Raw genomic sequence first — 57,498 nt, forward strand, 5'->3', positions numbered from 1 at the left:
GGGGGACCCTGTGGGAGAGTAGGACGCCGCCGAACAATTTTTAGCCTCAGTCCCCGGACCTTGTCCGGGGACTGAGGCATTTTTGCGTTCAGAACGATTTCCTGGGATGCACCTTGAAGAACTCCCAGATGAGGTCCGTGGCATTGACGCCGGTTACCGGATCGCCCATTCCTGGGTCCTTGCTGCCGGGCCAGTTGTGGCCCATGTCCGGGAGGCGGTACGTCAGGAACTCCGATTGGTCCCGGCACTTCGCGGGCGTGCGGGTGTTGTCCTTGACCTTCACCGCTGGGCCGGCCTTGCAGGCAAGGCGTTCGTGCCAGCTGCTGATGCCGATCTCCATGATGTTGTTGGAGATGCCCGTTGCGTAGACGCGGTCCGGATCGGCCTGCCAGGTGGTGGCATAGGCGCCGTAGCTGGGTACGGATGCATGGCGATGACCAAGGGCAGCTTCTTGGCCGGGGTGTATATAGGCGGGGCGTGGACCGCGTACACACACTTCTTGCCTTTCCAGGTGATTGTCACGCGCTGGTCGCCGGGGCGCGGGGACTCCTTGGCCGCAGGGGAGGCTTTGGGCTTCTTCTTTGTGCCATCGTCATCGCCGTAGCCGCAGTCGGCCAGAAGGAGGGGCACGGCGACGGCGACCTTGGGCGTTCTCAGGCCTGTCAGCATTGGCGCATGGTGGCAGGACGGGATCGGGCGGTCCAGAGGAATGGCTGGTTCGAAGCAGCCGTGCGTTCGGGGTATGATCTGTCCCGTTGCCGCAGCGCAGCAGGCCCCAATAGCTCAGTCGGTAGAGCGTCTCCATGGTAAGGAGAAGGTCTACGGTTCGATTCCGTATTGGGGCTCAGTAGCGAAGAAGGCCCCCGCCAACTGGCGGGGGCCTTCTTCGTGTTCAGGGCTTGCGGGGCTCCGGGACGCGCATCGCGAGGATCGCCATGTCGTCGGAGGCCGGTTCGGCGGCGAAGCGTTCGACCGCGCGCAGGACGCGGGAGGCGACCGCGCCGGCCGTGAGGCCCGTGCACGCGGCGAGAACGTCGACGAGTCCGTCGTCGCCCAGCATGCGTGTCCCCTCGCGGCGTTCGGTGACGCCGTCCGTGACGCAGAGCAGAACGTCGCCCGGGTCAAGGGTCACCATCTGCTCGTACAGCTCCAGGTCGTCCATGACGCCGAGGAGCGGCTGCGGTTCGGCCGCGGGTTCCACACTGCCGTCCTGGCGCAGGCGGAGAGGGAGGGGGTGGCCGGCGCAGACGACCTTGAGGACCGCGCTGCCGTCCTCCTGTGGCCACAATTCGCCATAAAGGAGCGTCAGGAAGCGGCTGCGGGCCCCTTCGTCGAGGATCGCGGCGTTCAGGCGCTCCAGGACAGCGGGGCCGCCGAAGCCCTCGCGGGCGAGCAGGCGCAGGGCGTGGCGGGCCAGGCCAGTGACGGCCGCGGCTTCCGGGCCCGTACCGCAGACGTCGCCGATGGCGAAGCCGTACGCGCCGTCGCGGATCGGGAAGAGGTCGTAGAAGTCGCCGCCGACTTCGTTGCCTTCGCCGGCCGCGCGGTAGATGACCTCGACCTCTACGCCCGGGATCTGAGGGAGTTCCGGCGGCAGCAGGCTGCGCTGGAGGGACTGGCTGATGGCCATGCGCTCGGAGTACAGACGGGCGTTGTCGAGGGCGAGGGCCGCCCGGCGGGAGAGGTCTTCGGCGAGTTCCAGGATCTCCTGGCGGAAGTGGTCGTCGGACGGCTTGCCGAGGGTCAGCATGCCGATGACGCGGTTGCGGGCGACGAGGGGCAGAACGACCGTCTCGCCGCCGACCGCGGCGGCCGTGGCGAGGGTGGTGCCGATGCCGGAGGAGACCGGTGGTGTGGAGCCGAGACCGAGTTCGCGCTTGGAGGTGCGCAGTGCGGCCGCCTGGCCGGCTTCGGCGGGGGCGGTCCAGACGCGGGCGCCGGGAGTGGGCACCGGGTCGGGCGGGTCGATCTTGGAGAGGAGGGCCTTGAGGCCGTCGATCCGCTCCTCGTCCTCGTGGAGTACGTAGCTGAGGTACGGCTCGGATGCCTGGTCGGCGATGGTGTAGACGGCGCACCAGGTGGCGAGGGTAGGGACCGTCATCTGGGCCATCAGCGCCAGGGTTTGGTCCCGGTCGAGAGTTCCGGCGAGCAGGTCGGAGGCCTCGACGAGGAAGGAGAGCGAGCCGCGGCGCAGGCGTTCCAGTTCGCCCAGGCGGGCCGATTCGACCGCCAGGGCGATGCGGTCGGCGGCGAACTGGAGGCGCAGGGCCTCCTCGTTGGAGTAGCGGCCCGAGGATTCGGCCGCGACGCCGAGGGAGCCGGTGAGGCGGCCCTCGACCTTGAGCGGGACGGTGACGACGGAGCGCATGCCGGTTGAGTTGAGCAGCGGTACCGCGCCGGGGACTGCCGTGAGGTCCTCGTGGACGGCGGGCATCCGGGCGGAGCCGTAGCGGCCGGTGCCGGCCTCGACCGGGACGCGGGCGAAGCGCTGACGGGCCGACGGAAGGCCGGTGGTGGCCCGTACTTCGAGTTCCGTCTCGTCGTCGGTGGCCAGCAGCAGGAAGGCCGCGTCGCCGTCGAGCATGTCGCGGGCGCGCTCGACGGTGCGCTGGAGAAGGCCGTCGAGGTCTTCGGGCGCCGGGGAGCCGATGAAGACCTCGAAGGGGTCGGTGGCGTGGCCCTCGGCGCCCGAATCGGTCACCGGGGCGCGCTGCGGGGTCTGCAGCACGGCGCGTTCGTCGTCGCGTACGAGAAGGCAAACGGTGGACGGCTCGCCACGGGTGTCGCGGACCCGGAGGTGCGATGCGTAAACGGGGACGACGCGGCCGTCGGTGCCCCGGATGCCGTAACTGCCCTCCCAGCGGGAGAGTTGGAGCGCCTCTGCGATACCGGTGCCGATGCCGGGAGTCTGCGGCCAGGCGGCGAAGTCCGTCAGGGGTTTGCCCATGACCTGTTCGGCGGCGTATCCGAAGAGGTGTTCCGCGTCTTCGTTCCAGACGGCGATCGAACCGCTGCGGTCGATCTGGGTGACGGCGACGCGTACGCGTTCGTCGGCGACCGGTAGGAGCGGGATCGGCAGAACCGGGCCGGCGGAGCGGGTGCCCACCGGTCGCTGGGGGAGGTCGAGTTGGAACCAGACCTGTTTGAAGGTGGGGGAGTACTCGACGCCCCAGCGGGAGGCGAGGGCGGCGCACAGGAGCAGTCCGCGCCCGTTCTCGCGGTCGAGGCTGCCGAGCGACCGGCCGGTGCCCTGTATCGGGATCTCGCGCTCGGGGTAGCGGTCGGCGACTTCGACCCGTACACCCTCGTCCGTACGCAGACAGAGCACATCGGCGGCGGTGCCCGCGTGCACGACGGCGTTGGTGACGAGCTCGCTGGTCAGGACGACCGCGTCGTCCACCACGTCGGAGTACCCCCACCCCTGGAGGGTGTCGCGGACGAAGGATCGGGCGGTCGCGACGGACCGCCCGACAGGGTCGAAGCTGGCAGCCGCCCGCGCGGTGATCACAGAACTCCTCGTACGCGTCTCGACGCCCGGCTCTGCCATGATGCGGCCTGCCCCTCCCGGTGCCCATTGGTAGTACTTGCGCCACGCCGCCCCCGCCGGACGGACCGGGGCGGTTGGACAGCCGGATGCCAGGTTACTTACCTTCGCTGTCCGAGCGGATGCCGGTCGCCGCTGTTTCCGCCCTCCGGGGGCGGGGACGCTATGCGAAGCTGCCGAACTGTTATGGCCTGGTTCGGCCATGGTGAAACACTGGGCAGGCTGTCCTTGGACAGCCTGGGCAGTACGGTCAACCCCTGCGGGAGGGACACGGTGGAGTCTGGCGTGGCGGCGCGTGGCAAGAACACGCGCGCAAAAGGCGGACGGTCCCGGAGCAATGGGACAACCGAAGTGGATACGGCAGCTCTGAACCGGCTGATTGCGGCCCTGGTGTCGATGCGGGACGGCAATTTCCGTCGGCGTCTGACCGTGTCGGGCGACGACGTGATGGCGGAGATCGCGGCCGTCTTCAACGAGGTTGCGGACCGTAATCTCCACCTCACGGGTGAGCTCGCGCGCGTACGCAGGATGGTCGGGCGCGAGGGGAAGCTGACCGAGCGGCTGGAGACAGGGGCCTGTGAGGGCTCCTGGGCGGCCGCCATCGACGCTTCGAACGCTCTGGTGGACGATCTGGCGCGGCCGGTGTCCGAGGTGGGACGGGTGCTCTCGGCGGTCGCCGAGGGCGACCTGGAGCAGCGGATGGAGCTGCGCTCGCACTCCGTGGAGGGCGCGGACGCGGCGGTACGGCCGCTGCGCGGCGAATTCCTGAAGGTTGCGCGTACGGTCAACAGCCTGGTCGACCAGCTGTCGGCGTTCACCGACGAGGTGACCCGGGTGGCGCTGGAGGTCGGCACCGAGGGCAAACTCGGCGGCCAGGCGCAGGTGCGTGGTATGTCCGGTTCGTGGAAGGATCTCACGGATTCGGTAAACACCATGGCGTACCGGCTGACCGCTCAGGTGCGTGACATTGCTCTCGTCACCACGGCGGTCGCCAAGGGCGATCTGTCACGCAAGGTCACTGTCCATGTGGCCGGCGAGATGCTTCAGCTGAAGAACACCGTCAACACGATGGTGGACCAGCTGTCCTCCTTCTCCTCCGAGGTGACCCGGGTCGCCCGGGAGGTCGGCACGGAGGGCGAGCTGGGCGGGCAGGCGGCGGTGCCCGGTGTGGCCGGTGTGTGGAAAGACCTCACCGATTCGGTGAACACCATGGCCGGCAATCTGACCTCGCAGGTGCGCGGTATCGCCGAGGTGACGACGGCGGTCGCCAACGGTGATCTGTCGCAGAAGGTCACGGTGAGCGCACGCGGTGAGGTGGCCCAACTCGCCGAAACCATCAATCAGATGACCGAGACGCTGCGTACGTTCGCGGACGAGGTCACCCGTGTGGCGAGCGAGGTCGGGGCCGAAGGTCTGCTCGGCGGCCAGGCGCAGGTGCCGGGAGCCGCCGGGACCTGGAAGGACCTCACCGACTCGGTGAACACCGTCTTCCGCAACCTGACCACCCAGGTGCGGGACATCGCGCAGGTGACGACGGCGGTCGCGAATGGCGATCTGTCGCAGAAGGTCACGGTCGATGTCGCGGGCGAGATGCTGGAGCTGAAGAACACCGTCAACACGATGGTGGACCAGCTGCAGTCGTTCGGTTCCGAGGTGACGCGGGTGGCCCGCGAGGTCGGCGTCGAGGGCCGTCTTGGCGGGCAGGCGGAGGTGCCGGGAGCGGCCGGGACCTGGAAGGACCTCACGGACTCGGTGAACACCGCGTTCCGTAACCTCACCGGCCAGGTGCGGGACATCGCGCAGGTGACGACGGCGGTCGCGAATGGCGATCTGTCGCAGAAGGTCACGGTCGATGTCGCGGGCGAGATGCTGGAGTTGAAGAACACCGTCAACACGATGGTGGCGCAGCTCTCCTCGTTCGCCGATCAGGTCACGCGGATGGCGCGGGACGTGGGCACGGAGGGCCGCCTGGGCGGCCAGGCACGTGTCGACGGCGTCAGCGGTACGTGGAAGGAACTGACAGACTCCGTCAACTTCATGGCGGGGAACCTGACTTCGCAGGTGCGGCAGATCGCGCAGGTGACGACTGCGGTGGCCCGTGGTGACCTGTCGCAGAAGATCGACGTGGATGCGCGCGGCGAGATCCTGGAGCTGAAGAACACCATCAACACGATGGTCGACCAGCTTTCGGCCTTCGCCGAGCAGGTGACGCGGGTCGCGCGTGAGGTGGGTACGGACGGCCGGCTTGGCGGGCAGGCGCAGGTGCCCGGTGTCGCCGGCGTGTGGCGCGATCTGACCGACTCCGTGAACGGCATGGCGGAGAACCTCACCGGCCAGGTCCGTAACATCGCGCAGGTCGCCACCGCGGTGGCCCGTGGTGACCTGTCGCAGAAGATCGACGTGGATGCGCGCGGCGAGATCCTGGAGCTGAAGAACACCCTCAACACGATGGTGGACCAGCTCTCGAACTTCGCCGAGCAGGTGACCAGGGTGGCGCGCGAGGTGGGCACCGAGGGCATCCTGGGCGGCCAGGCCGAGGTCCAGGGCGTCTCCGGCACCTGGAAGGACCTCACACAGTCCGTCAACTTCATGGCCAACAACCTGACGTCGCAGGTGCGCAATATCGCCGAGGTGACGACGGCGGTCGCCAAGGGCGACCTGTCGAAGAAGATCACCGTTGACGCCAAGGGCGAGATCCTCGAACTGGTGACGACGGTCAACACGATGGTCGACCAGCTGCTGGACTTCGCCGACGAGGTGACCAGGGTCGCCCGTGAAGTGGGTACGGAAGGTGTACTGGGTGGTCAGGCGCGGGTGCGCGGCGTCACCGGTATCTGGAAGGACCTCAGCGACAACGTCAACCTGATGGCCAACAACCTGACCAATCAGGTGCGCAACATCGCGCGGGTCTCCGCGGCGGTCGCCAACGGCGATCTGACGAAGAAGGTGACGGTCGAGGCGCGCGGCGAGGTCGCGGAGCTGGCCGAGACCGTCAACACGATGGTGACGACGCTGTCGTCGTTCGCCGACGAGGTGACCCGTGTGGCCCGCGAGGTGGGCACGGAGGGCGAGCTGGGCGGCCAGGCGCATGTGCCGGGCGTTTCCGGTACGTGGAAGGACCTCACCGAGTCCGTGAACTCGATGGCGTCCAATCTGACCGGCCAGGTGCGGCAGATCGCCACGGTCACCACCGCCATCGCCAAGGGCGATCTCACCAGGAAGATCGACATCGATGCGCGGGGCGAGATCCTGGAGCTGAAGACCACCATCAACACGATGGTGGACCAGCTGTCGTCGTTCGCCGAGGAGGTCACACGGGTGGCCCGCGAGGTGGGCACGGACGGGCAGTTGGGCGGTCAGGCCCGGGTGCGGGACGTCGACGGAACCTGGCGCGACCTCACCGAGTCGGTGAACGAGATGGCCGGGAACCTCACCCGTCAGGTGCGCGCGATCGCGGCCGTCGCGACCGCGGTGACCCGCGGCGATCTGAACCTCAAGATCGATGTGGACGCGGCCGGCGAGATCCAGGTGCTGCAGGACAACATCAACACGATGATCGCGAACCTTCGCGACACCACCCTCGCCAACGAGGAGCAGGACTGGCTCAAGGGCAACCTGGCCCGTATCTCCGGTCTGATGCAGGGCCGGCGCGACCTCGACGATGTGGCATCGCTGATCATGAGCGAGCTCACTCCGGTCGTCTCCGCGCAGCACGGTGCGTTCTTCCTGGCGATGCCGACGGGCGGCGGCTCGGACGTCTCGCCGGGCGGGGAGATGTCGTACGAGCTGTGCATGCGTGGCAGTTACGGCTACTCCGTCGGCCTGATGCCTACATCCTTCCGGCCCGGCGAGACACTGATCGGCACCGCGGCCGAGGAGAAGCGGACCATCCAGGTCAATGTGCCGCCGGGCTATCTCCGGATTTCCTCGGGTCTCGGCGAGGCATCGCCCGCGTATGTGATCGTGCTGCCAGTGCTCTTCGAAGGGAAGGTCCTGGGTGTGATCGAGCTGGCGTCTTTCCAGCCGTTCACGCAGATCCAGCGGGACTTCCTGAACCAGATCGCCGAGATGATCGCGACGAGCGTCAACACCATCAGCGTCAACACGAAGACCGAGGTACTGCTCAAGCAGTCGCAGGAGCTGACGGAGCAGCTGCGTGAGCGCTCGGCCGAGCTGGAGAACCGGCAGAAGGCGCTGCAGGCATCCAACGCCGAACTGGAGGAGAAGGCCGAGCTGCTGGCGCAGCAGAACCGCGACATCGAGGTGAAGAACACCGAGATCGAAGAGGCGAGGCAGGTGCTCGAGGAGCGTGCAGAGCAGCTCGCGGTCTCGATGCGCTACAAGTCGGAGTTCCTGGCGAACATGTCGCACGAGCTGCGTACGCCGCTCAACTCCCTGCTGATCCTTGCCAAGTTGCTCGCGGACAACGCGGAGGGGAACCTCTCGCCGAAGCAGGTGGAGTTTGCCGAAACGATCCACGGGGCCGGCTCCGACCTGCTCCAGCTGATCAACGACATCCTCGACCTGTCGAAGGTCGAGGCGGGCAAGATGGACGTCAGCCCGACCCGTATCGCGCTGGTTCAGCTCGTCGACTATGTGGAGGCGACCTTCCGGCCGCTGACCGCGGAGAAGGGGCTCGACTTCTCCGTACGGGTGTCGCCGGAGCTGCCCGCGACGCTGCACACCGACGAGCAGCGGCTGCTGCAGGTGCTGCGCAACCTGCTGTCCAACGCGGTGAAGTTCACCGACAGCGGCGCGGTGGAGCTGGTGATCCGGCCCGCGAGCGCCGATGTGCCTCAGTCGATCCGCGAGCAGCTGCTGGAGGCGGGCTCGCTGCGGGACGCGGACGGAGATCTGATCGCCTTCTCGGTCACGGACACCGGGATCGGGATCGCGGCCGGCAAGATGCGCGTCATCTTCGAGGCGTTCAAGCAGGCCGATGGCACGACCAGCCGGAAGTACGGCGGTACGGGCCTCGGACTGTCCATCAGCCGCGAGATCGCCCGGCTGCTGGGCGGCGAGATCCATGCGGCGAGCGAACCGGGCCGCGGCTCGACGTTCACCCTCTACTTGCCCCTTCACCCCAGCGAACTGCCGCCGCAGGGTTACCCGCAGCTCACCCCCGGCGCCTCCGGCCAGCAGGCCGACACCGCCGAGGTCGCATTGGAGAACGGGCTTCCGCAGGCGCGGCACGATGCGCCCGCGCCCGCGGACGCCCACGCCGGCCCGGCCGCGCTGTTCCGGCGGCGGCGCAAGGCGCTGGGCTCGATGGACCAGCGGCGCGCGCTGCCCGGCCAGGCGGGCGGTGCGTCGGCGGGCGCGGAGCAGTGGGCCGGGGCGAACGCCGGCCAGGAGGCGCTGGAGGAGCGGCGTACCTTCGCCTTCGACGGCGAGAAGGTGCTGATCGTCGACGACGACATCCGCAATGTCTTCGCGCTCACCAGTGTGCTGGAGCAGCATGGGCTCTCGGTGCTGTATGCGGAGAACGGCCGTGAGGGCATCGAAGTCCTGGAGCAGCACGACGATGTGACGGTCGTGCTGATGGACATCATGATGCCGGAAATGGATGGGTACGCGACGACGACCGCGATCCGCAGGATGCCGCAGTTCGCCGGTCTGCCGATCATCGCGCTGACCGCCAAGGCGATGAAGGGCGACCGGGAGAAGGCCATTGAGTCGGGCGCTTCCGACTATGTCACCAAGCCGGTGGATCCCGACCATTTGCTCTCGGTGATGGAGCAATGGATGCGCGGGGAGTGAGTGACGCCTGCCCGGTTCTGTTCGAGTTGCTGACTGACTGTGGCCGAAGGCGTGTGAGACGGCGGTATTCGGGGAACCTTCTGGTCTCCCGCTGCGTTTCTGCTACGTGCACAGTGACATCGCGGTGACAGGGTGTGGCGACAGGCGGGGTGCGGCTACCATGACCGGCACAAGGGCGGGCGACGTAAGGGAGTCGTCCCCTGGGGCGGCGCCCGGTGCACATCCGGGGCGAGGAGGGCGGGCCATGGTGCAGAAGGCCAAGATCCTCCTGGTCGATGACCGGCCGGAGAATCTGCTGGCGCTGGAGGCCATCCTCTCTGCGCTCGATCAGACACTGGTGCGGGCATCGTCCGGGGAGGAGGCGCTCAAAGCGCTGCTGACGGACGACTTCGCGGTCATTCTGCTGGATGTCCAGATGCCCGGTATGGATGGATTCGAGACGGCTGCACACATCAAGCGGCGGGAACGGACCCGGGACATCCCGATCATCTTCCTCACCGCGATCAACCACGGCCCGCACCACACCTTCCGGGGTTACGCCGCGGGCGCGGTCGACTACATCTCCAAGCCTTTCGACCCCTGGGTGCTGCGCGCCAAGGTCTCGGTCTTCGTCGAGCTGTACATGAAGAACTGCCAACTGCGTGAGCAGGCCGCGCTCCTGCGGCTCCAGCTTGAGGGCGGCGGCGGACATGCGAGCGCGGGCCACAGCAAGGAGCCCGCGGGGCTGCTCGCCGAGCTTTCCGCGCGGCTCGCGGCAGTTGAGGAGCAGGCGGAAGCGCTGTCCAAACAGCTCGATGACGACTCGGCGGACGCGGCCGCAGTCGCCACCGCGGCCCATCTCGAGCGCAAACTCACCGGTTTGCGCCGGGCGCTCGACGCGCTGGAACCGGGTACCGGCGGCGGCACGCCGTCGCTGCCTTCGCAGAACTGAACGGCCGCCCGGGGCTTGAGGGAGCGTCAGCTTCCCGCCCCCGGGGCGTCAGCTTCCCGCCCCACCGGCACGACACGAACGAGTGAAGCAGTGGGCACACGTGTCCGCTGCCGTCGACACCGGTAACCTCACCACCATGGCCTCACGCACGTCCGGCAAGGGTTCCCAGGGCGCGGCGGGCACCGCGAAGCCGCGCGCCGGCCGTACGACCGGCGCCGCGAAGAAGGCGGCGCCCGCCAAGAAAGCTGCCGCCAAGAAGACCGCACCCGCGAAAAAAGCGCCCGCCAAGAAGGCGGCGGCGAAGAAGGCTGCGCCCAAGCCCGCGCCGTCCCCCACAGGGGGCGTGTACCGCCTCGCGCGCGCCCTCTGGCTCGGTCTGGCGCACACCGTGGGCGCTCTGTTCCGTGGCATAGGACGGGGAGCGAAGGGGCTCGACCCGGCGCACCGCAAGGATGGCCTTGCGCTGCTGCTCCTCGGTGTGGCGCTGGTCGTCGCCGCCGGCACCTGGTCCAATCTGCGCGGCCCGGTCGGCGATCTCGTCGAGATGCTGGTGACCGGCGCGTTCGGCCGACTCGATCTGCTCGCGCCGCTACTGCTGGGCGTGATCGCCGTACGCCTGATCCTCTATCCCGAGAAGCCAGACGCCAACGGCCGGATCGTGATCGGTCTGTCCGCGCTCGTCGTCGGCGTGCTCGGGCAGGTCCACATCGCCTGCGGTTCTCCCGGCCGCGGGGAGGGCACCGAGGCGATGCAGGACGCGGGCGGGCTGATCGGCTGGGCCGCGTCCAAGCCGCTGATCTTCACCATGGGCGAGGTCCTCGCCGTACCGCTGCTCGTGCTGCTCACGCTCTTCGGCCTGCTCGTGGTCACCGCGACGCCCGTCAACGCCATTCCGCAGCGGCTGCGGCTGCTCGGCTCCAAGCTGGGCATCGTTGAGCCGGCGTACGCGCCGGGGGCGGACAGCGAGGCCGGCGAGGACGACGAGCGGTACGAGGACCAGTGGCGCGATGCCGTGCCCGGGCGGGCGCGCCGCTCGTCCGCGCGCCGGGGCGAAGCGCCCGCGGACTTCGACCCGGACCCTGCCGAGGAGGCAGCGCTCTCCAAGCGCAGGCGGCCGCGCAGAGCCTCCGTGCAGCCCGCCATGGATCGTCCGATGGACGCGGTGGATGTGGCAGCGGCGGCCGCCGCGGCGCTCGACGGAGCCGTACTGAACGGCATGCCGCCGTCGCCGCTCGTCGCCGACCTCACCCGGGACGTCACCGCCGACCGGCAGCGGGCCGCCGGCCCCGTGCCGAGCGCGCGAGAGCCCGAGGACCCCGGGCCGAAGGAGAGCGGATCGAAGGCGTCCGTACCGGATCTGACCAAGTCCGCGCCGGTACCCGATGAGTCCCAGCCCCTGCCGCCGCGCGCCGAGCAGCTCCAGCTCTCCGGCGACATCACCTACGCCCTGCCCTCCCTGGACCTGCTGGAGCGCGGCGGCCCCGGCAAGACGCGCAGCGCCGCCAATGACGCGGTCGTCGCCTCGCTCAGCAATGTCTTCATGGAGTTCAAGGTCGACGCGGCCGTCACCGGCTTCACCCGCGGCCCGACAGTCACCCGGTACGAGGTGGAACTGGGCCCGGCCGTGAAGGTCGAGCGGATCACCGCTCTCACCAAGAACATCGCATACGCCGTCGCCAGCCCCGACGTACGGATCATCTCCCCGATCCCCGGCAAGTCCGCGGTCGGCATCGAGATCCCGAACTCCGACCGCGAGATGGTCAACCTGGGCGATGTACTGCGCCTCGCGGACGCCGCGGGCGACGAGCACCCGATGCTGGTCGCGCTCGGCAAGGACGTCGAGGGCGGCTATGTGATGGCCAACCTGGCGAAGATGCCGCACGTCCTGGTCGCGGGCGCGACCGGCTCAGGCAAATCCTCCTGTATCAACTGCCTGATTACCTCCGTGATGGTGCGGGCGACGCCGGAGGACGTACGGATGGTGCTCGTCGACCCCAAGCGGGTCGAGCTCACCGCGTACGAGGGCATTCCGCACCTGATCACCCCGATCATCACCAACCCCAAGCGGGCCGCCGAGGCGCTGCAATGGGTCGTGCGGGAGATGGATCTGCGCTACGACGACCTCGCGGCGTACGGCTACCGCCACATCGACGACTTCAACCAGGCCATCAGGAACGGCAAGGTCAAGCCGCCGGAGGGGAGCGAGCGCGAGCTCACCCCGTACCCGTATCTGCTGGTCATCGTGGACGAGCTCGCCGACCTGATGATGGTGGCGCCGCGCGACGTCGAGGACGCCATCGTCCGGATCACCCAGTTGGCGCGCGCCGCGGGCATCCATCTGGTACTGGCGACCCAGCGGCCATCGGTCGACGTCGTCACCGGTCTGATCAAGGCGAATGTGCCCTCGCGGCTCGCCTTCGCGACCTCCTCGCTCGCCGACAGCCGGGTCATCCTCGACCAGCCGGGCGCGGAGAAGCTGATCGGCAAGGGTGACGGCCTGTTCCTCCCAATGGGTGCGAACAAGCCGACCCGTATGCAGGGCGCCTTCGTCACCGAGGACGAGGTCGCGGTAGTCGTCCAGCACTGCAAGGATCAGATGGCCCCGGTCTTCCGGGAGGACGTCGTGGTCGGCACGAAGCAGAAGAAGGAGATCGACGAGGACATCGGCGACGACCTCGATCTGCTCTGTCAGGCCGCTGAGCTGGTGGTATCCACCCAGTTCGGGTCGACGTCGATGCTCCAGCGCAAGCTGCGCGTGGGCTTCGCGAAGGCGGGCCGGCTGATGGATCTGATGGAGTCACGGAACATCGTCGGGCCGAGTGAGGGCTCCAAGGCACGCGATGTCCTGGTGAAACCGGATGAACTCGATGGAGTGCTTGCCGTGATCCGCGGGGAGTCTCACTCGTAAGGGTTTGGAGAGCAACCGTTTCCCTCAGCCGTACGTCAAGTTGGAGGGAGGGACAGTCAGATGTCCCACCATCAGGATGACCGGCCATTCTGTTGGCGTACAAAGTCCCTCGCCCGGTTGCCCCACCCTTTCGTTCCACCCATAGACTGAACCTCCAGCAGGTGGCTACACGCTCGAAAGGCGCCCCCGTGTCCATCGGCAACTCCCCCGAAGACGACCGGCCTTCAATCGACGACGACCAGCCTTCGCTTGAAGACGACCGGTCTTCGAACGAAGACGACCGGCCTTCGATCGGTCATGCGCTCCAGCAAGCCCGCATCGCCGCAGGTCTGACCGTTGACGAAGTCAGTTCCTCCACCCGGGTGCGCATCCCGATCGTGCAAGCGATCGAGCAGGACGACTTCTCTCGCTGTGGCGGCGATGTCTACGCGCGCGGTCATATCCGCACGGTCGCGCGTGCCGTCGGCCTCGATCCCGATCCGCTCGTCGGGCAGTACGACGCGGACCACGGCGGACGTCCTTCGCCCACCCCTGCCGCGCCGCTCTTCGAGGCCGAGCGCATCCGTCCTGATGCGCGCCGCCCCAACTGGACGGCCGCCATGGTCGCCGCGATCGTCGCCGTGATCGGCTTCGTCGGCTTCACGCTCTTCAGCGGCGAGGACGGCGGCAAGGCCAGCAATGTGGCCGAGGGGTCGGCGTCCGAGCAGAAGCCGAGCCCGGCGGATCCGTCCACGAGCAAGCCCGCCCCGCCGAAGCCCGACCCGTCGGACAGCGCCATCGCGGCGGTGCCGAAGGACAAGGTGACGGTGAAGCTCTCCGCTCTGGACGACAAGAGCTGGATCTCGGCCAAGTCGCACAACGGCAAGCTGCTCTTCGACGGGCTGCTGCTCAAGGGCGAGTCCAAGACCTTCCAGGACGACGAGCGGGTCGATCTGATCCTCGGGAACGCCGGGGCGATCGAGCTGTTCGTGAACGGCAAGAAAGTCGAGGACCAGTTCGAGGCGGGCCAGGTCGAGCGGCTGTCGTACACGAAGGGCGACCCCGAGGTCGGCTAAGCCCGGATGGGCCGCGGGGCCCCGGGAACCCTCGGGGCCGGGGCGTGGGTCAGGACAAAGTAGTCTTGAGCGCATGCCCGAACGCCGTACCGTCGCCCTTGTCACTCTTGGCTGCGCCCGTAACGAGGTGGACTCGGAGGAGCTCGCAGGCCGCTTGGCAGCGGACGGCTGGGAGCTCGTCGAGGAAGCCGCTGACGCGGATGTCGCAGTCGTCAACACCTGCGGGTTCGTCGAGGCCGCCAAGAAGGACTCCGTCGACGCCCTGCTCGAAGCCAACGATCTCAAGGACCACGGCAAGACCCAGGCCGTGGTCGCGGTCGGCTGCATGGCCGAGCGGTACGGCAAGGAGCTGGCCGAAGCGCTGCCCGAGGCGGACGGCGTGCTCGGCTTCGACGACTACGCCGACATCTCCGACCGCCTCCAGACCATCCTGAACGGCGGCGTCCACGCCTCGCACACTCCGCGCGACCGCCGCAAGCTGCTGCCGCTGAGCCCGGTCGAACGGCAGGAGGCGTCCGATGTGGCGCTGCCCGGCCACGGCGACATCGCGCCCGCCCCCGAGGATCTTCCGGAGGGGGTCGCACCAGTCTCCGGGCCGCGTGCGCCCCTGCGCCGCCGTCTCGGCACCAGCCCCGTCGCCTCGGTGAAGCTCGCCTCCGGCTGCGACCGGCGTTGCTCCTTCTGCGCCATTCCGTCCTTCCGCGGCTCGTTCATCTCGCGGCGGCCCAGCGATGTCCTCGGCGAGACGCGCTGGCTGGCCGAGCAGGGCGTGAAGGAGGTCATGCTGGTCTCCGAGAACAACACCTCGTACGGCAAGGACCTCGGCGACATCCGTCTCCTGGAGACCCTGCTGCCGGAGCTGGCCGAGGTCGACGGCATCGAGCGGGTGCGGGTCAGCTATCTGCAGCCCGCCGAGATGCGGCCCGGGCTGATCGACGTCCTCACTTCGACGCCGAAGATCGCTCCGTACTTCGACCTGTCCTTCCAGCACTCCGCGCCGGGTGTGCTGCGCGCGATGCGGCGCTTCGGCGACACCGAGAGGTTCCTGGAGCTGCTGGCGACCATCCGCGGCAAGGCCCCGCAGGCGGGTGTGCGGTCCAACTTCATCGTCGGCTTCCCCGGCGAGACCGAGGCGGACTTCGCCGAGCTGGAAAGCTTCCTCACCGATGCGCGCCTGGATGCCATCGGCGTCTTCGGCTACTCCGACGAGGACGGCACCGAGGCCGTCTCGTACGACAACAAGCTGGACGCCGACGTCATCGCCGAGCGTCTTGAGCATCTGTCGCGGCTCGCGGAGGAGCTGACCGCGCAGCGCGCCGAGGAGCGGCTCGGCGAGGCCCTTGAGGTGCTGGTCGAGTCCGTGGACGGCGAGGACGGTGCGGTGGGCCGTGCGGCGCACCAGGCGCCGGAGACGGACGGGCAGGTGGTCTTCACTTCGAGCGAGGGGCTGGTGCCCGGTCGTATCGTCGTGGCAAAGGCCGTGGGTACGGAAGGCGTCGACCTGGTGGCCGAATGTCTTGAGGAGGTTGGCACATGACCGGAGTGCCGGCATCCGCGGGGGGCGGCACCGGCAGGCCCGCGCCCGGCGGCAAGCTGGGCGCTGCGGCCGTCAATCAGGCCAGCCTCTGGAACATCGCCAACATCCTCACCATGATCCGCCTGGCGCTCGTGCCCGGCTTCGTCATGCTGATGCTGCAGGACGGCGGATACGACCCGGCCTGGCGGGCCTGGGCGTGGGCGGCGTTCGCCGTCGCCATGATCACCGACATCTTCGACGGTCATCTGGCGCGGACGTACAACCTGGTCACCGACTTCGGGAAGATCGCCGACCCGATCGCCGACAAGGCGATCATGGCCGCCGGGCTGATCTGTCTGTCGGCGCTCGGGGATCTGCCGTGGTGGGTGACCGGAGTCATTCTCTTCCGTGAGCTCGGGATCACGCTGATGCGGTTCTGGGTGATCCGGCACGCGGTGATTCCGGCCAGTCGCGGCGGCAAGATGAAGACCCTCGCGCAGGGCACGGCGGTCGGGATGTATGTCCTGGCGCTGACCGGTGCGCTGGCCACCCTGCGCTTCTGGGTGATGGCGCTGGCCGTCGTGCTGACGGTGGTCACCGGTCTGGACTATGTGCGACAGGCGATCGTGCTGAGGCGCAGGGGACTGGCCGCCCAGCGGGCGGCGGCAGCCGACGAGGCGGGGAACAACGCCGGGAACGCCGGGAACGCCGGGAACGCAGGGAAAAAGCGGTGAAGACCGCGGCTCGGGTGCTGGCGCTGCTTGCGGAGCGTGGCGAGACGCTGGCCGTCGCCGAGTCGCTGACCGGCGGCCTGGTGGCCGCCGAGCTCACTTCTGTACCAGGTGCCTCGAAGTCCTTCCGCGGGTCCGTCACGGCGTACGCAACCACTCTCAAGAGGGATGTTCTCGGCGTCGACGGGACCCTCCTGGCGGAGCGCGGCGCGGTGGATCCCGAGGTCGCACGGCAGATGGCGGCGGGGGTACGGCAGGCGCTGGGCGCCGGCTGGGGCATCGCGACCACGGGTGTGGCCGGGCCGGAACCACAGGACGGGCAGCCCGTCGGGACGGTCTATCTGGCCGTCGCGGGGCCGGGCGGCGCCGGGAAAGTGGCCGAGTTGCGGTTGAACGGTGACCGGGCGGAAATCCGTAGAGAGAGTGTACGGAGCGTGCTCGAGCTGCTCTCGGGCGAACTGCACGACAATGCGCGGACACAGGATACGGAACAGAACGGGGGGACTTGATGTTTGCAGCCCTGAGTGAACACGACATCGCTCCCCGCACGGCCGCGGCACGAGGCGGTACGGTGGGGCGTGAAGGATGCGGCTACGCGGACCGAGGAGGGAGCCACCGATGATTCTGCTCCGTCGCCTGCTTGGTGACGTGCTGCGTCGGCAGCGCCAGCGCCAGGGCCGTACTCTGCGCGAAGTCTCCTCGTCCGCCCGGGTATCGCTCGGCTATCTCTCCGAGGTGGAGCGGGGGCAGAAGGAGGCTTCCTCCGAGCTGCTCTCCGCGATCTGCGACGCGCTTGACGTACGGATGTCCGAGCTCATGCGTGAAGTCAGCGACGAGCTGTCGTTGGCCGAGCTGGCCGAGTCGGCAGCGGCGAGTGAGCCAGTGCCTGCGCCAGTACGCCCGATGCTCAATTCCGTCTCCGTGACGTCGGTGGCGGGTGTGCCGACGGAGCGGGTGACGATCAAGGCGCCTGCGGAGGCGGTGGACGTCGTCGCCGCCTGATCCGTACGGCTCTGCACGGCTTCGTTTCAGCTGAGCCCCGGTCTACTGCCCCTGCGGGGCAGAGGGCCGGGGCTTTCGCTTTGTCGGCGAATGCTCGGTTTGGGGTACTTGTGCCATGGTGGACGGGTATCTGCGAACCGAGTGGAGGACATCGATGTCTGTCGTGAAGAGCCCTCTGAACGAGTCGGACCTCAAGACGGTCGGAGATGCGCTGAGGGGCGCGCTCGTCGACCTGGTGGATCTCTCACTGGTGGCGAAGCAGGTCCACTGGAATGTCGTCGGGCCCCGCTTCCGGTCCGTACATCTCCAGCTCGACGAGGTCGTGGACACGGCGCGGATGCACTCCGACACGGTGGCCGAGCGTGCGTCGGCGCTCGGGGTGACGCCGGACGGTCGGGCCGCGACGGTGGCGGCGCAGAGTGTGATCGGCGCGGTGCCGGAGGGCTTGATCAAGGACGTGGACGCCGTGCAGACCCTGGTGGACGCGCTCGGCGCGGTGATCGGGCGCATGCGGGAGCGGATCGCGGCGACCGGGGATCCGGATCCGGTGAGTCAGGATGTGCTGATAGGGCTCACGGCGGACCTTGAGAAGCACGCGTGGATGTTCCAGGCCGAGAGCCCGTAGGTGTTGGCGCTGCGGCTCCGGCACGTGGTCGGGGTCGCGGGCTGTCTGGAGTGAGGTGACCGGTGCCCCGCGCGCCGGGGTGTGCATCCGGTGCGCCCTCCCGGTGGGTGATCGCGCCGGTCTAGCGTGGGCCGGAGGAGGCAGCCATGGCAGTACGCGGTGTCGTCCTCGTGCCGGTGGTCGCCCTTGGGCTCGTGGCCGGCGGGCTGTGGTGGTGGGCCGTGCTGCGGCTGGTGCTCGTGCCGCAGCAGGCGGGGCTCGTCGAAGGGGCAGTGGCAGCAGGCGGGTGGGGGCTCAGCCTGCTGCCAGTGCATGTCACGGCGTCCCGTGGGGGCACGCGCGGTGGGATCACCAGGGCATCGCGACGCCGCCGTTCGGGCGGAGGATCTGGCCCGTCGTGAAGGCGGACGCGTCGGACGCCAGGTGGAGGACCGTATGGGCGATGTCCTCGGGCTCGCCGACGCGGCGGAGCGGGGAGATCCGGACCATCGCCGCCTCGGCCTTGTGCTGGAGCATGGCGTCGTGCCGGTCGGTCATGGGGGTGCGGATCCAGCCGGGGGCGACGGCGTTGACGCGGATGGAGTGCGGGCCGAGTTCGGTCGCGAGGGTCTTGGTGAGCTGGACGACTGCCGCTTTGGCAGCGCTGTAGCAGAGCAGACCCGCGTTCGCGGCGTCCACGGCGCCGGAGGCCATGGTGACGATGGAGCCGGGGGTGCCCGCGGCGATCATGGCGCGGGCCGACTCCTGGCAGGCGTACAGAATCCCTTTGAAGTTGACCGCGAGGACGCGGTCGAGGTCCTCGTCCCTTGTCTCCAGGACGGGGCTGCTGTGCATGATTCCGGCGATGGCGGCCAGGATGTCGAGCCGGCCGGTGCTCTCTATGTAGTCGATCGCGGCCTTGAGCTGGGCGCGGTCGGTGACGTCGAGGGGGTGGGTGTGCGCCGTGCCGCCCGCGTCGGCGATCTGGGTGCGTGTTTCGTGGAGGCCCTTCTCGTCGATGTCGGCGCAGTGGACGGTGGCTCCCGCCTCGGCGAGGAGGGCGGCCGAGGCGCGGCCTATGCCGCCGGCCGCGCCGGTGACGAACGCGGTGCGGCCGGTGAGGTCGTACGCCTTGAGGGGCATGCGGGGACGGTACGACTGGACCTGACGGGTCGTCAACTACTGGGCCCGGATTGGCAGCCCGGGCACCAGTAGGTGGGGCGTTCGCGGCTGCCGTCGCCCTGGTCGGCCTTACGGATCGAGGTCCCGCAGCGCAGGCATGGCTGGCCTTCGCGGCCGTAGACATGAAGCCGGGGGCCGGGGCGGCGGCCACTCGTGGCGCCTCGGCGGTCCATGGCCGTGGTGGTGCGGTCGAAGCGGTTCTTGTTCGCTTCCAGGAGTCGGTGGGCGGTGACGACGAGCCGTTGAGGAGTGTCGACGGGCAGCTCGCCGACGGGCAGCCAGGGCGTCACACGGGCCAGGAAGGCCAGCTCCGACTTGTAGACATTGCCGATTCCGGCGAGATTGCGCTGGTCGAGCAGGGCCTCGCCGAGGGGGCGGTCCGGGTCGGCGAGGAGGTTCGCGACGGCGGTGTCCGCGTCCCAGTCGGGGCCCAGCAGATCCGGGCCGAGATGGCCCACGGCCTTGGCCTCGTCGGCGGTGCGCAGCAGCTCCAGGACGGGGAGGCGGTAGCCGACGGCGGTGTGGTCGGCGTTGCCGAGGATCGCGCGGATCTGGTGCGCGGGGCCGCGCCAGCGTTCGCCGGAGCCGTACACCTGCCAGGAGCCGTCCATACGGAGGTGGGAGTGGAGTGTGAGGCCGCCCTCGATGCGGGTCAGCAGATGCTTGCCGCGCGGCGTGACGTCCAGGACGGCTCGCCCGGTGAGATCGGCGGTTGCGAAGCGCGGGACGCGGAGGTCGGACCGGGTGAGGACCTGCCCGGCGAGGGCGGTGTGCAGGCGCTGGGCGGTCAGCCAGACGGTGTCTCCTTCGGGCATGGCATCCATGATGGGGGTGGCGGGGGCGGCTGCGCCTCAGCCGGTGGGCGTCCCCCCCCGGACGGAGTCTGGGGGAGATTGAGGACATGCGGCCGAAGGTCCCATACGGGGGTCCGGGGCTGAGCCCCCCCACGCGGCGGAGCCGCAAATCGATACAGCGGGAAGGGGCGGGGAGGGCGGGGAAGGGCGAAGGCCCGCCGCGGGCGTCCGTCAGGGGCGCAACCGAATGCCTCTGGGGGTGGCGTGGAAGCCCGCCGTCTCCAGGACGCGGGCCAGCGGCGAGGTGAGCGCCGGTATGCCGTTGGCGCGCTCGACGGTGACCGTGCCGAGCGCGCCCGCCCGGGCCGCGTGTGCCAGCGCCTCGACCGCCGCATGGAGCGCGGCGGAGTCCGGGTCGGTCGCCCAGGCCAGCAGAGTCTTGCCGCCGCGCTCCATGTACAGCGTGAGCTCTCCGTCGACCAGGACGACCAGGGAGCCCGCCTTCCGGCCGGGCTTGTGGCCGGCGCCGGTCGGAGGCTCGGGCCAGGGCAGCGCCGCGCCGTACGCATTGGCGGGGTCGGCGGCGGCCAGCACCACGGCGTGCGGCGCCGTCTGCCCGTCGGCCCGGTCTCTCGCCGTGGCCGCGGCACGGAGGCGGTCGACCGCGCCGTCCATCGCGAACTGGGCCGCGCCCAGCCCCTCCACCACATAGCCGCGCCGCGCCTGACCGCTGTCCTCGAAGGCGGAGAGGATGCGGTACGTGGCCGAGAAGCCGCCTTCCACGCCCTCGGCCGCCACTGCGCCCCGGGTCACCACGCCATGGCGGTCCAGCAGGGTGCGGGCGAGGGCGTGCGCCCGGTGGGTCGGATCGGGCTCGGCGGTCGGCAGCAGTGACCAGCGCCCGCTCACCGTCGGTGGCCCGGTACGGGAAGCGGGACGGGCGGCCCCCGTCAGGCTGCCGTACCGCCCGCGTGGCACCGTTCGTTTGGCGCGATGGGCCGTCGACCCTGCGGTCCGGCCCGAGCCGAGCAGCGAACGCAGCGGCGCCAGGGTGTCGTTGGTGAGCCGACCGGACCAGGCCAGGTCCCAGACGGCGTCGGCCAGTTGGGGATCGGTGGCGTCGGGGTGGGTGGTGACCCTGACCTGGTCGGCGATCTGACGGAAGAACAGGCCGTAGCCGGGGGACAGGGCGCTGAGCACGGACTCGTGGAGCGCGGTGAGTTCCAGCGGATGGGGCTGCGGCAGGAGCAGGGGTGCGGCGTCGGCGAGGTAGAGGGAGATCCAGCCGTCCTTGCCGGGCAGCGAGCCCGCTCCTGCCCAGACGACCTCGCCGGTCGTGGTCAGTTCGTCCAGGAGACCGGGAGCGTACCCAAGGACGCGGGACGGGAGGATCAGCTTCTCGAGGGCGGAGGCCGGGACCGCGGCCCCCTGGAGCTGCTCGACCGCGCGGGCAAGGCCGTCGATGCCGCGCAGGCTGTTGCTGCCCATGTGCTGCCACTTCGGGAGGAACGTCGCGAGCGCGGCGGGCGGGACCGGCTCCAGCTCATGGCGCAGCGCTGCCAGCGAGCGGCGGCGCAGCCGGCGCAGCACGGTCGCGTCGCACCATTCCTGGCCGATGCCGGAGGGGTGGAACTCGCCCTGTACGACCCGCCCGTTCGCCGCGAGCCGTTGCAGCGCGCCCTCTGTGACGGCCACGCCGAGGCCGAAGCGAGCCGCCGCCTGGGTCGAGGTGAACGGCCCGTGCGTACGCGCGAACCGGGCGAGGAGGTCGCCGAGCGGGTCCTTGACCGGCTCGGTGAAAGCCTCCGGCACGCCCACCGGGAGCGCCGTGCCCAGCGCGTCGCGCAGCCGGCCCGCGTCCTCGACCGCAGCCCAGTGGTCGGCGCCCGCGATCCTGACCCGGATGGCGCGGCGCGATGCGGCCAGGTCCCGCGGCCACTCAGGGTCGCCGCCGCGCTCGGTCAACTCGGCGTCGGTCAGCGGGCCGAGGACCCGCAGCAGGTCGGCAACGCCCTCCTCGTCCTTGATCCGGCGGTCCTCGGTGAGCCATTGCAGCTCCCGCTCCAGCTCGGTCAGCACCTCGGGGTCGAGCAGTTCGCGCAACTCGGCCTGGCCGAGCAGCTCTGCGAGCAGCCGGGAGTCGAGGGAGAGGGCCGCGGCGCGCCGCTCGGCAAGGGGCGAGTCCCCCTCGTACAGGAACTGCGCGACATAGCCGAAGAGCAGCGAGCGGGCGAATGGCGAGGGCTCGGGCGTGGTGACCTCGACCAGCCTGACCCGGCGGGACTCGATGTCGCCCATCAGCTCCGTCAGCCCCGGGACGTCGAACACGTCCTGGAGGCACTCGCGGACCGCTTCGAGGACGATCGGGAAGGACCCGAACTCGCTCGCCACCTGGAGCAGTTGGGCCGCGCGCTGGCGCTGCTGCCACAGCGGGGTGCGCTTGCCGGGATTGCGCCGGGGCAGCAGCAGCGCACGCGCGGCGCACTCCCGGAACCGGGAGGCGAACAGCGCGGAGCCGCCCACCTGGTCGGTGACGATCTGATTGATTTCCCCCTTGTCGAAGACGGTGTCCGCCGCGCCGACCGGGGCCTGCTCGCTGTCGAATGTCGTGTCGAGGTGGACCGGGTCCTGGTCGAGCAGGTCCAGGCCCATCAGATCGGCGTCGGGCAGCCGCAGGACGATGCCGTCGTCGGCGTGCATGACCTGCGCGTCCATGCCGTACCGCTCGCCGAGCCGGGCGCCGAGCGCCAGCGCCCACGGGGCGTGCACCTGGGCGCCGAACGGGGAGTGGATGACGACCCGCCAGTCGCCCAGCTCGTCCCGGAAACGCTCGACGAGGATCGTCCGGTCGTCGGGGACATGGCCGCACGCACGGCGCTGCTCGTCCAGATAGCCGAGGACATTGTCGGCAGCCCAGGCGTCGAGGCCGGCAGCCAGCAGGCGCAGCCGGGCGTCCTCGGTGCTCAGGCCGCCGACCTCCCGCAGGAACGCGCCCACCGCGCGGCCCAGTTCGAGCGGACGGCCCAGCTGGTCGCCCTTCCAGAACGGGAGCCGACCCGGCACCCCGGGGGCGGGCGAGACCAGCACCCGGTCGCGGGTGATGTCCTCGATACGCCAGGAGGTGGTGCCGAGGGTGAAGACATCGCCCACCCGGGACTCGTACACCATTTCCTCGTCCAGCTCGCCGACCCGGCCGCCGCCCTTCTTGGGATCCGCCCCGGCGAGGAACACCCCGAACAGTCCGCGGTCCGGGATGGTGCCGCCGGAGGTGACCGCGAGGCGCTGCGCCCCCGGCCGGCCGGTGACCGTACCGGCGACGCGGTCCCACACCACGCGAGGGCGCAACTCGGCGAAGGCATCGGAGGGATAGCGCCCGGCGAGCATGTCGAGGACGGCGGTGAAGGCCGACTCGGGGAGCGAGGCGAACGGCGCGGCCCGGCGCGCCAGCGCCAGCAGATCGTCGACCTGCCAGGTGTCCAGGGCGACCATGGCGACCAGCTGCTGGGCCAGTACGTCCAGGGGGTTGGACGGGATGCGCAGCGCTTCGATCGAGCCGCTGCGCATCCGCTCGGTGACCACCGCCGCCTGCACCAGGTCGCCGCGGTACTTGGGAAAGACGACACCCGTGGAGACCGCGCCCACCTGGTGTCCCGCGCGGCCGACCCGCTGCAGGCCGGAGGCGACGGACGGCGGTGACTCGACCTGGACGACCAGATCCACCGCGCCCATGTCGATGCCCAGCTCCAGGCTGGAGGTGGCGACGACGGCGGGCAGCCGGCCCGCTTTGAGGTCCTCTTCGACCAGGGCGCGCTGTTCCTTGGAGACCGAGCCGTGGTGCGCGCGGGCAAGGAGGGCCGGTGCGCCCTGTGCGGCCCCCGACTGCGCCATGATCTCGGCCGGTGGTGCCCCTTCGGGCATAGCCTGGCCCGTGGCACGCTCGTACGCGATCTCGTTGAGGCGGTTGCACAGCCGCTCGGCGAGGCGGCGGGAGTTGGCGAAGACGATCGTCGAGCGGTGCGCCTGGACGAGGTCGGCGATCTTCTCCTCGACATGCGGCCAGATCGACGGCTTCTCTCCGCCGTCCGACTCCGAGGCGGGGGAGCCGCCCAATTCGCCCAGATCCTCCACCGGTACGACCACGGACAGGTCGAACTCCTTGCCCGAGGGCGGCTGGACGATCTCCACCTTGCGCAGTGGCGAGAGATAGCGGGCCACCTCGTCCACCGGCCGCACCGTCGCCGACAGGCCGATCCGCCGGGCAGGGCGCGGCAGCAGCTCGTCGAGGCGCTCCAGCGATACGGCGAGATGTGCGCCCCGCTTCGTCCCCGCAACGGCGTGCACCTCGTCCAGGATCACCGTCTCGATGCCCGCCAGTGCGTCGCGGGTCGAGGAGGTGAGCATCAGGAACAGCGACTCGGGTGTCGTGATCAGGATGTCCGGCGGCTTGGTGGCCAGGGAGCGCCGCTCGGCGGCCGGGGTGTCGCCCGAGCGGATGCCGACTCGCACCTCCGGCTCAGGCAGCCCGAGCCGCACCGACTCCTGCCGGATTCCGGTGAGCGGACTGCGGAGGTTGCGCTCCACATCGACTGCGAGGGCCTTGAGCGGAGACACATACAGCACGCGGCAGCGCATCTTCGGGTCCGCGGGCGGTGGGGCGGACGCCAGCCGGTCCAGCGCGGCGAGGAACGCTGCCAGGGTCTTGCCGGAGCCCGTCGGGGCCACGACCAGCACGTCCGAGCCCTCCCCGATGGCCTGCCAGGCGCCCTCCTGCGCGGCGGTGGGCGCGCTGAAGGCTCCCGTGAACCAGCTCCGGGTCGCGGGAGAGAAGGAGTCGAGCGCAGTCCTGGCCATGCCCCCCATCGTGCACCGCACCACTGACAATCAGCTGTCCAGGTCATGGACGCGCGGGTCAGCGGCGAGGGCCACCGGGGGACAATGGCCGGATGGGACGGCTGACGGAGCACGAGTGGGCGAGGCACTGGCAGTACGAGGAGCTGCCGGGCCTCGATCTGCTGCGCGCCCGCTACGTCCGGCACACCTTCCCCCGCCACAGCCACGAGGGCTTCACCTTCGGCGCGGTCACCGGCGGGGTCGAGGACGTGAGCCTGCCGGAGGGCCTTGTCCGGGCGGGCCCCGGCACGGTTGTCATGATCAACCCGGAGGTGCCGCACTCCGCCCGGGCCGGCGTTCCTGAAGGCTGGACGTACTCGACCCTCTACCCCTCCGTGGAGCTCGTCTCGGAGATCGGGGGAGCGTTCACCAGCCTGCGCGGCACCCCGGGATTCGCCGAGACGATCGTCGAGGACCCGCAGACCGCCCAGTTGATACGCGGCGTGCACCGGGCGGCGGAGGAAGGCAACGCGCTCGCCGCCGACAGCCTGCTGCGGATCGCCGTCGCCCGGATGCTGGGCCGTTACGGCAGCGCTCTCCCCTCGCGTACGCCCCAGGCCTCGGGCGCCCGCACGGCCGCCCTTGCCAAGCAGCTCCTCGAGGAGCGGATGGGTGAGCCGCCCTCCCTGGAGGGGCTTGCGAAGGAGCTCGGCACGAGCCCCTTCGCGCTGCTGCGTGCCTTCAAGGCTTCGTACGGTATGCCGCCCCACACCTGGCTCACCGATGCGCGCGTGCGGCGCGCGCGCCGCCTTCTGGACGCCGGGACCGCGCCCGCCGATGCGGCCGTCGCCGTCGGATTCACCGACCAGCCGCATCTGAACCGGCACTTCACGCGGATCGTCGGCGTCCCGCCCGGCGCGTACCGCAGAGAGCGCGCAAGAACGTACAAGACCGCCGGTGAGCGCCCCGCGTAGCGTCGAAGGCGTGGCAGAACAGACAGCTCATCCAGAGTCTCTCCCGAAGACTCCCGCAGGGATATCCGCAGCCGCCGCTGAGCGGGTGCCCAAGCCGGATTCGGCGGTCGTGCGCGACGCGCTCGGCGTCGGCATCGCCGTCGGCCTGTCCGGATTCGCCTTTGGCGTGACTTCCGCCGGCGCAGGCCTCAGTCTCCTGCAGACCTGCGCGCTCAGCCTGCTGGTCTTCACCGGCGCCTCGCAGTTCGCACTGGTCGGCGCGCTCGCGGCCGGCGGCAACCCGCTCGCCGCCGCGGCCGGCGCCTTCTTCCTCGGCGTACGCAACGCCTTCTACGGGCTGCGGCTGTCGCAGCTTCTCGCCCTGCCGCGCTTCGTACGCCCCCTCGCCGCGCACTGGGTCATCGACGAGACCACGGCCGTCGCCCTCGCCCAGCCCACGCGGCGCGCCGCGCGCCTCGGCTTCACCGTCACCGGGCTGACGCTCTACGTCCTGTGGAACCTGACCACGCTCGGCGGGGTGCTGGGCGCCGAGGCCCTCGGCGACACGGACGCGTGGGGTCTGGACGCCGCGGGCCCGGCAGTCTTCCTCGCGCTCCTCGCGCCGATGCTCCGCACGACGACCGAGCGAGCAGTCGCCGGGCTCGCCGTGGTGCTGGGGCTCGCGTTCCTGCCGGTGCTGCCCGCCGGGGTGCCGGTGTTGGTGGCCGCGCTGGCAGCCCCCGCCGTCCTGTGGTTCAAGGGACGGGCTATAGCCCGCAGCAATGCAGACCGTACGAAGGGTGAGGACCGATGAGCATCTGGATCGCGATCGCGGTGACCGCCGTCGGCTGCTACCTCGTCAAGCTGGCCGGCCTGCTGGTACCGGCCGGCGCCCTTGAACGCCCCCTCGTCCAGCGGCTCGCCGCGCTCCTTCCCGTCGCCCTGCTGGCCGCGCTCACCGCGCAACAGACGTTCAGCACCGACAGTTCCCTCGTCCTCGACGCACGGGCGGCAGGACTTGCGGCCGCGGCGCTCGCGCTGGTGCTGCGCGCCCCCTTCCTGGTGGTCGTCGGGGCCGCGGTGGCAGTCACGGCGGGCGTGCGCGCGCTCGGCGGCTGAGCCGGGGGACGGACCGGGGGGTCAGGCGATCGCGCGGCCGTGTGCCCGCAGCGTCCGCAGCGCCTCGATGGTCACGATCGGCCGCGCCTCCAGGGCGGTGCCGGGTGCCCACTGCCGCCAGTTGACCGGCCAGCCGCCGTCCTCGCGCTGCTCGCTCGCGAGATGCTCCAGCGAGCGCGCCATCTCCTCGTCGGTGAACCAGCGGCGGGCGAGTGACTGGGGAGTACGGGCGTAGTCGTACGGGTAGTGGCGCTCGCCCGCCGCATAGCCGGGGGCGAGCGGGTACTCCTCGAGCCGGTCCGGGTCGAGGACCGCCAGGCCCTGCTCGCGCACCAGCCGGCCGAGCCGGTCCGCAGCGGCCTCGGCGCGCGAGCGGTCCGGGACCCCGTCCAGGAAGGCGACCGCGGCCTCGATCTCGTACGGATGGGACTTCTCAAGCCCTGCGACGGCGGCCCAGCAGAAGTCCGTGGCCCTGAACAGCCAGGCGTGCCATACCTGATTGCGGTGCAGCAGCCCGACCACCGGGCCCGTCGCGAGCAGCTCGCTGGGAGGGTCGTCGACGATCGGGATGAACGGCGCAGACGGATAGCCGCGCTGGGAGGGGTGGATCGCGGGCAGCGCCCCGTCGTGCGTCGACACCTCGGTGAGATAGCGGCACATCCGCTCCACCCGCAGTCCGCCGCAGCGGCCGATGGAGTCGAGGATGCGCAGGGCGTGCGCGGTGTGCAGCGGCTGGCTGACCGGACCTCGCAGATCGGGTTCGAGGGCGTGGCCGTAGCCGCCGTCCTCATTGAGGTACGCGGCCAGGGCGGTCTCGACGGTTTCCGAGCCGCCGCCCAGGAAGTGGTACTCGAACCGCCGCTGCTCCAGAACCCGGGCAGTCAGCCAGATGAACTGCTCGGCGCGGGCGAGGGGTGACGCGAGCGGGGGCGAGGGGGTTGCTCCGGTTCCAGCCATGTTCCGACCGTAGGGCGGAAAGGGCTTTCGGCAAGCCGGAGGGACACGGCTGCACCCCCAGGGGCGGGATACTGACGTCATGCGGTTGACGATTTTCTGGGAGCGGATGGCGGACCACTTCGGTCAGGCCTACGCCGATTCCTTCGCGCGCGACCATGTGATGGCCGAGCTCGGGGGCCGTACGGTGCATGAGGCGCTGGCCGCCGGCTGGGAGGCGAAGGACGTATGGCGCGGGGTCTGCGCCGCGGTGGGCGTCCCGGCCGACAAGCAGTGAGACCGGTGGGTGACACTGGATCTCGTGGCCGAGACTGACAAGACCGAGCAGGACACGCACGCTCAGGACGTGGCCCCGCCGAACGCCCCGCCTCCCGCACAGGCGGGCGGATCCCACGGTCCGGCCCGCATGCCTCGCTGGCTTCCGCGCGCCATGGTGTTCGCGCTGGCCCTGTACGCCTGCTTCCAGCTCGGCAGCTGGGCCTTCCACCAGCTCATCGGGCTGCTGATCAATATCCTGATCGCCTTCTTCCTGGCGCTGGCGATCGAGCCGGCGGTGGGCAGGATGGCGGCCCGTGGCATGCGCCGCGGCCTTGCCACCTTCATCGTCTTCTTCGCCGTGATCGCTGTGGGCGTCGGCTTCGTCGTCCTACTCGGCTCGATGCTGGCGGGCCAGATCGTCGACATGGTCGAGGACTTCCCCAAGTACCTCGACTCGGTGATCCGCTGGATCAACAGCACCTTCCACACCGACCTCTCACGGGTCGAGGTCCAGGACAGCGTGCTGCGCTCGGACTGGCTGCGGAAGTACGTCCAGAACAGCGCGAGCGGTGTCCTGGACATCTCCGCCACCGTGCTCGGCGGACTGTTCAAGCTGCTGACGATCTTCTTGTTCTCGTTCTACTTCGCCGCCGACGGGCCCCGGCTGCGCCGCGCGCTCTGCTCCGTACTGCCGCCGACCAAGCAGACCGAGGTGCTGCGCGCCTGGGAGATCGCCGTCGACAAGACGGGCGGCTACCTCTACTCGCGCGGCCTGATGGCGCTGATCTCCGGCGTCGCGCACTACATCCTGCTGGAGATCCTGGGTGTGCCGTACGCCCCGGCGCTCGCTGTCTGGGTCGGCCTGGTCTCGCAGTTCATCCCGACCATCGGCACGTATCTGGCGGGCGCGCTGCCGATGCTGATCGCCTTCACCGTCGATCCCTGGTACGCGCTATGGGTGCTCGGATTCGTCGTGGTCTACCAGCAGTTCGAGAACTACGTGCTGCAGCCCAAGCTCACGTCCAAGACGGTCGACATTCACCCCGCGGTGGCTTTCGGCTCGGTCGTCGCGGGCACGGCGCTGCTGGGGCCGGTCGGCGCGCTGATCGCGATCCCGGCGATCGCCACGCTCCAGGCGTTCCTCGGCGCGTATGTGAAGCGGTACGCCGTGACGGACGACCCGCGCGTCCACGGCCACCGGCGGCGCGGCGGGGGCAAGGCCCTCGCGCGGCTGCGCGGTGTGCTCCGCGCGAAACGGGACCAGGCGTCGCCCCCCGGGGACGGCGCCTGAGATGGCGGGGCGGAGTTCCGGCACCCGGTTGTGACGGAGCGCTGTAGTTGACGGGCTTCGCCAACTACAGCGCTCAGAACTCGGCTTGCTCGTCGGTCGTCGAGGGAGCGGTTCCCGTCGGCCGACGCACGAGCGTCAGTGGGCCGGAACCAGCTTGGGGTTCGGGCCGTGGCTGTTCTCGTGCGGCTTGCCGTCACTGGCCAGGAACACCAGCAGGATGATCGCGCCCACGAACGGGACCAGCCCGATGAGCAGCCACCAGCCCGACCGGTCGGTGTCGTGCAGCCGACGAACGGCGACACCGAGGCTGGGCAGGAGCACGACGAGGCTGTAGATCGCCCCGAGGATCGGGCTCGTGCCGGCGACATTGTCGATGATCGACAGCACGATGCTGATGATCACGCTGAACAGGACGAACATCCAGTACTCCTGGCGGCGTGCCCGCCCGCTGAATACCGCATATTTCTTGAGTACGTCCACATACCAGTGCACTGCGTCCCCCCAAAGGATCGCGATTGGGGCCCGTCCTCATGGACCAGGCCGAGCAGAACCTATGTGGCTTGAAGTGTGCGGGTCAAACCGTTACCTAAGGACGGCCGGACCCGGGCTGCGCGGTGCGCTTGACACCAAAATCGAACATCCATTCTCATGGGATTTCGGCTTCGGTTTCCGGGAGTTATCCACAGGCTGGACGGACGTCGGGGCCCATTGTCAGTGGCAGGGGTTAGCGTCTTTGACGTGAAGCGATCGACTCAAGCAAATCGGGTGGAACCCATGGCAGGAACCGACCGCGAGAAGGCGCTCGACGCCGCGCTCGCACAGATTGAACGGCAATTCGGCAAGGGCGCGGTGATGCGCCTGGGCGAGCGGCCGAACGAGCCCATCGAGGTCATCCCCACCGGGTCGACCGCGCTCGACGTCGCGCTCGGCGTCGGCGGCCTGCCGCGCGGCCGTGTAGTGGAGGTGTACGGCCCGGAGTCCTCCGGCAAGACGACCCTCACGCTGCACGCCGTGGCGAACGCCCAGAAGGCGGGCGGCGCGGTGGCCTTCGTGGACGCGGAGCACGCCCTTGACCCGGAGTACGCGAAGAAGCTCGGCGTCGACATCGACAACCTGATCCTGTCTCAGCCGGACAACGGCGAGCAGGCGCTCGAGATCGTCGACATGCTCGTCCGCTCCGGCGCGCTGGACCTGATCGTCATCGACTCCGTCGCGGCTCTGGTGCCGCGTGCGGAGATCGAGGGCGAGATGGGCGACTCGCACGTCGGTCTGCAGGCGCGGCTGATGAGCCAGGCGCTCCGGAAGATCACCAGTGCGCTGAACCAGTCGAAGACCACGGCGATCTTCATCAACCAGCTCCGCGAGAAGATCGGCGTGATGTTCGGCTCGCCGGAGACGACGACTGGTGGCCGCGCGCTGAAGTTCTACGCATCGGTGCGGCTCGACATCCGTCGTATCGAGACCCTCAAGGACGGCACCGACGCGGTCGGCAACCGCACCCGCGTCAAGGTCGTCAAGAACAAGGTCGCGCCGCCGTTCAAGCAGGCCGAGTTCGACATCCTCTACGGGCAGGGCATCAGCCGCGAGGGCGGTCTGATCGACATGGGCGTGGAGCACGGCTTCGTCCGGAAGGCGGGTGCCTGGTACACGTACGAGGGCGACCAGCTCGGCCAGGGCAAGGAGAACGCCCGTAACTTCCTGAAGGACAACCCCGATCTCGCCAATGAGATCGAGAAGAAGATCAAGGAGAAGCTGGGCGTCGGCGTAAGGCCGGAGGCCCCGGCGGCCGAGCCCGGCGCGGACGCCGCCGGCGCCGGTGCGGCAGCTCCGGCCGAGGACGCGGCGAAGTCAGCGCCCGCGTCCAAGGCCAAGTCGGCCAAGACGGCGGCGGCCAAGGGCTAGCAAATGGCCCGGCGAACCGAATGGCCGGGCGACAGCGCCGACTCGTCGAGGGCCGAGAAGGAGCTGTCGCCCCAGGATCCGGCCGAGCGGGCGCGGGCGATCTGCCTGCGGCTGCTCACCGGGACCCCGCGCACCCGCAAGCAGCTGGCGGACGCGCTGCACAAGCGTGAGATCCCCTCGGAGGTGGCCGAGGAGGTCCTCTCCCGCTTCGAGGACGTGGGGCTGATCAACGACGCGGCCTTCGCGGACGCATGGGTGGAGTCCCGGCACCACGGCCGGGGCCTCGCCCGGCGGGCGCTCGCGCGGGAACTGCGCACGAAGGGCGTGGACTCCGCGCTGATCGACGAGGCGGTCGGGCAGCTCGACTCCGAGCAGGAGGAGGAGACCGCCCGCGAGCTGGTCGCACGCAGACTCCGCTCGACCCGAGGCCTGGACCGCGACCGGCGTCTGCGTCGTCTGGCGGGCATGCTCGCAAGGAAGGGCTACCCCGAGGGGCTGGCCCTCAGGGTGGTCAAGCGGGCGCTCGAGGAAGAGGGCGAGGACATGGAGGACTTGGACGAGGGCGGTGGCTTCTAGCGGGCCAGGGGCCCGCGGTTGGCCCGCGCCCGCGGTGCAGGGTCGCCCGGATGCTGGACACAGCTGCCGCCCGGCGCCAGGCCGCCCGCACCCGCGCGGCGCTCAGGGACCGCACCGCTGCGTACCGCTCCGCGCCCGCGCGCCGCTCAATGTCGCGGCCGCCGGGAGAGATGGCCGTTGCCAGAAGGACACGGCTCCTCCTGGCCCGACCGCTCGCGCCGCCCGCCCAGCCCCCGTACGCCACATCAACCCGAGCCGCCGCCCGGCCCAGGCCGCCCGTCGCCATCCGGTCGCGCCCGCGCTCAAGGACCGCGCCGCGGACTACCGTCGCACCGGAAGTTCCGCCGCCCTCCATGCCTGGAAGCCCCCCACGAGGTCCGTCGCGCGGTGCAGACCCAACTGTCGTAGGGACACCGCCGCCAGCGACGACGCGTAGCCCTCGTTGCAGATCACCACGACCCGCAGATCGTGGCTGACCGCCTCCGGTGCGCGGTGGCTGCCCTGGGGGTCCAGCCGCCACTCCAGCTCATTGCGTTCCACGACCAGTGCACCCGGAATCAGACCGTCCCGCTCGCGCAGCGCCGCGTACCGGATGTCCACCAGCAGCGCGCCGGCCTCGGCCGCCTCGAAGGCCTCCTTCGGCTCGACCCGGTCCAGGTCCTCCCGTACCCGCTCCAGGAGCTCGTCGATCCCTACCTGTCCCCCGCTCACTGCCAGTCCTCCGGACGCTCGACCTGCTCAAGACGGAGCACCGCGCCGGACCGGCTGAAGCGCCGGATCAGCGGCAGCGGCGGGTAGTACGCATGGACCGAGACGGCATGCCCGGCGGCCGACTCGTTCAGCACCTCGTGCACATGGTGCTTCCCGAAGGCCCGGCCCCGGCCGGCCCCCAACTCCCGCTCGCGGTCGACCCCTTCGCTCAGCTCCAGGGTCTTCCAGCCGCTCGCGGGGAGCCGCACGGCGAGGGAGTACTCCTTCAACGCGCCCGCGGCCGTGGCGAACGCGCCGAACGACTCGGCGTGGTCGTGCCAGCCGGTGCCCGTGCCCGGCGGCCAGGCGATCAGCCAGGCCTCACTGCCGCCGGGCCCTTCGAGCCGTACCCACGTACGGCCCTCGGGATCGAGCGGGATCGAGGCGATGAGGTTCTTGTCGGCGGCGGAGCGCCGCACGAAGTCGAGCAGCTCGGCGGCGGTCGGCGCCGATGCTTCCGTACGCGTCGGCACTTCAGTACGCGCAGAGGCAGCAGGGACCGGGGTGGAGACAGGCTGGGACACGGAAACCGTCCTGGAAGTTCGCTGGAGGGCGCGCGGGTCCATCAGGCCACAGCGCGAGGAGAAGGCGAATTCAGCAGGGCGGGCGACACACGCAGCCCGCATAGCGGACGAGGTCCATATGGACCCTCCGCCACAGGCGCACATCGGTGTCGGTCACGCTCCGGAGTACACCATGTGGGTCCTCGAGGGTCAATTGATGTCCGCAGTACGGTCACCGCGCGCCGCTGACGGGGCACCGCCGCGCGCCGCGTCCGCCGCCGAGTACAGCTCCGCAGGCCGCACCCCCGCAAACGAGGCGACCAGGTGTCCGTCCGGCCGCACCAGCAGCACTGTGTGCGCCGAAGCGCCTGGGTAACTCTCCGTGACCAGAAGTTCCGCCCGCACCGGCAGCGCGGTGACCGCCGCGGCCAGCCGCGGCATCACGCCCGCGCTCACCCAGTGCCGCCGGTCCCACACCCCCGTACCCGGAGCGACCAGCACCACCAGCAGCCGCCCCCGCCCAAGCCGGTTCCGCAGCCGCGCGCTGGTGCCGTCCGGCGCGGTCACCCGTACATCCGAGACCGGAGCGCCCGCCTCTGTGCCCACGAAGGTCTGCGAAGGGGCGTATTCGGGTGCGAGGGGGGAGTGCGTGTAAACAGGGGGCGCGCCCAGTGGGCCTTGCCCCAGATGGCCGTCGGTCAGCAGAGTGTCGTGCCCGCGCGCAGCACCCGGAAGGTACGTACGCAGCCCGCTGCCGCCGCGCAGTATCGGCAGCGACTGGTCGGCAGCGCGCAGCCGAGAGGCGACGGCCGCCCGCCGCTCCGCCTGATAGCTGTCGAGCAGCGGCTCGGACACGCCGTGGTGCCAGCTGTGCGCCAGCTTCCACGCGAGGTTGTCGGCGTCCCGCAGCCCTTCGTCGAGCCCCTGCGTGCCGAGCGCCCCGAGCAGATGCGCGGCATCGCCCGCGAGAAAGGCCCGGTCCACGCGCCAGCGGCGCGCGAGCCGATGGTGCAGCGTGTAGACGCCGGTGTCGAGGAGCTCGTACGGAGGCGTCTGGCCGCACCAGCCGGCCAGGGTGTCCCGTACGCGCGCCACCAGGGCGTCGGGGGTGACCAGTTCGCCGCGGGAGGGCAGCAGCCAGTCGAGCCGCCAGATGCCGTCCGGCAGCGGCCGGGCGGTGACCTCGTCGCCGCCCGTGCGCCAGGGCGGCTGGCGGTGCAGCAACGCCTCGTCGGGCCAGGGGAGTTCGGTGCGCAGGGCGGCGACGGCATGCCGTTCCACCGCCGTACGGCCCGGGAAGCGGATGCCGAGGAGCTTGCGGACCGTTGACCTGGCCCCGTCGCAGCCGACCAGATGACTGCCGCGCCACCAGGTCGCTCCGGGCCCCCGGGTGTGCACGCTGATCCCGGTCGCATCCTGCTCCAGCGAGTCGACGCGACTCTCGGTGACGATCCGGACCAGCTGCTGCGAGGCGACGGCGTCCCGCAGTCCGCGCGCGAGGGCGTGCTGGGGGATGTGCAGCGGCGCGGGTGCGCGGTCGTCGCCGAGGGCGAGCTGCCGTACGTCCTGCCGGCGCCGCATCGAGCGCCAGCCGGTCCAGCGGGAACCTTCGTTACGGCCAGTCGCGCAGCCGAGCCGTTCCACCATGGCTGCGGTGTCGGGCCGCAGCACGACCGTACGGGCGGGCCGCTGCTCGTCGTTGCCCGCGCCTTCGTCGAGCACGACCGAGGGGACGTCTTGTTGCGCAAGTGCCAGCGAGAGCGCGAGCCCGACAGGCCCCGCGCCCACGATGATCACCGGGTCCACGGCGTGACTCCTGGGACCCGAAGGGTCATGCGGAAACGTGTGGTTGGAGCCCAGTGCGCGATCACAGAACGTATGCAACCCACTGCGGGTGCTGGCGTCAAGTGACGGCCGAATGCGGCGAGGGGCGGCCGCATTGCTGCGGCCGCCCCTCCAGTAGTACCTGCCGGTGTTACACGCCTCCGCCGTCAAGTCTGGCTTCGACGTCTTCCCCGTGCAGTACGGCTCCGGTGCCCTTCTTCGTCCGGCGCGCCCGGCCCTCCAGCCAGCTCGCGGCGCTGGTGAGCAGGAAGTTGAGCGCGATGTAGATCAGCGCGATCACAGTGAGCGAGGCGATGGTGTTCGCGCCGTAGTTCGCCGGGATCGTGCGGGCCTGCGACAGCAGATCTACCAGGCCGAGCAGGGCGCCACCCAGGGCGGTGTCCTTGACGATCACCACGATCTGGCTGACGAGAGCCGGCAGCATCGCCGTGACCGCCTGCGGCAGCAGCACGTACGACATGGTCTGGCCCTTGCGCATACCGATCGCCTTGGCGGCGTCCGTCTGGCCGGACGGCAGCGAGAGGATGCCGGCCCGCACGATCTCGGCGATGACCGAGGCGTTGTAGAGCACCAGGCCGGTCACCACCGCGTACATCGGCCGGATCTCCGACTCGATGTCCGTGAACTGCACGAACATCGCGCTGGCGAAGAACATCAGCATCAGCACCGGGATGGCGCGGAAGAACTCGACCACGGCACCCACCGGAACACGGATCCACCGGTGGTCCGAAAGCCGGCCGATGCCGAGGATCGCACCGAGCGGCAGCGCGATCACGATGGCGAACGCCGCCGCTTTCACTGTTAGCCAGAGACCGGGCAGCAGATAGGTCGTCCACACCTCGGAGTCCGTCACGAACGGACTCCACTTGTCCGCCGCCAGCTGGCCCTTGTCGGCCATGACCGACAGTGCCCACCAGATGACGAATCCGAGCACGACGAGGAACACGATCGTGAAGAGGACGTTGCGCCGCTTGGCGCGGGGGCCGGGGGCGTCGTAGAGAACGGAGGTCATCGCTTCACCGCCACACGCTTGGCCACCCAGCCCAGCAGCAGGCCGGTCGGGAGGGTAAGAACGATGAATCCGAAGGCGAAGATCGCGAAGACCGCGAACAGCGCGTCGGCCTCGTTCTCGAGCATTTCCTTCATCAGCAGCGCAGCCTCGGCGACACCGATCGATGCGGCCACCGTGGTGTTCTTCGTCAGCGCGATCAGTACGTTCGCCAGCGGTGCGACGACCGAGCGGAACGCCTGAGGGAGCACGATGAGGGTCAGCACCTGGAAGAAGCTCAGCCCCAGGGCGCGGGCCGCCTCCGCCTGGCCGACGGGCACGGTGTTGATCCCGGACCGGATGGCCTCGCAGACGAACGTGCCGGTGTAGGCGATGAAACCGAGGACGGCCAGCCGGAAGCCGATGTCCTTGAAGTTGTCGCCGCGGAGTGTGAAGCCCAGTGTCTGGTTCAGGACCAGCGAGCAGGAGACGATGATCACGGTCAGCGGCGTGTTACGGACGCAGTTGACGTATGCGGTGCCGAAGGCCCGCATCAGCGGAACCGGGCTGACCCGCATACCGGCCAGGATCGTGCCCCAGATCAGGGAACCCACGGCCGAGTAGAGGGTGAGCTGAACTGTCACCCAGAAGGCGCCGAGCAGGTCGTACTGCCCGGACTCAAGAAAATCGAACACGTTGCCCCGCGCTCTCCCCAGGTTGGCTGGTGGGGCGCGCCGCCGGCGTCGGCCGACAGCGCGCCACCGCTGACTCAGCTGCCTTCAGTGATCTTCGGGGCAGGCTCGTTCTTGTAGTTCGCCGGGCCGAAGTTCGCCTTCACGAACTTGTCCCAGGACCCGTCGTCGACCATCTTCTTGAGCGCCGCGTTGATCTTCGTCTGAAGATCCTTGTCGCCCTTCTTCAGGCCGATGCCGTAGTTCTCATCGCTCAGGCTGAGGCCCACCAGCTTGAACTTGCCCTGGTGCTCCTTCTGCGCCGCGTAGCCGGCCAGGATGGAGTTGTCAGTGGTGAGCGCGTCGACGGACTTGTTCTCCAGGCCGGTCAGGCACTCCGAGTAGCCGCCCTGCTCCAGCAGGTCGGCCTTGGGCGCGAGCTTGTCCTTGACGTTCTGCGCCGAGGTGGAGCCGGTCACCGAGCACAGCTTCTTGGAGTTGAGGTCGGTGGCCTTGGTGATGGAGTTGTCGTCCGCGCGGACCAGCAGGTCCTGGTGGGCCAGGAAGTACGGTCCGGCGAAGTCGACCTCCGCCTTGCGCTTGTCGTTGATCGAGTAGCTGGCGACGACGAACTTGACGTCACCGTTCTTGATCAGGTTCTCGCGCTCGGCGCTGGGCGCCTGCTTGAAGGTGATGTCCTTGGCGTCGTAACCGAGCTCCTTCGCCACGTACGTGGCGACGTCGACGTCGAAGCCCGCGAACTTGCCGTCCGGGGTCTTCAGGCCGAGGCCGGGCTGGTCGTACTTGATGCCGACGGTGATCTTCTTGCCGCCGCCGTCGCCCGAGTCGCTGTCGCCACCACAAGCGGTCGCGGTCAGGGAGAGGACGAGGGCCGCGGCGGCCGCGGCGCTTGCCTTGTGCAGCTTCATGATGAACATCCCTTGTGTCGTAACTCGCCGGTCGTCAGTGGTGGGGATCGCCGGTCGTCAGTGGTGCAGGATCTTCGAAAGGAAGTCCTTAGCACGATCGCTGCGCGGATTGCTGAAGAACTCGTCCGGCGTGGCCTCCTCGACGATCTTGCCGTCCGCCATGAAGACGACGCGGTTCGCGGCGGAGCGGGCAAAGCCCATCTCGTGGGTGACTACAACCATCGTCATCCCGTCGCGCGCCAACTGCTGCATGACCTCGAGAACCTCGTTGATCATCTCGGGGTCGAGCGCCGATGTGGGCTCGTCGAAGAGCATGACCTTGGGATCCATCGCCAACGCTCGCGCGATTGCGACGCGCTGCTGCTGGCCGCCGGAGAGCTGCGCCGGGTACTTCTCGGCCTGCGAGCCGACGCCGACCCGGTCGAGCAGCGTGCGCGCCTTCTGCTCGGCGGCCTTCGTGTCGGCCTTGCGGACCTTGACCTGGCCCAGCGTCACGTTCTCCAGCACAGTCTTGTGTGCGAAGAGGTTGAAGGACTGGAAGACCATGCCCACGTCGGCGCGCAGCCGGGCCAGCTCCCTGCCCTCCTGGGGCAGTGCCTTCCCGTCGATCGAGATCGCGCCGGAGTCGATCGTCTCCAGCCGGTTGATGGTGCGGCACAGCGTGGACTTTCCGGACCCCGAGGGCCCGATGACGACCACAACCTCGCCACGGGCGATGGTCAGGTCGATGTCCTGGAGCACATGCAGCGCGCCGAAGTGCTTGTTGACGTTGCTCAGCACGACCAGGTCGCCCCCGGTGGGCACAGCGTCCTCGGCGCCCTTGGTCACTGAAACTCCGCTCATCGGCTTCTTGCTCCGTCCTCCTCGGTTGGGAGGACCTTAGTCACGGGCTGCGACCAGCGTCATTACATCTGAGGGGAAATTGAGCATAACGATCCGGCCGCAACCGGACACTATGCGTGAACAGGGTGGTGATCGGCGTACCGGGTGGGTAACGGAAACAGGCATGCAACGGGTAGGCACTTGACTGTCGGGGCGAGGATCCGCCTTGATGCCCTGGTACATCGCACGAGGTATGCCATACGACCGCACGACCGAAGGGGGGCTATGAGACTGCTGCTCGTCGAGGACGACAACCATGTCGCCGCCGCCCTGTCCGCGGTGCTCGCCAAGCACGGCTTCGAGGTGGTGCACGCCCGCAACGGCGAAGAGGCGCTGAAGGCAGTGCTGCCCGCCACGCATCCCGAGAAGCCGCCCTTCGGGGTCGTACTTCTCGATCTGGGGCTGCCCGACCAGGACGGCTACCAGGTGTGCGGCAAGATCCGGAAGCTCACAACGACACCCGTGATCATGGTGACCGCGCGGGCCGACGTACGCTCCCGGATACACGGGCTCAACCTCGGAGCCGACGATTATGTCGTCAAGCCGTACGACACCGGGGAGTTGCTGGCCCGCATCCACGCCGTGAGCCGGCGCAACGCCAGTGCTGACGACGCCGCCGGGGCCGCGTCCGAGCACGCGCTGCGGCTCGGCCCGGTCACCATCGAGCTGCCCACCCGGCGCGTCAGCGTCGACGGTGCCGCGGTCCAGCTGACCCGCAAGGAATTCGACCTGCTGGCGCTGCTCGCGCAGCGGCCGGGCGTCGTTTTCCGCCGGGAGCAGATCATCAGCGAGGTGTGGCGCACCAGTTGGGAAGGGACCGGCCGCACCCTCGAGGTGCATGTGGCGTCGCTGCGCTCCAAGCTGCGGATGCCCGCTCTGATCGAGACCGTGCGCGGCGTCGGCTACCGGCTCGTCGCGCCCGCCGACGCGTAAGGCCCGTAAACCCCGGTGCGTACCCGACTTCTCCCGCTGCTCATCGTCCTCATGGCGGGCGTGCTGCTCGCGCTCGGCTTCCCCCTGGCCGTGAGCGTCGCAGCCGCACAGCAGCAGCGGGTCGTCGTCGACCGGATCGACGACACGGTGCGCTTCGCGGCGCTCGCGCAGTTCGTCACCGAGCGCTCGGGCTTGAGCCTCGACAAGCGGCGCTCCATGCTTCAGGAGCAGCTCGACCGCTACCACGACACGTACGGCATCAGGGCCGGCGTCTTCTACCGCGATGGTGACGCCATGGCGGGCGCCCCCGAGAGCTGGACGGTGCCCCAGAGCGGCAAGGGCCGCGAGGCGTTCAAGGAGGCGCTGTCCGGGCGGCGCAGCCAGGACCCGCCGCAGGTCTGGCCGTGGCAGCACGGCGGTCGGCTGGTCGTCGCCTCACCCGTCGTACGGGACGGGGACGTCGTCGCCGTCGTGTTCACCGACTCGCCCACCAGCCAGCTGCGCTCACGCGTACTGCGGAACTGGCTGCTGATAGCGGCAGGCGAGTGCGCGGCGATGCTGGTGGCCGTCGGAGCCGCCTTCCGCCTCACGGGCTGGGTGCTGCGGCCCGTACGGATTCTGGACGCGGCCACCCACGACATCGCCACCGGGCAGATGAACTCGCGCGTGGCGGCGGCCGGCGGCCCGCCGGAACTCAGACGCCTGGCTCGCTCGTTCAACGAGATGGCGGACAACGTCGAAGAAGTACTGGAACAGCAGCGGGCGTTCGTCGCCGACGCCTCCCACCAGCTGCGAAACCCGCTCGCCGCACTGCTGCTGCGTATCGAGCTCCTCGCACTCGAACTCCCCGAGGGGAACGAGGAGATCGCCTCGGTCCGCACCGAGGGCAAGCGCCTCGCCCAGGTCCTCGACGATCTGCTGGACCTGGCGCTGGCCGAGCATGCCGCGGCCGACCTCCAGCTCACCGACATTGGCGCACTGGCGGCCGAGCGCGTCGCGGCCTGGCGTCCACTCGCCGATGAGAAGGGCGTCCGGCTGACCGAGCACAGGGCCGCGGTCACCGCCTGGTCCGACCCGGTCGCGCTCTCCAGCGCCCTCGACGCGGTGATCGACAACGCCCTGAAGTTCACACCGCAGGGCGAGGAGGTCACCGTCTCGGTCGCCTCGAACGGCGAGAGTTCCACCATCGTGATCACCGACGGCGGCCCGGGCCTGACCGATGAGGAACTGGCTCGTATCGGCGACCGTTTCTGGCGCAGCGGCCGCCACCAGAACGTCAAAGGTTCGGGGCTCGGCCTGTCCATCTCGCGCGCCCTGCTGGCGGCGGGCGGTGGCTCGATCGCGTACGCCCACCACGAACCGCAGGGTCTGCGGGTGACCGTCACCGTCCCGCGTACGTCCCCTACGGCTTGACCGAGCGGTAGTAGCGCCTCGCGCCTTCGTGCAGCGGCAGCGGGTCCGTGTAGACAGCGGTCCGCAGATCCACCAGCTGCGCCGGGTGCACCGTGTTGCCGATCCGGTCCCGGCTCTTGATCACCGTACGGGTGAAGCCTTCGGTCATCGCCGGGTCCATCCGGTCGGTCGTGACCAGCAGATTCGCCACTGCCACCGTCGGCACGGGCTCCCCGTTCTGCGCCTCCCGGTAGGCGTCGGCGGGCATCACGGCGGAGCGGTAGTAGCTGGTCGCCTCGCCGGGGGCGTGCAGCTTGTCGATGAGGTCGGCCTCCAGCGACACCAGCCGGATCTGGAAGCGCTCGGACAGCTCCTCGACGGCCGCCGTGGGCAGGCCGCCCGACCAGAAGAACGCGTCCAGCTCGCGTGCCTCCAGCCGCCCCGGCACAGTGTCGATCCCGGCGGCGAGCGGTTTGATGTCCCGCTTCGGGTCGAGCCCCGCGGCCTTCAGCAGCCGATCGGCGGTCAGCCGCACTCCGGAACCCTCCTGCCCGATGCCCACCCGCTTGCCTCGCAGATCACGCACCGACAGCACCGGGGAACCCCTCGGAACGACCAGCTGGACATAGTCGTCGTACAGCCTTGCGCAGCCGCGCAGCCGGTCGGCTCCGGGTTTTTTGTCCCGTATGTACTTGGCGACCGCGTCGGCCGTGGCGATGGTGAAGTCTGCCTCGCCGGCCGCCACCCGCGCGAGATTCTGCTGCGAGCCCTCGCTGGTCTTCAGGTCGATCGTCACGTCCGGCAGATCGCGGGCGAGCGCCTCCTCCAGCAGCACGCCGTACCGCTGATAGACGCCGTTCTGTGATCCCGTGCTGAAGGTCAGGGCGCCGCTCGGCGACGAATTCCCGATCGGTAGCAGCCACCACATCAGCAGCCCGAACAGCGCCAGTGCGACCGCCGAGCCCTGGAGGGCGCGGCGGCGGCTGATGCGGGACAGGGACGAGAGCATGGCGCGATCCTGCCAGCTCACCGGCTGTAATGGCCAGGCCCTGCCGCGCGGAAGGGGCGCGGGCGCCTCTGGGCGGCGGCGTTGGTTCCCGGCCGCGTGGCGCGGCCGGGAACCACGGTCGACGGTGAGGGGTTACCGTACGTTTTCGATGTTTTAGCCTCGTTGGCCCGGGATTGTCCCCCGGAAGCCGCTTGAGCCCAGCTGCTCGAACCGCTCCTGGACATTGGCCGCGAATACCCGCTGCTCATTGCCGGGATAAAACTGCTGGCCGGCGTTCATGGCCACCGTCAGTACTCCGCTGACCGGTGCGTTGGGTGACGTCCGCACCGGAGTGCAGAGGAAGCTGAAGTTCTGGGGTGAGGGGGAGTCGTACGTGCTGATCGACGCCCGGGGAAGCGTGGTGGTCTGACCGGTGTGGAAGGCCTCGTCCATCGCGTTGAAGACACCGATGGCTTCGAGCCCGGTCAGGACCTGCCGCCCTGGGCTGAACTGCGGGACCATGCCGAAAGCAGCGCCCTGCTTGCCGTTGGCGTAGCGCAGCAGGTGGTTCGGTCCTTCTGTGAGCATGATGGGGAAGGGGGCGCCGTCGAAGACGGCGAACAGCTCCTGCTGCTGGGCGAGCAGGCTGTCCCGCAACTTGAAGTCCGACAGCAGGGTCTCGGTGAGTTCCTGCATGCCCTCCTTGAGCTTGCGATCCCAGGTACGGGCCACCATGTCGGCCACGCACACGGTGCCGAGGATCATGCCGGTGTTGTCCCGGAGCGGGGTGCCGAGGTAGGAACGAACGCCCATGTCGTTGACCAGTGGGTTGCCTCTGAACCGCGGGTAGTCGAAGACATCGTCCAGGGCCAGCTGGGACCCCTGGGCCACCACGTGGGGGCAGAAGCCGTAGTCACTGGGCGCTTCGCGGGCGATGTCGCTGAGGTCGAAGACGATGCCGCGGCCATCGGTGTTCGCCTTGTCGTCGGGCGAGGTGGGTGGGACGTACATGCCGCGGAACATCTGTCGCTCGTCGTTGATGAAGTTGACCATGGCCAGGGGTGCCTGAGTGAAGCTGGCCGCAAGCCGCGCGACACGGTCGAACGTGGCCTCGGCCTCAACGCTGTTGAGGCCGAGAACCTGCAGCCGCAGTCTCCGCTGCTCGCCCGCGAGCCGGGTCTGATCAGATGTCAGGGGATCCATGTTTCCAGATGAAATCAGATCCGGGAGCTGAGGATTGCCGCACTGGAATCATTTCTGTATCACTTGTCACACCGACATCGCCTCGGTGCTCGCGTGGCAGCCCCCGCTCCTGGCGGGTGCCTGCAGATGCCCAATCCTGGATCCTGTCCAAACTGGGCAAGGTTTCAACCTCGGGCGATCACTTCCCGCCAATCCTTGATGCCGGGACGAGCAGAAACGGTTGTGCATATGACAATCGTGCGGTGGGCAGGCTTGTTTGCGGCGATGGAGTGTGCGCTCTTACGCGGTACCGGACTGCGAACCCAGGTTCGGGTGTCCGGCGCAGGAGTGCAGGTGGTGGGCGCTCTCCCGTCGAGGCCCGTGGATGGAATGGAGTTGTGCCGAGTGACTTCGGGGAGGGGTACAGCGCCGTGGGTCAAGTGCAGTTCGGGCTGTGGGCGTACTGCCGCAGGCGTTGGCAGCAGCGTCCTGTCGGCCATGGTGCTCTGCACGATGTCACGCCAAGATCCGCCACTGCGGGGTTGACGCCGCGATCCGGATCCGGCGCCCTCGCCATCACGCCGCATGTCGTACACACGTCGGCGCTGCCCGCAGAAGCACGGTGCCGCCTCCGCCGCCACCCATCGACCGAGTTATGGACGGCGCCTCAAGTTGCGTGCTGGGCGGGGACTTCAGCGCCCACGGGCGGCGCCTGTGCCGGTCGGTGAGGCACCGCGACAGTCGACTTGCCTGCTCGAGTATCGAGCCCTGCACGATGACGTCAGGGCTCGTTTCGCCCAGTGACCCGTTCTCAACCGTCTGGATCCGGGGGGCTTCCAGCGGTATGGCGCGTGGCAGACAGCTCAGAGAGATCCATGGCCCACGCTCTCGGGAGCGCCATGGAGCAACGTGAACTGCACCAACGCACACGGACATCGGGAAAGCATCGAAGGAGTGTTCTGATGAACAGGTCGGACGTGGACGCACGGTCGGTGGCAGTGATCGGCATGGCCTGCCGGCTTCCTGGCGCATCAGGGACCGATGAGCTGTGGGAATTGCTCCGAGACGGTGTGGACGCCACAAGCGAGACACCGCCTGAACGCTACGACGTGGACGCCCTCTACTCCCCACAGCCGGGGCCAGGGATGATCGGCAGCCGTCGCGCGGGTTATGTGGACGGAGTGGCGGAGTTCGACGCGGAGTTCTTCGAGATGTCCTCCACCGAGGCGGTGGAACTCGACCCGCAGCAACGGCTGCTGCTGATGACGGCCTGGGACGCCCTGGAAGACGCGGGCCAGCGACCCGACGAGCTGGCCGGCAGCCGGACCGGGGTCTTCGTCGGCAACGCCCGCTCGGACTACCTGGAGATCCAGTTCCGCGAGGGTCTGGACGCAGTGACGCCCTCGCAGTTCAACAACTTCCGCTCGCTGCTGCCGGCCCGCCTGTCCCACGTCTTCGACTTCCGCGGCCCCAGCGTTGTGGTGGACACGGCCTGCTCCTCCTCGCTGGTGGCCGTCCACAGTGCCGTGCAGAGCCTGCGCGCACGCGAGAGTCCCCTCGCGCTTGCCGCGGGTGTGAACCTCAAGCTCCGCCCGGATGAGGGCGTCATGATGACGCAGGCCGGGGCCCTGGCTGCCGACGGCCGGAGCAAGTTCGGCGACGCGAGCGCTGACGGCCACGCGCCGAGCGACGGAGTGGGTGTCGTCGTCCTCAAGCCTCTCGCCGACGCCCTGGCCGACGGCGACCGAATACGAGCCGTCATCCAGGGCAGCGCGGTCAGCAACGACGGCCGCACGAGCGACTCGCTGCTGAACCCGTCGATGACCGGACAGGTCGAGGCCCTCCGGTGGGCGTACGAAGATGCCGGGGTGGCCCCGGCCGATGTGGACTACGTAGAGGCGCACGGGGTCGGCTCACCCACACTCGACCCGCTGGAGATCAGCGCACTGGGCGAGGTCCTGGGTGAGGGCCGGCCATCGGACAGACCGCTGCTGGTCGGCTCGATCAAGACGAATATCGGCCACGCGGAGGCCGCCGGCGGCATGGCCGGACTGATCAAAGCCGTGCTGTGCCTGGAACACGGCCAGATCCCGCCCAGCCTCCATCTCAACACCCCACATCCCCGGATCGCCTGGGACGAGCTGCCCCTGGTGATACCAGGGAAGCTCTATGACCTGCCCGACCGAGACCGGCCGGCCATCGCCGGGATCTCCGGGCAGGGCTCCTCGTCCCTCAACGCGCACGTGGTGATCCGACAGGGCGACACCCGCCCGGCCGACGCCACGGCGGCGGCGAGCGGCGCGCCGTACGTACTGGTGCTCTCCGCCCGCACCCCCGCAGCCCTGGACGCCCTGACCCGTTCCTACACCGCCTACCTCGGTCCCGACGGGCAAGGCGCCACGTTCTCCCTTCGCGACATCTGCTACAGCGCAGCCACCCGCCGTCATCATCACGAACAGCGCCTGGCGGTCATCGGGTCCTCCCATCAGGAGATGGCATCCGCGCTCAGCGGGACCGGAGGAACACCGGCATCAGGTGCGGCTCCCGCGGTACTGGCCGAGGCCGCGGACCGCTACAGCAAGGGCGAGACGGTGGCCTGGGACGAGGTGTTCGGGGAGCATGGCCGCTTCGTGCCGCTGCCCGGCTATCCCTGGCAGACAAAGCGCTACTGGCCCGGCGAGGACTGGGACGAGGACGGCGGTGACCTGGCTTCCTGGGTGCTGCGCGAGCACGCGCGCACCCCCTTCGACGACGGCTCCACGCTCGACGCGATCGGGATCGACTCGCTGGCGAAGCTGCGGATCATCGTGCAGCTGTCCAAGAAGTCCGGCCGTGAAGTCGACCCCGAGGACTTCGGCCGGCTGCGCACGGTCGGCGCGCTGCGCGAGTGGGTCCACGCACTGGAGGCACACGCGTCATGAGCAATCCGCAGACCGCGTATGCATGGTTCGCCCGCTCCGCCGACACCTTCGGCCACGACTGCACCGCCCTGGAAGTGGGCGAGGAGCGACTGACCTACGGCGAACTGCGCGACCTGGCGGAGCGGCTCGCGGCCCGGATGGTCGCAGCCAACGGCGGCGAGACGCCCCGGCGTGTGGGGCTGCTGGCAAGCCGCTCGGTGACCGCGTACGCCGGCTACCTCGCCATCCTGCGGACTGGCGCGGCCATCGTGCCCCTCAACCCGGAGCACCCGCCCGCCCGCACCGCCCACATCGCCAAGGAGGCGGGTCTGGAGCTCGCCCTGGCAGACACCCCCGAAGCCGGCGCCGACCTCGGGATCCCACTGCTCGTGGCGGGCCCCAAGGAGCTGGAGGCCCTGACAACCGAGCCGCTCCCGGAGCTGCCGCACCCGGAAGCCAACCCGGACGATGTCGCGTACATCATCTTCACGTCCGGGTCGACCGGCACCCCCAAGGGAGTGCCGATCCTGCACCGCAACCTCTCCGCCTACCTCGGCCACGTGGCGTCGCGGTACGACGTCGGGCCGGGCAGCCGACTCTCGCAGACCTTCGACCTCACCTTCGACGGCTCCGTGCACGACCTGTTCGTCGCCTGGGCATCCGGAGGCACGCTGGTGGTGCCGAGGCGCAGCCAACTCCTGTCACCGGTAAAAACGATCAATGCCCAGCGGCTCACCCACTGGTTCTCGGTGCCGTCACTGATCACCTTCGCCTCACGCCTGGGCACGCTGGCGCCCAACAGCATGCCCACCCTGCGCTGGAGCGTGTTCGGTGGCGAACCGCTGCCCCTGGCGGCGGCACAGGAATGGCAGGCGGCCGCGCCGAGAAGCACTGTGGAAGTCCTCTACGGCCCGACGGAGCTCACCATCTCCTGCACCGCCTACCGGCTGCCTCGCAGCCGGGCGGACTGGCCGAGAACAGCCAACGGGACGCTGCCGATCGGGACTTGCTACCCGACATTGGATCTCCTCCTGCTGGACGAGAACGGCAGGCCGGCCGAGACCGGCGAGCTCTGCATCCGCGGTCCGCAGCGGTTCCCCGGCTACCTGGAACCGGCCAACAACGATGGCCGGTTCCTGCCCTTCGACGACAGCGTCGCCGTCCTTCCCCAAGCTCTCGGCTCCGCTCGAGCAGGGGAGACCCCGATCCACACCGGAACCACGCCGCTGACCGATCAGTACTGGTACCGCACCGGAGACCGGGCCACCATGCACGACGGCCACCTGGTCCACCTGGGACGGACCGACCACCAGGTCAAGATCCGCGGCCACCGGATCGAACTGGGGGAGATCGAGTCCATGCTCAGGGAGCAGCCCGGGGTACGCGACGCGATCGTCCTCGCTGTGCACGCTTCTGACGGCGAGCCGGAACTGGAGGCCGCGGTCAGCGGCGCCGAGTGTGCCACCCAACAGCTGTATTCCGCACTGGGCGACCGCCTGCCGCCGTACATGCTCCCGCGCCGGATCGTCATCCTCGACGAACTGCCGCTCAACCCGAATGGCAAGATCGACCGGCACGCCCTGCTCGCCGAACTCGGGCGCCGTCACTGAATCCAATGCCGGAATGTCCACACACCATAGGCGCACGTCCCGTCCCTCGTCCGGAGCTGTCGCCCGAGGCTGCCCCCCCCACGCGGCATCGCGGCTCCCACCCAGTCCCGATGTCTGTGAGGCACGCACATGTTCGACGCCATCGTGGTAGGGGCGCGTTGCGCCGGAGCTCCCACAGCCATGCTGCTCGCCCGCGCGGGGTGCCGGGTACTCATGCTCGACCGGGCGGCATTCCCTTCCGACACCCTCTCCACCCACCTCATCCACCAACCCGGCGTCGCGGCGCTCGCCCGCTGGGGCCTGCTCGAGACCGTACGCGCCTCAGGCTGCCCGCCCCTTGACCGCGCGGTCTACGAAGTGGCCGACATCCGCCTCGAAGGCTGCGCCCGAGGCGTCGAGGGACAGCGCGCCGGATACGCCCCCCGCCGCCATGTCCTGGACACCATCCTGGTGGACGCAGCCGTCGCGGCCGGCGTCGACTTCCGCGACCGGACCTCGGTGACCCGCCTCCTGCGCGACGACACCGGACGCGTCATTGGCGTGGAGGGCAAGCACCGCGGCAGCTCCTTCAGCGAACGAGCCCACCTGGTGATCGGCGCGGACGGAATGCGCTCCACGGTCGCCAGGCTCAGCCGGGCGCGCTACACCGTTCAGGACCCGAAACTGACCTGCGCCTACTACGGGTACTGGGAAGACGTGCCGGCCGCCCTCGAACTGTATGAGAAACCCTCGAGTTGGGTGGCCGCCGTACCGACCAACGGTGACGCGACCCTCGTCCTGGCCTACTTCCCGCAGTCCCGATTCGAGGAAGTCCGCACCGACACGCGCCACGCCTACATGGGGCAGATACGCACCACCGCGCCTGCCCTGTACGAGCGGCTCCAGGGAAAACGCCGCATCGAACGTCTGCGCGGCACAGGTGACCAGCAGAACTTCTTCCGGCAGGCGACCGGCCCCGGCTGGGCCCTGGTGGGCGACGCCGGACACCACAAGGACTCCATCACCGCACGCGGGATCAGCGACGCGTTCCTCCAGGCAGAATCCCTCGCGCGACGTGTGGGCGACCGACTCGGCGGCGACCCGCAGCGGCTCGACCAAGCACTCCTGGACTACGCCGAGGACCGAGACACCTCGCTCGCTCCGGCCTACGAGTCGACGCTGGCGGTGGCGCAACTGGCACAGCACGAGCAGCGACTCTCACTGCTGCGCGCAGTAGAGACGGACCCGGACCTCACGGCGATCTATTTCGACATGGTCGCCGGAATTGAGACTGTCAGCGCCCTTTACACCCCAAAGCTGCTCGCCCTCCTCTGACCAGATCCCTCAGGAGCGTTCGAGGGCTCCGACGACGCACGACGCCCTAGAAGATTCACCCGACCGGAGCATTTTTATGAAGGGTGCGGCATGATCCTGGTACGGTTCCACCGACCGCCGACCTCTGGTGACTGTGTGTCAGGGCGTCGCGTGCGGGGGGAAGTTGGGCATTTCGGACCATCCCTTACTGCCATCATTGTTTCGCTGCCGTACGAGGAATCAGATGCCAGGCACCCGCGACCGGCGGACAAGTCATAGGTCCGCCCCTCGCAGATCTCTCCGATTGTCGTTTGCCCTACCCCTTGTCGTTCCAGCGCTCTTCCTCACCGGACTGTGGAGCTACACGGCGACCGGGCTTGTCGACGAGCAAATCCAGCTGCGTGCCGATGCGGACCGGGTCGTGTCCACGGGCCGGCCTGCCCACAGCGTGCTGGCCCGTCTGCAGGACGAGCGCCGGCTCACCGCTGCCTGGCAGGCCACACGCACCAGCTCCTCTCGCGCCGCCCTGGACGACGCCCGAAGCAGTACCGACGCTGCCGTCGAGGAGTTCCGCCGGCTATCCCCCTCCGGGCTGGACACCACGGCGTTGAAGAGCGGGGCCAAGGAGCTGAACGACTCGCTGGACACGTTGTCCGAGCGTCGCGATGCGATCGACGATCGCACCCTCAGCAGCGCCGACGCCTTCCAGTACTTCACGGACTCCATCGCTGACGGCGCCGGCCTGCTCACCGATGCCACACGGACCGACGACGGGCGCACCGCGCACGCCGTCGCCGCGACGTCCCTGGTGCAGGTCACGGAGATGCTCTCGCGCGAGGATGCGTTGATCTCCGCCGCACTGCCGTCCGGCCGCATGGCCTCCACGCCCCGCGCTCAGTTCAGCCAGTACCTGGCGATCCAGCGAGAAGCCCGCAAAGGCCTGGACGCCCGTGACCTCCTCACAGACGATGCCACCGCCTATGCAAGCATCACCGACAGCCCCCGGTGGACCTCACTGGCATCGATCGAAGACGCTGTGGCGATCAGTGGCGGCACGAAACTGCCCAACCAGGCCACAGCGTGGCCAGACGCCGCCGACACCGTCGTCAACGATCTGCAGAAGCTGAACTCGGACTCTCTCGAGAACCTGGCCGACACCGGCAAGGATCGAGCCGACGGTCTCTTGCTGGGCCTGATCCTGGGCTCCCTCGCCACGCTGGCCGCCCTGGCTGTCGTCGGGGCGCTGGCCCTGCGTGTCTGGCGCTCGGTGATCAGCCGGCTCTCCCAGCTCCAGCAGAAGACCGAGGACCTGGCCGGCACCCGGCTGCCCCAACTCGTCGCCCAACTCGAGCGAGGAGAACAAGTCGACCCGACCGCACTTCCTCCTCGCAGGCACCACGCCACAGACGAGTTGGAACGGCTCGACGCGGCAATCGACCACTTGGCACACGTCGCCGCGGACACGGTCGTCCATCAGTCCCTCGGCCGCGAGGGAACGGAAAAGGTCTTCTCCAAGCTCATCCGCCGCACCCAAACCCTGATCCACCGGCTCATCTCCCTCCTGGACGACCTCGAGCGCAAGCACGAAGACTCGGACCTGCTGAAGGACATCTTCAAGGTCGACCACCTCGCCACCCGCGTGCGGCGCCACTCGGAAAACCTCGTGATCCTCGGCGGATCCCCGCCCACCCGCCGCATGACCGCTCCTGTTTCCATCACTGACGTGATGCGCAGCGCGGTGGCGGAGACCGAGCACTACACCCGGGTCAAGGTGAAGAACCTCCCCCCCGGCCGGCGGGTGTCTCTCGCCGGCCGGGCCGTCGCCGACGTCACCCACCTGCTTGCGGAGCTCATCGAGAACGGCACGAGCTTTTCCCCGCCGGACACCCAGGTGTTCGTCAGCGCGACGAAGGTCGCCAGGGGCCTGGCGCTCCATGTCGAGGACCACGGGCTCGGAATGCCGGAGGACCACCGAGTCGGTGCCAACCAGCTTCTCGCACACCCGCCCGAGCTCGACATGATGACGCTGGGCGCGGACCCGCGCCTCGGGCACTTCGTGGTGGCCCGGCTCGCGGAGCGACACAAGATCAAGGTGGAGCTGCGCGAGTCCGTCTACGGCGGGACCCTCGCCATCGTGCTTCTTCCCGCAGCCCTGCTTGAGGAGCACGATTCCCCGCTGCTGGAGCAGCTCAAATCAGCAGCCTCAGCAGGCTCGGCGGCGGCGGGCGCACTGGGCGGCACTGCGGACGCCACCGTGCAGGCTCAACTCCAAGACCACCACGGGTATCCCGAGTATGGAGGTGCAGGTCTGTTGCCGGCCGCATCAGCTCACCCGGGAGCGCAGGCTCCAGCGCCGCCGGAGTGGACGCCTCCCCAAGGCCATCCCGACCCCGAGGTCCGGCATCCCGAACCCGCCATGTATGAGGACGCACAGGATGCATCCCCACCACTGGTGACCCCTCGTGTCCTTCCACAAAGGACACGAGGAGCGAGCCTCGCGCAGCAGTTGCGCAAGGAGGCGGCGCATGCGCAATCCCAGCAGGATGACGAGGGCGAGACGGGCGCTATCTCCCCCGGTGAGTCAGCACGCACCATGATGGCCATCCAACAGGGGATGAAGCGGGCCCAGATCGCTGAGGCCGACGAGTCGGCCGGTGTGGACAGTCAGGCGGAGTCGCGTGGCCCCAGCGCCAACTAGCCGCAGCGCCAACTAACTGTGAGGGAACATTCAGTAATGACTGAGCAGGTACACGCCGCTCCCCAGCTGGACTGGCTCCTGGACAGCCTCGTGGACCAGATTCCAGAGATTCGCTGCGCCATCGTGCTGTCCGGGGACGGCCTCCTTATCGGCAAATCGAAGGGCCTCGGCCGGGACGACGCCGAGCACCTGTCCGCGGTCGGATCGGGGATGCACAGCCTCGCCCGTGGCGCTGCCCGCCACTTCCATGGTGGAGAGGTTCAGCAGACGGTCATCCAGATGGAGAAAGCATTCCTCTTTGTCACCGCCGCCGGCAGGGGAGCACGCCTTGCCGCGATCGCCTCCGAGGAAGTGGATGTCGGGATGATGGCCTTCGAGATGGGCACGCTCGTCAAACAGGTAGGCAAGTACCTCAGCGCCGCGCCCCGCGTGCAGGCCTCCCCCCACGGTTATATTCAGGATGCCTGACCCGCGATGGTTCGACGATGAAGGGGCCGGACGTCACGTCCGGCCATACGCCATTACCGGCGGACGTACCCGCCACAGTCAGCACACTTTCACGCTGATCACGCTGGTTGTCACACGGTCCCTTCATGAGGTCAACCAGGAACCCTTGGAGCCGGAGTCGGCCGAAATCCTGCATTTCTGCCGGGATCGCGCGGTGGCAGTCGCTGAGATAGCTGCCCACCTGGATCTTCCGGTGAGCGTGGTGAAAGTTCTCTGCGGGGACTTACTGAACGACTCGATGATTTTGGTCCAGGCGCCGCCTGCGGAGGCGGACAAACCGAGCGTGGAACTCATCGAAAGGGTGATGGATGGTATCCGTCAGCTCTGAGCCGATCATGCCGACAGCAGTGAAGATCCTGATTGCGGGCGGCTTCGGCGTGGGCAAGACCACCATGGTGGGCTCAGTGAGTGAGGTGCCCCCACTGGAGACCGAGGAGCGCATCACAGAGGCGAGCCTGGGGATCGACGATCTGGCGGGTGTGGAAGGCAAGTATTCGACCACCGTCGCCATGGACTTCGGCCGGATCACCATCGCCCCGGAGCTGGTGCTCTACCTGTTCGGAACCCCCGGCCAGGATCGCTTCTGGTTCATGTGGGACGACTTGGCTCTCGGCGCCCTGGGAGCCGTGGTACTCGCTGATACCCGACGTCTGGATTCCTCCTTCGCCTCAGTGGATTTCTTCGAGGAGCGTGGAATCCCCTTCGCCGTGGGCGTCAATTGCTTCGACGGCAGACGGGAATGCACGAGCCAGCAGGTGCGGCAGGCACTGGCCCTCGAACCCACCACACCCGTCATCCTGTGTGACGTCCGCGATCGCAGCTCCAGTAAGACGGTGCTCCTTGCCCTGCTGGAAGTGGCGAGAGCGCAGGCATCCGCTCGCCTGACGCCTGTGCCGGCCGCTGACCGGGCGGCATGGAGGCCGGCGTAGGTCTTCAGCATTGCGGCCCGACCGGAGCCCTTACCCTGGACGGGTGAGCGGTAACGACGTGGTTGGCGGAGTAGTGGACGGTTTGAAAACGTACGAGGTGCGCACCTACGGGTGCCAGATGAACGTTCACGATTCCGAGCGGCTGTCGGGCCTGCTGGAGGACGCCGGCTATGTCCGCGCGCCCGAGGGCGCCGACGGTGACGCCGACGTCGTCGTCTTCAACACCTGCGCGGTCCGGGAGAACGCCGACAACAAGCTGTACGGCAATCTCGGCCGGCTCGCGCCGATGAAGACCAAGCGGCCCGGAATGCAGATTGCCGTCGGCGGCTGCCTGGCACAGAAGGACCGCGACACCATCGTCTCCAAGGCGCCGTGGGTCGACGTCGTCTTCGGCACGCACAACATCGGCAAGCTGCCGGTGCTGCTGGAGCGCGCCCGTATCCAGGAAGAGGCGCAGGTCGAGATCGCGGAGTCGCTCGAGGCCTTCCCCTCGACCCTGCCGACCCGCCGTGAGTCCGCGTACGCCGCGTGGGTCTCCATCTCGGTCGGCTGCAACAACACCTGCACCTTCTGCATCGTCCCGGCGCTGCGCGGCAAGGAGAAGGACCGCAGGCCCGGGGACATCCTGGCCGAGGTCGAGGCACTCGTCGCCGAGGGCGTCTCCGAGATCACGCTGCTCGGCCAGAACGTCAACGCGTACGGCTCCGACATCGGCGACCGCGAGGCATTCAGCAAGCTGCTGCGCGCCTGCGGAAGGATCGAGGGCCTGGAGCGGGTCCGCTTCACCTCGCCGCACCCGCGCGACTTCACCGACGACGTGATCGCCGCGATGGCCGAGACGCCGAACGTCATGCCGCAGCTGCACATGCCGCTCCAGTCGGGCTCGGATCCGATCTTGAAGGCGATGCGCCGTTCGTACCGGCAGGAGCGCTTCCTCGGGATCATCGAGAAGGTGCGCGCCGTGATTCCGCACGCCGCCATCTCCACCGACATCATTGTGGGCTTCCCCGGCGAGACCGAGGAGGACTTCGAGCAGACCATGCATGCCGTGCGCGAGGCCCGCTTCGCGAACGCCTTCACCTTCCAGTACTCCAAGCGCCCCGGCACCCCGGCGGCGGAGATGGACGACCAGATCCCCAAGGAGGTCGTCCAGGAGCGCTATATGCGCCTCGTCGCCCTCCAGGAGGAGATCTCCTGGGAGGAGAACAAGAAGCAGGTCGGCCGGACGCTGGAGGTCATGGTCGCCGAGGGCGAGGGCCGCAAGGACGGCGCCACGCACCGGTTGTCGGGGCGCGCCCCGGACAACCGTCTCGTCCACTTCACGAAGCCGGACGAGGACGTGCGCCCGGGCGATGTGGTGACCGTCGAGATCACCTACGCCGCCCCGCACCACCTGCTGGCGGAGGGCGCCGCGAAGTCCGTACGACGCACCCGTGCCGGCGACGCGTGGGAGAAGCGCAACGCCGCCGAGGCCGGGAAGCCGGCCGGAGTGATGCTGGGACTGCCCAGGATCGGTGTGCCGGAGCCGCTGCCGGTGGCCGCGGCACCGGGGTGCGGCTGCGACTGACGGACGGGCGTGGCGGGGGACGCAGGCACTTCACCCGGGCCCGGACCTGAACACGGACGCACGCCTGACCACGCATTAGGCTGGCGATCATGCTTGTCGCCGCCGCCGTGTGCCCCTGCCCGCCGCTGCTCGTGCCCGACGTCGCCGCGGGAGCCGCGCCCGAACTCGACGCGGCGCGGAGCGCGTGCGCCGACGCCCTGGGGGTGCTCGCCGCCGCCCGGCCCGACTCGCTGTTCGTGGTCGGACCCGCCGAGCAGGACGGCCGCGGCCCGCACCTCGCGGGCGCGACCGGGTCCTTCCATGGCTTCGGTGTGGACATCGACGTACGGCTCGGAGTGGGCGCGGACCAGGAGCGGCCGCTGCCGCCGTCCCTGGCAGTCGCCGCCTGGCTGCTCGGCCGCGCGCAGTGGGCGGATGCCCCGGTGGAGGGTCTCGGCGTCGGCGATCACCTCGCCGGTGACCGCTGCCTGGCCGTCGGGCGGGAACTGGGCGCCCGGGCGGAGCGCGTCGCGCTGCTGGTGATGGGCGACGGCAGTGCGTGCCGCACGCTGAAAGCCCCCGGCTATCTGGACGAGCGGGCGGCCGACTTCGACCGGGAGGCCGCCCGGGCACTGGGTGCGGCAGATGTCGATGCGCTCAAGGCGCTGGACGAGTCACTGGCGTACGAACTCAAGGCGGCGGGCCGGGCTCCCTGGCAGGTGCTCGCGGGAGCCGCCGAGGGGGCGGGCCTGGCCGGGCAACTGCTCTACGAGGACGCCCCGTACGGGGTCGGCTACTTCGTGGCCGCCTGGTCGTAGCGGATCCCGGGCCGGCGGCGGATTCCGTAGCGGCGGACCGCGACGGCGGAAGGCCGCGGAACGAGTTGTTCCGCGGCCTTCCGTCGGTGAATGTCAGGAAGCCGGCGGCGTAGTGCCGTCGTCCTTGTGGGCAATGCGGCCCAGGGCCTCCTTGGCCTTGCCGGTGCCAGACTCGATCTTGGTGCTGTACTTGCCCTTGGTCTTTGCGTCGACCGTCTTCGCGGCCCTTTCCAGACCGTGCTCGATCTTGCCCCCGTGCTGCTGCGCGAGGTCAGAGACCTTGCCCTTGGCCGGGGCGAGCTTGGCCTTCAACGTGTCCATGAAGCCCATGGGCCACCTTCCCTCGGGACTATTTGCGGGCGCCCTCGCCGGCTTCGTTGTCCGCCGCCTCCTCGGCCGACTGCTGCTTCGGAATCTCCACGCCTTCGGCGGCTGCGGTCTCGGAGCCCTCGGCCTCCGCGGCTTCGGTGACCTCCTCCGCAGCATCCGTCGACGCCTCGGCCTCGGAACCGCACTCAACCGGGGAGTCGGCCGTCAGAGTACTGGCGGTCGCCTCCTCGGTTGACGCCTCGGCGGTCGTCTTGGACTTACGACGAAACCGTGAAAAAACGCCCATATCTACTCCATAGCCTACTCGTGAGGGCGAAGTTCCGCGTCGCCCCGAGCGTCCCATTGCGCCGCCCGCGGGCACCGGTCGAGAAACCGGCGTTCGGAACCTCGCAACAGGCAACGAACCCGCCCCTGTGTCGTCACCTCGCTCGTTCGGGGACACGTCCGTGGGTTTGCGAGACTGGGACGGTGAGAAGCGCAGCTCCCGCCTCGCGGGTCATCGCAGTTGTCGGTCCCACCGCGGCCGGAAAGTCTGATCTAGGCGTTTTCCTTGCCGGGTGGTTGGGCGGCGAAGTCGTCAACGCCGACTCCATGCAGCTCTACCGAGGGATGGATATTGGCACCGCAAAGCTGACGACCGACGAGCGCGGCGGGATCCCGCACCAGCTCCTCGACATCTGGGACGTCACTGAGACCGCGAGCGTCGCCGAGTACCAGAAGCTGGCCAGAGCGGAGATCGACCGCCTTCTCGCCGAGGGTCGTACGCCCGTCCTCGTCGGCGGCTCCGGGCTGTACGTACGCGGCGCCATCGACGCCCTCGAATTCCCCGGCACCGACCCCGCGATCCGCGCCCGGCTCGAGGAGGAGGTGACGGTGCGCGGCTCCGGTGCCCTGCACGCCCGCCTCGCCGCCGCCGACCCCGAGGCCGGCAAGGTGATCCTGCCCAGCAACGGCCGCCGCATCGTCCGGGCCCTCGAAGTCATCGAGATCACCGGCAAGCCCTTCACCGCCAACCTTCCCGGCCATGACGCCGTCTACGACACGATCCAGATCGGCGTCGACGTGGGCCGCCCCGAGCTCGACGAACGCATCGCGCTGCGCGTGGACCGGATGTGGGAAGCGGGTCTTGTCGATGAAGTGCGCGCACTGGAGGCGCAGGGCCTGCGCGAGGGGCGCACGGCATCGCGTGCGCTCGGCTACCAGCAGGTGCTCACGGCGCTCGCGGGGGAGTGCACCGAACAGGAGGCGCGCGAGGAGACCGTGCGCGCCACCAAGCGCTTCGCGCGCCGCCAGGACTCATGGTTCCGCCGGGACCCGCGCGTGCACTGGCTGAGCGGGGCGGCCGAGCACCGGGGGGAACTTCCGCACCAGGCGCTGGCGTTGGTCGAACGAGCGGTCACAGCCTGATCACGTGATGGCATCGGGACGCTCTGCCAGTCATTTCGGCGCCTTGTAGCGTGCCATCATCGAGCATCGATCGACGTGGAGTCCGAGTTGGGAGGGCGCGTGGCGATGGAGGCCAGCCCTCGCGACACAGAACAGGAAAGACGGGACGCAGCGGTCAGCGCGTCCCGTCTGAGTCCGGACGGGCCTGACGACCAGGACGTGCTCGCGGACGAGGTCGAGGTCGAACTGCGGCCGCAGCGCAGGCTGCGGATCTGGCAGCTCGCCCCCATTGTGGCGCTCGCCGCGGTCGGCTCTCTGATGTTCGCCTTCCCGCTCGCCTTCGGCACCGGCGACGGCGGCGCGGTGGTCGCCATGCTGGGTCTGCTGATCAGCTGCTGCGCCGCGGGCTGGGGTGTGATGGCCGCCCGCCGTGTGGGCCACACCTGGCCGGGACTGCCGCCCCGCGGCTCCGGCGAGCGCGCCGACTGGCGGGTCATCGCCCTGTACG

The 57,498-nt window shown here is 69.3% G+C and carries 49 protein-coding genes and 1 tRNA gene (1 of these 50 only partly in view); 31 read left to right on the top strand and 19 right to left on the bottom strand.

What is annotated here, in order from left to right; translation table 11 throughout:
• Positions 1 to 88: 88 nt before the first annotated feature.
• On the bottom strand, positions 89 to 496 hold the full coding sequence (locus ACH492_RS29470) for a hypothetical protein (protein WP_398990841.1): 408 nt from the start codon (positions 494 to 496) through the stop codon (positions 89 to 91).
• 276 nt (positions 497 to 772) lie between these two features.
• Between ACH492_RS29470 and ACH492_RS29475 the strand changes: the two genes are divergently transcribed.
• Positions 773 to 845, top strand: a tRNA-Thr gene (locus tag ACH492_RS29475).
• A 47-nt stretch (positions 846 to 892) separates the two neighbouring features.
• Here ACH492_RS29475 and ACH492_RS29480 read toward each other — a convergent pair.
• Positions 893 to 3,547 carry a SpoIIE family protein phosphatase gene (locus tag ACH492_RS29480; RefSeq protein WP_398990843.1) on the bottom strand — a complete coding sequence of 885 codons (2,655 nt, stop codon included), beginning with the start codon at positions 3,545 to 3,547 and terminating at the stop codon, positions 893 to 895.
• Between the two features lie 270 nt (positions 3,548 to 3,817).
• Between ACH492_RS29480 and ACH492_RS29485 the strand changes: the two genes are divergently transcribed.
• The 10 genes from ACH492_RS29485 (at position 3,818) to ACH492_RS29530 (ending at position 18,473) form a co-directional block, all read left to right on the top strand.
• The gene (locus ACH492_RS29485; protein ID WP_398990845.1) at positions 3,818 to 9,304 is read left to right on the top strand and encodes a HAMP domain-containing protein; all 5,487 of its coding nucleotides are present in this window, start codon (positions 3,818 to 3,820) and stop codon (positions 9,302 to 9,304) included.
• A gap of 244 nt (positions 9,305 to 9,548) precedes the next feature.
• The gene (locus ACH492_RS29490) at positions 9,549 to 10,235 is read left to right on the top strand and encodes a two-component system response regulator (RefSeq protein ID WP_398990847.1); all 687 of its coding nucleotides are present in this window, start codon (positions 9,549 to 9,551) and stop codon (positions 10,233 to 10,235) included.
• Between the two features lie 136 nt (positions 10,236 to 10,371).
• A complete protein-coding gene (locus ACH492_RS29495; protein WP_398990849.1) occupies positions 10,372 to 13,143 on the top strand; it encodes a DNA translocase FtsK in 2,772 nt (923 codons plus the stop codon).
• 188 nt (positions 13,144 to 13,331) lie between these two features.
• Positions 13,332 to 14,198: a helix-turn-helix domain-containing protein gene (locus tag ACH492_RS29500; RefSeq protein ID WP_398990851.1), complete on the top strand. Its 867-nt coding sequence runs from the start codon at positions 13,332 to 13,334 to the stop codon at positions 14,196 to 14,198.
• A 73-nt stretch (positions 14,199 to 14,271) separates the two neighbouring features.
• On the top strand, positions 14,272 to 15,735 hold the full coding sequence (gene rimO / locus ACH492_RS29505; RefSeq protein ID WP_398990853.1) for a 30S ribosomal protein S12 methylthiotransferase RimO: 1,464 nt from the start codon (positions 14,272 to 14,274) through the stop codon (positions 15,733 to 15,735).
• Positions 15,732 to 16,448, top strand: a complete 717-nt coding sequence (pgsA, locus tag ACH492_RS29510) for a CDP-diacylglycerol--glycerol-3-phosphate 3-phosphatidyltransferase (protein ID WP_398990855.1) — start codon at positions 15,732 to 15,734, stop codon at positions 16,446 to 16,448. Before rimO ends, pgsA begins: the two co-directional genes overlap by 4 nt.
• Complete coding sequence (locus tag ACH492_RS29515; RefSeq protein WP_398990857.1) at positions 16,445 to 16,954, top strand: CinA family protein; 510 nt, start codon at positions 16,445 to 16,447, stop codon at positions 16,952 to 16,954. The genes pgsA and ACH492_RS29515 overlap by 4 nt, the downstream gene beginning before the upstream one ends.
• A 109-nt stretch (positions 16,955 to 17,063) precedes the next feature.
• Positions 17,064 to 17,447, top strand: coding sequence for a helix-turn-helix domain-containing protein (locus ACH492_RS29520; RefSeq protein WP_019889909.1), 384 nt, complete (start codon positions 17,064 to 17,066; stop codon positions 17,445 to 17,447).
• Positions 17,448 to 17,601: 154 nt separating this feature from the next.
• Positions 17,602 to 18,072 carry a Dps family protein gene (locus ACH492_RS29525; protein ID WP_398990859.1) on the top strand — a complete coding sequence of 157 codons (471 nt, stop codon included), beginning with the start codon at positions 17,602 to 17,604 and terminating at the stop codon, positions 18,070 to 18,072.
• Between the two features lie 146 nt (positions 18,073 to 18,218).
• The gene (locus tag ACH492_RS29530; protein WP_398990861.1) at positions 18,219 to 18,473 is read left to right on the top strand and encodes a hypothetical protein; all 255 of its coding nucleotides are present in this window, start codon (positions 18,219 to 18,221) and stop codon (positions 18,471 to 18,473) included.
• Here ACH492_RS29530 and ACH492_RS29535 read toward each other — a convergent pair.
• The 3 genes from ACH492_RS29535 to ACH492_RS29545 all read right to left on the bottom strand — a co-directional run bounded on the left by ACH492_RS29535 (position 18,421) and on the right by ACH492_RS29545 (position 24,878).
• On the bottom strand, positions 18,421 to 19,194 hold the full coding sequence (locus tag ACH492_RS29535; RefSeq protein WP_398990863.1) for an SDR family NAD(P)-dependent oxidoreductase: 774 nt from the start codon (positions 19,192 to 19,194) through the stop codon (positions 18,421 to 18,423). The two genes, ACH492_RS29530 and ACH492_RS29535, sit on opposite strands and share 53 nt — an antisense overlap.
• Before the next feature lie 32 nt (positions 19,195 to 19,226).
• On the bottom strand, positions 19,227 to 20,048 hold the full coding sequence (locus tag ACH492_RS29540) for an Fpg/Nei family DNA glycosylase (protein WP_398990865.1): 822 nt from the start codon (positions 20,046 to 20,048) through the stop codon (positions 19,227 to 19,229).
• A 210-nt stretch (positions 20,049 to 20,258) separates the two neighbouring features.
• The gene (locus ACH492_RS29545) at positions 20,259 to 24,878 is read right to left on the bottom strand and encodes an ATP-dependent helicase (RefSeq protein ID WP_398990867.1); all 4,620 of its coding nucleotides are present in this window, start codon (positions 24,876 to 24,878) and stop codon (positions 20,259 to 20,261) included.
• A gap of 92 nt (positions 24,879 to 24,970) precedes the next feature.
• Between ACH492_RS29545 and ACH492_RS29550 the strand changes: the two genes are divergently transcribed.
• The 3 genes from ACH492_RS29550 to ACH492_RS29560 are packed head-to-tail and all read left to right on the top strand — an operon-like array spanning position 24,971 to position 26,929.
• Positions 24,971 to 25,831, top strand: coding sequence for an AraC family ligand binding domain-containing protein (locus tag ACH492_RS29550; protein ID WP_398990869.1), 861 nt, complete (start codon positions 24,971 to 24,973; stop codon positions 25,829 to 25,831).
• Between the two features lie 10 nt (positions 25,832 to 25,841).
• Entirely contained in the window at positions 25,842 to 26,624 is a 783-nt protein-coding gene (locus tag ACH492_RS29555) for an AzlC family ABC transporter permease (protein WP_398990871.1), read from the top strand.
• Positions 26,621 to 26,929 carry an AzlD domain-containing protein gene (locus tag ACH492_RS29560; protein ID WP_398990873.1) on the top strand — a complete coding sequence of 103 codons (309 nt, stop codon included), beginning with the start codon at positions 26,621 to 26,623 and terminating at the stop codon, positions 26,927 to 26,929. The genes ACH492_RS29555 and ACH492_RS29560 overlap by 4 nt, the downstream gene beginning before the upstream one ends.
• Before the next feature lie 21 nt (positions 26,930 to 26,950).
• Here ACH492_RS29560 and ACH492_RS29565 read toward each other — a convergent pair whose 3' ends face one another.
• Complete coding sequence (locus ACH492_RS29565; RefSeq protein WP_398990874.1) at positions 26,951 to 27,886, bottom strand: hypothetical protein; 936 nt, start codon at positions 27,884 to 27,886, stop codon at positions 26,951 to 26,953.
• Positions 27,887 to 27,965: 79 nt separating this feature from the next.
• Between ACH492_RS29565 and ACH492_RS29570 the strand changes: the two genes are divergently transcribed.
• Positions 27,966 to 28,160: a DUF3046 domain-containing protein gene (locus ACH492_RS29570; RefSeq protein WP_307660730.1), complete on the top strand. Its 195-nt coding sequence runs from the start codon at positions 27,966 to 27,968 to the stop codon at positions 28,158 to 28,160.
• 24 nt (positions 28,161 to 28,184) lie between these two features.
• Positions 28,185 to 29,432 (top strand): AI-2E family transporter, encoded by a 1,248-nt coding sequence (locus ACH492_RS29575; RefSeq protein ID WP_398990876.1) that lies wholly within the window; start codon positions 28,185 to 28,187, stop codon positions 29,430 to 29,432.
• Between the two features lie 135 nt (positions 29,433 to 29,567).
• Here the strand turns inward: ACH492_RS29575 and ACH492_RS29580 are convergent, their stop codons facing one another.
• On the bottom strand, positions 29,568 to 29,924 hold the full coding sequence (locus ACH492_RS29580; RefSeq protein WP_398990878.1) for a DUF805 domain-containing protein: 357 nt from the start codon (positions 29,922 to 29,924) through the stop codon (positions 29,568 to 29,570).
• A gap of 282 nt (positions 29,925 to 30,206) precedes the next feature.
• Here ACH492_RS29580 and recA point away from each other — a divergent pair, with 282 nt between their 5' ends.
• Together recA and recX are read left to right on the top strand one after the other, a co-directional pair.
• Entirely contained in the window at positions 30,207 to 31,334 is a 1,128-nt protein-coding gene (recA, locus tag ACH492_RS29585; protein WP_398990880.1) for a recombinase RecA, read from the top strand.
• Positions 31,335 to 31,337: 3 nt separating this feature from the next.
• On the top strand, positions 31,338 to 31,910 hold the full coding sequence (recX, locus tag ACH492_RS29590) for a recombination regulator RecX (RefSeq protein WP_398990882.1): 573 nt from the start codon (positions 31,338 to 31,340) through the stop codon (positions 31,908 to 31,910).
• A gap of 321 nt (positions 31,911 to 32,231) precedes the next feature.
• On the opposite strand, the gene ACH492_RS29595 is transcribed toward recX, so the two are convergent.
• The 8 genes from ACH492_RS29595 to ACH492_RS29630 all read right to left on the bottom strand — a co-directional run bounded on the left by ACH492_RS29595 (position 32,232) and on the right by ACH492_RS29630 (position 38,439).
• Complete coding sequence (locus tag ACH492_RS29595; protein ID WP_398990884.1) at positions 32,232 to 32,621, bottom strand: rhodanese-like domain-containing protein; 390 nt, start codon at positions 32,619 to 32,621, stop codon at positions 32,232 to 32,234.
• On the bottom strand, positions 32,618 to 33,226 hold the full coding sequence (locus ACH492_RS29600) for a cysteine dioxygenase (protein WP_398990886.1): 609 nt from the start codon (positions 33,224 to 33,226) through the stop codon (positions 32,618 to 32,620). The genes ACH492_RS29595 and ACH492_RS29600 overlap by 4 nt, the downstream gene beginning before the upstream one ends.
• A gap of 28 nt (positions 33,227 to 33,254) precedes the next feature.
• Positions 33,255 to 33,341, bottom strand: a complete 87-nt coding sequence (locus ACH492_RS29605) for a putative leader peptide (protein ID WP_374198456.1) — start codon at positions 33,339 to 33,341, stop codon at positions 33,255 to 33,257.
• 32 nt (positions 33,342 to 33,373) lie between these two features.
• Positions 33,374 to 34,969 (bottom strand): FAD-dependent monooxygenase, encoded by a 1,596-nt coding sequence (locus tag ACH492_RS29610; protein ID WP_398990888.1) that lies wholly within the window; start codon positions 34,967 to 34,969, stop codon positions 33,374 to 33,376.
• Positions 34,970 to 35,138: 169 nt separating this feature from the next.
• Entirely contained in the window at positions 35,139 to 36,020 is an 882-nt protein-coding gene (locus tag ACH492_RS29615) for an amino acid ABC transporter permease (RefSeq protein WP_398990890.1), read from the bottom strand.
• Positions 36,017 to 36,691 carry an amino acid ABC transporter permease gene (locus ACH492_RS29620; RefSeq protein ID WP_398990892.1) on the bottom strand — a complete coding sequence of 225 codons (675 nt, stop codon included), beginning with the start codon at positions 36,689 to 36,691 and terminating at the stop codon, positions 36,017 to 36,019. The genes ACH492_RS29615 and ACH492_RS29620 overlap by 4 nt, the downstream gene beginning before the upstream one ends.
• A 74-nt stretch (positions 36,692 to 36,765) precedes the next feature.
• On the bottom strand, positions 36,766 to 37,596 hold the full coding sequence (locus ACH492_RS29625; protein WP_398990894.1) for a glutamate ABC transporter substrate-binding protein: 831 nt from the start codon (positions 37,594 to 37,596) through the stop codon (positions 36,766 to 36,768).
• A gap of 57 nt (positions 37,597 to 37,653) precedes the next feature.
• Positions 37,654 to 38,439 carry an amino acid ABC transporter ATP-binding protein gene (locus tag ACH492_RS29630; protein WP_398990896.1) on the bottom strand — a complete coding sequence of 262 codons (786 nt, stop codon included), beginning with the start codon at positions 38,437 to 38,439 and terminating at the stop codon, positions 37,654 to 37,656.
• Between the two features lie 264 nt (positions 38,440 to 38,703).
• Between ACH492_RS29630 and ACH492_RS29635 the strand changes: the two genes are divergently transcribed.
• Positions 38,704 to 39,411, top strand: a complete 708-nt coding sequence (locus ACH492_RS29635) for a response regulator transcription factor (protein ID WP_398990898.1) — start codon at positions 38,704 to 38,706, stop codon at positions 39,409 to 39,411.
• Positions 39,412 to 39,426: 15 nt separating this feature from the next.
• Complete coding sequence (locus ACH492_RS29640; RefSeq protein WP_398990900.1) at positions 39,427 to 40,824, top strand: sensor histidine kinase; 1,398 nt, start codon at positions 39,427 to 39,429, stop codon at positions 40,822 to 40,824.
• On the opposite strand, the gene ACH492_RS29645 is transcribed toward ACH492_RS29640, so the two are convergent.
• Both ACH492_RS29645 and ACH492_RS29650 read right to left on the bottom strand, forming a co-directional pair.
• Positions 40,814 to 41,812 (bottom strand): TAXI family TRAP transporter solute-binding subunit, encoded by a 999-nt coding sequence (locus tag ACH492_RS29645; protein WP_398990902.1) that lies wholly within the window; start codon positions 41,810 to 41,812, stop codon positions 40,814 to 40,816. The two genes, ACH492_RS29640 and ACH492_RS29645, sit on opposite strands and share 11 nt — an antisense overlap.
• A 153-nt stretch (positions 41,813 to 41,965) precedes the next feature.
• A complete protein-coding gene (locus ACH492_RS29650) occupies positions 41,966 to 42,994 on the bottom strand; it encodes a GAF domain-containing protein (protein ID WP_398990904.1) in 1,029 nt (342 codons plus the stop codon).
• Positions 42,995 to 43,935: 941 nt separating this feature from the next.
• On the opposite strand from ACH492_RS29650, the gene ACH492_RS29655 reads away from it, so the two are divergent.
• The 9 genes from ACH492_RS29655 to ACH492_RS29695 all read left to right on the top strand — a co-directional run bounded on the left by ACH492_RS29655 (position 43,936) and on the right by ACH492_RS29695 (position 55,274).
• Positions 43,936 to 45,894, top strand: a complete 1,959-nt coding sequence (locus ACH492_RS29655) for a beta-ketoacyl synthase N-terminal-like domain-containing protein (protein ID WP_398990906.1) — start codon at positions 43,936 to 43,938, stop codon at positions 45,892 to 45,894.
• Positions 45,891 to 47,483 carry an amino acid adenylation domain-containing protein gene (locus tag ACH492_RS29660; protein WP_398990908.1) on the top strand — a complete coding sequence of 531 codons (1,593 nt, stop codon included), beginning with the start codon at positions 45,891 to 45,893 and terminating at the stop codon, positions 47,481 to 47,483. The genes ACH492_RS29655 and ACH492_RS29660 overlap by 4 nt, the downstream gene beginning before the upstream one ends.
• Positions 47,484 to 47,612: 129 nt before the next feature.
• Complete coding sequence (locus ACH492_RS29665; protein ID WP_398990910.1) at positions 47,613 to 48,797, top strand: NAD(P)/FAD-dependent oxidoreductase; 1,185 nt, start codon at positions 47,613 to 47,615, stop codon at positions 48,795 to 48,797.
• Positions 48,798 to 49,080: 283 nt separating this feature from the next.
• Positions 49,081 to 51,474: a nitrate- and nitrite sensing domain-containing protein gene (locus ACH492_RS29670; protein ID WP_398990912.1), complete on the top strand. Its 2,394-nt coding sequence runs from the start codon at positions 49,081 to 49,083 to the stop codon at positions 51,472 to 51,474.
• A 36-nt stretch (positions 51,475 to 51,510) separates the two neighbouring features.
• The gene (locus tag ACH492_RS29675; protein WP_307660712.1) at positions 51,511 to 51,942 is read left to right on the top strand and encodes a roadblock/LC7 domain-containing protein; all 432 of its coding nucleotides are present in this window, start codon (positions 51,511 to 51,513) and stop codon (positions 51,940 to 51,942) included.
• On the top strand, positions 51,935 to 52,309 hold the full coding sequence (locus tag ACH492_RS29680) for a DUF742 domain-containing protein (protein ID WP_398990914.1): 375 nt from the start codon (positions 51,935 to 51,937) through the stop codon (positions 52,307 to 52,309). The genes ACH492_RS29675 and ACH492_RS29680 overlap by 8 nt, the downstream gene beginning before the upstream one ends.
• A complete protein-coding gene (locus ACH492_RS29685; protein WP_307660710.1) occupies positions 52,290 to 52,910 on the top strand; it encodes an ATP/GTP-binding protein in 621 nt (206 codons plus the stop codon). The genes ACH492_RS29680 and ACH492_RS29685 overlap by 20 nt, the downstream gene beginning before the upstream one ends.
• Positions 52,911 to 52,983: 73 nt before the next feature.
• Entirely contained in the window at positions 52,984 to 54,477 is a 1,494-nt protein-coding gene (miaB, locus tag ACH492_RS29690; RefSeq protein WP_398991088.1) for a tRNA (N6-isopentenyl adenosine(37)-C2)-methylthiotransferase MiaB, read from the top strand.
• An 89-nt stretch (positions 54,478 to 54,566) separates the two neighbouring features.
• Complete coding sequence (locus ACH492_RS29695) at positions 54,567 to 55,274, top strand: class III extradiol dioxygenase subunit B-like domain-containing protein (protein WP_398990917.1); 708 nt, start codon at positions 54,567 to 54,569, stop codon at positions 55,272 to 55,274.
• Positions 55,275 to 55,367: 93 nt separating this feature from the next.
• Here ACH492_RS29695 and ACH492_RS29700 read toward each other — a convergent pair whose 3' ends face one another.
• Both ACH492_RS29700 and ACH492_RS29705 read right to left on the bottom strand, forming a co-directional pair.
• Complete coding sequence (locus ACH492_RS29700) at positions 55,368 to 55,604, bottom strand: antitoxin (protein ID WP_398990919.1); 237 nt, start codon at positions 55,602 to 55,604, stop codon at positions 55,368 to 55,370.
• Positions 55,605 to 55,623: 19 nt separating this feature from the next.
• Positions 55,624 to 55,890, bottom strand: a complete 267-nt coding sequence (locus tag ACH492_RS29705; protein ID WP_398990921.1) for a hypothetical protein — start codon at positions 55,888 to 55,890, stop codon at positions 55,624 to 55,626.
• A gap of 182 nt (positions 55,891 to 56,072) precedes the next feature.
• Here ACH492_RS29705 and miaA point away from each other — a divergent pair, with 182 nt between their 5' ends.
• Together miaA and ACH492_RS29715 are read left to right on the top strand one after the other, a co-directional pair.
• Positions 56,073 to 57,011, top strand: coding sequence for a tRNA (adenosine(37)-N6)-dimethylallyltransferase MiaA (gene miaA / locus ACH492_RS29710; protein WP_398990923.1), 939 nt, complete (start codon positions 56,073 to 56,075; stop codon positions 57,009 to 57,011).
• A 105-nt stretch (positions 57,012 to 57,116) separates the two neighbouring features.
• Positions 57,117 to 57,498: the 5' portion of a hypothetical protein gene (locus ACH492_RS29715; protein ID WP_398991090.1), read on the top strand. It continues 59 nt past the right edge of the window; 382 of the gene's 441 nt are visible here — the first part of the coding sequence; its start codon is at positions 57,117 to 57,119; its stop codon lies beyond the right edge, outside the window.

It is taken from the genome of Streptomyces sp. NPDC019443 (genome assembly GCF_044389785.1).
Taxonomy (GTDB): Bacteria; Actinomycetota; Actinomycetes; order Streptomycetales; family Streptomycetaceae; genus Streptomyces.

Bases quoted from the DNA above. Each gene is read 5' to 3' on its own strand.
- ACH492_RS29705 (WP_398990921.1), bottom strand. From the start codon at position 55,890: ATGGGCGTTTTTTCACGGTTTCGTCGTAAGTCCAAGACGACCGCCGAG.
- ACH492_RS29570 (WP_307660730.1), top strand. From the start codon at position 27,966: ATGCGGTTGACGATTTTCTGGGAGCGGATGGCGGACCACTTCGGTCAG.
- ACH492_RS29480 (WP_398990843.1), bottom strand. From the start codon at position 3,547: ATGGCAGAGCCGGGCGTCGAGACGCGTACGAGGAGTTCTGTGATCACC.
- ACH492_RS29495 (WP_398990849.1), top strand. From the start codon at position 10,372: ATGGCCTCACGCACGTCCGGCAAGGGTTCCCAGGGCGCGGCGGGCACC.
- ACH492_RS29630 (WP_398990896.1), bottom strand. From the start codon at position 38,439: ATGAGCGGAGTTTCAGTGACCAAGGGCGCCGAGGACGCTGTGCCCACC.
- ACH492_RS29540 (WP_398990865.1), bottom strand. From the start codon at position 20,048: ATGCCCGAAGGAGACACCGTCTGGCTGACCGCCCAGCGCCTGCACACC.
- ACH492_RS29560 (WP_398990873.1), top strand. From the start codon at position 26,621: ATGAGCATCTGGATCGCGATCGCGGTGACCGCCGTCGGCTGCTACCTC.
- ACH492_RS29655 (WP_398990906.1), top strand. From the start codon at position 43,936: ATGAACAGGTCGGACGTGGACGCACGGTCGGTGGCAGTGATCGGCATG.
- ACH492_RS29535 (WP_398990863.1), bottom strand. From the start codon at position 19,194: ATGCCCCTCAAGGCGTACGACCTCACCGGCCGCACCGCGTTCGTCACC.
- ACH492_RS29665 (WP_398990910.1), top strand. From the start codon at position 47,613: ATGTTCGACGCCATCGTGGTAGGGGCGCGTTGCGCCGGAGCTCCCACA.
- ACH492_RS29660 (WP_398990908.1), top strand. From the start codon at position 45,891: ATGAGCAATCCGCAGACCGCGTATGCATGGTTCGCCCGCTCCGCCGAC.
- pgsA (WP_398990855.1), top strand. From the start codon at position 15,732: ATGACCGGAGTGCCGGCATCCGCGGGGGGCGGCACCGGCAGGCCCGCG.
- ACH492_RS29645 (WP_398990902.1), bottom strand. From the start codon at position 41,812: ATGCTCTCGTCCCTGTCCCGCATCAGCCGCCGCCGCGCCCTCCAGGGC.
- ACH492_RS29600 (WP_398990886.1), bottom strand. From the start codon at position 33,226: ATGGACCCGCGCGCCCTCCAGCGAACTTCCAGGACGGTTTCCGTGTCC.
- ACH492_RS29550 (WP_398990869.1), top strand. From the start codon at position 24,971: ATGGGACGGCTGACGGAGCACGAGTGGGCGAGGCACTGGCAGTACGAG.
- ACH492_RS29650 (WP_398990904.1), bottom strand. From the start codon at position 42,994: ATGGATCCCCTGACATCTGATCAGACCCGGCTCGCGGGCGAGCAGCGG.
- ACH492_RS29545 (WP_398990867.1), bottom strand. From the start codon at position 24,878: ATGGCCAGGACTGCGCTCGACTCCTTCTCTCCCGCGACCCGGAGCTGG.
- ACH492_RS29635 (WP_398990898.1), top strand. From the start codon at position 38,704: ATGAGACTGCTGCTCGTCGAGGACGACAACCATGTCGCCGCCGCCCTG.
- ACH492_RS29520 (WP_019889909.1), top strand. From the start codon at position 17,064: ATGATTCTGCTCCGTCGCCTGCTTGGTGACGTGCTGCGTCGGCAGCGC.
- ACH492_RS29695 (WP_398990917.1), top strand. From the start codon at position 54,567: ATGCTTGTCGCCGCCGCCGTGTGCCCCTGCCCGCCGCTGCTCGTGCCC.
- recA (WP_398990880.1), top strand. From the start codon at position 30,207: ATGGCAGGAACCGACCGCGAGAAGGCGCTCGACGCCGCGCTCGCACAG.
- ACH492_RS29615 (WP_398990890.1), bottom strand. From the start codon at position 36,020: ATGACCTCCGTTCTCTACGACGCCCCCGGCCCCCGCGCCAAGCGGCGC.
- ACH492_RS29565 (WP_398990874.1), bottom strand. From the start codon at position 27,886: ATGGCTGGAACCGGAGCAACCCCCTCGCCCCCGCTCGCGTCACCCCTC.
- recX (WP_398990882.1), top strand. From the start codon at position 31,338: ATGGCCCGGCGAACCGAATGGCCGGGCGACAGCGCCGACTCGTCGAGG.
- ACH492_RS29700 (WP_398990919.1), bottom strand. From the start codon at position 55,604: ATGGGCTTCATGGACACGTTGAAGGCCAAGCTCGCCCCGGCCAAGGGC.
- ACH492_RS29530 (WP_398990861.1), top strand. From the start codon at position 18,219: ATGGCAGTACGCGGTGTCGTCCTCGTGCCGGTGGTCGCCCTTGGGCTC.
- ACH492_RS29625 (WP_398990894.1), bottom strand. From the start codon at position 37,596: ATGAAGCTGCACAAGGCAAGCGCCGCGGCCGCCGCGGCCCTCGTCCTC.
- ACH492_RS29685 (WP_307660710.1), top strand. From the start codon at position 52,290: ATGGTATCCGTCAGCTCTGAGCCGATCATGCCGACAGCAGTGAAGATC.
- ACH492_RS29490 (WP_398990847.1), top strand. From the start codon at position 9,549: ATGGTGCAGAAGGCCAAGATCCTCCTGGTCGATGACCGGCCGGAGAAT.
- rimO (WP_398990853.1), top strand. From the start codon at position 14,272: ATGCCCGAACGCCGTACCGTCGCCCTTGTCACTCTTGGCTGCGCCCGT.
- ACH492_RS29525 (WP_398990859.1), top strand. From the start codon at position 17,602: ATGTCTGTCGTGAAGAGCCCTCTGAACGAGTCGGACCTCAAGACGGTC.
- ACH492_RS29680 (WP_398990914.1), top strand. From the start codon at position 51,935: ATGCCTGACCCGCGATGGTTCGACGATGAAGGGGCCGGACGTCACGTC.
- ACH492_RS29675 (WP_307660712.1), top strand. From the start codon at position 51,511: ATGACTGAGCAGGTACACGCCGCTCCCCAGCTGGACTGGCTCCTGGAC.